Origin of the sequence: Nonomuraea rhizosphaerae (genome assembly GCF_019396405.1) — a bacterium.
Lineage (GTDB): Bacteria > Actinomycetota > Actinomycetes > Streptosporangiales > Streptosporangiaceae > Nonomuraea > Nonomuraea rhizosphaerae.
Genome location: NZ_JAHKRL010000387.1, coordinates 1 through 43,089 on the forward strand (window position 1 = coordinate 1; position 43,089 = coordinate 43,089).

Below are 43,089 nucleotides of genomic sequence, written 5' to 3' on the forward strand. Positions count from 1 at the left end.
GCCGCTGGCCGGGTCGTACTCCAGCGGCGGCACCAGCACCTTGCCCTCGGCGGTGCGGACGCCGACGATCCGCCCGGCCCGCAGCTCGGTCAGGAAGCGCCCGATCACGGGCCCGGTCGTGCGGGTGTAGCCGCCGGGGAACTCCAGTACGTGCTCAGCCACCAGCGGTTCAGATGGCACGGTCGTGTCCCTCCCAGAATGGTGCGCGGAGTTTGCGTTTGAGCAGCTTGCCGTTGGGCTCGCGGGGCATCTCGGCGATGAAGTCGATGGACTTCGGCCACTTCATCCGCGACAGGCGGCCCTCCAGGGAGGCCAGGATCTCGGCCGCCAGCTCCGGGCCGGGCTCGGCGTTCTGGGCGGGCTCCACGATGGCCTTGATCTGCTCGCCCCAGTCCTCGTCCGGGATGCCGAACACGGCCACGTCCGCGACCTTGGGGTGGATCATGATCTCGTTCTCGATCTCGGCCGGGTAGATGTTCGCGCCGCCCGAGATGATCATGTCGGCCTTGCGGTCGCACAGGAAGAGGAAGCCCTCCTCGTCCAGGTAACCGATGTCGCCTACGGTGAAGAACTCCTTGAGCCGGTTCGCGGCGGTCTTGGCGGGGTCGCCCTTGTACTCGAAGCCCGAGCCGAGCATCTTCATGTAGATCGTCCCGGGCGTGCGGACCGGTACGGGTTCGCCCTCGTCGTCCACGATCAGCAGCTCGCTGATCGGCCAGGCGGAGCCGACCGTGCCGGGGTGCGCCTTCCAGCCCTCGGGCGTGGCCAGGGTGCCGCCGCCCTCGGTGGCCGCGTAGTACTCGTACACGCAGTCGCCCCACCACTCGAACATCGCCCACTTCACCGGCACCGGGCAGGGGGCGGCGGCGTGGATCATCCACTTGAGCGAGGAGAGGTCGTACTTGTGGCGGGTCTCCTCGGGCAGCGCGAGCAGGCGCTTGAAGTGGGTGGGCACCATGTGGGAGTTGGTGATGCCGTGCTTCTCGCAGAGCCGGAGCAGTTCCTCGGCGTCCCACTTGTCCATGTAGACGAGGGTGTGGCCCATGTGCAGGGCGGTGCCGCCGAACTGCGTGACGGCGGTGTGGTAGTTCGGCGAGGTGACCAGGTGCGCGTTCGGGCGGCCCGGCGTGATGCCGAACAGGCTCAGCAGGAACGTCATCAGCTCGGCGCCGTCGTCGGGGTCCATGCCGCTCAGCGGGCGCTTGACGCCCTTGGGCTTGCCGGTCGTGCCCGACGTGTAGTGCATGGTTATCCCCGCCGTGCGGTTCTCGGGCGCGGTGTCAGGCTGACCGTCGGTCAGCTCGGCGGCGTCCCGGAAGCCGTCGATGGGCCCGTGCACGAAGAAGCGCCGCTCGGGCGCTATGGCCTCGGCGCCCCGCGTCCCCTCGGTCGCGTAGCGGGGGTGCACGAAGAGCGCCTTGGCCTCGCTGTCGGCCACGATGTAGGCGATCTCGGGGCCGGTCAGGTGCCAGTTGATCGGCGTGTAGTACCAGCCCGCCTGCAGCGCGGCCAGGTAGAGGACGAGCCCGTCCGCGCCGTTCGGCACCAGGCCGCAGAGGCCGTCGCCGGGCCGCAGACCGAGTTCGTCGCGTAAGCCGTGCACCAGCCGGTTGGAGCGGGCGAGCAGATCGCCCGCGCGGTGCTCCGTACCGTCGGGGTCGACCGCGGCGATCCACTCGGGATCCGCCTGCGCCAGCCTCCAGAAACCGAGCGTGCCCATCGAAGCTCCTCTTCAGGTGGTTCGAGGCGCCAAACGAGAACCTGTTCTCGTTTTGCCTGGGCAGCGTATCCCGGCGACCTTGTTGGAGCAAGCGCTTGGGTCGGCACCCCTGGGGTCATCTTCGCCGGTCCGCCGGCGGCAGGGTAGGATCGTCGCCTAACAAGCGCTTGATTTGTTACCTGGAGGCGTCCGTGGAGCTCCTGCCGATCAGCACCCCCCACTGCCGGATCGAACGCGACGGCCACGTCGTCGTCGTCACCATGAACCGGCCGGAGGCCCGCAACGCGCTCTCCTCCGACATGCTGATCGGGCTCGCCTCCGCCTGGGCGTACGTGTCGGCCGAGACGGACGTACGGGTCGCCGTCCTGACCGGCGCCGAGGGCACCTTCTGCGCCGGGGCCGACCTCAAGGCCATGGGCCAGCCCTCCACCGACCCCGACGTCCAGGCCCGCGCGGCGCAGATCCCGAACTTCCACTGGAAGGGCCTGCTCCGCGAGGACCTGCCCACCAAGCCGATCGTCTCGGCGATCGAGGGGTACGCGGTGGCGGGCGGCACCGAGCTGCTGGTCGGCACGGATCTGCGGGTCGTGGCGGAGTCGTCCACACTCGGGCTCTTCGAGGCCAAACGCGCGCTGTTCCCCATGGGCGGCAGCGCGGTCCGCCTGCCCCGGCAGATCCCGTACTGCCACGCCATGGACCTGCTGCTCACCGGCCGCTCCATCACCGCCGCCGAGGCCCTGTCGATGGGGCTGGTCAACCGCGTCGTCCCCGACGGCCAGGCACTGACCGTGGCCCGCGAGATCGCCGACGACATCGCCGCCTCTGGGCCGCTGGCGGTGCAGGCGATCCTGCGCACGTACCGGGACACGCTGGGCATGCCGGAGCCGGAGGCGCTGAAGGTCTCCGACGAGCTGGGCTGGCCCGTCATCGGCTCCCAGGACGCCCGCGAGGGCACCCGCGCCTTCAAGGAGAAGCGCCCGGCCACCTACCGCGGGGAATAAGCGTGTAGCACACCGGGCTACACGGAGCTACAGTGAAGTCATGATGAAGGTCATCACTCAGCGGGAGTTCCGCAACAACTCGGCTGCTGTCATGGACGAAGTCGAGGCCGGTGAGGTGTTCCACATCACCCGCAACGGCGTCGAGGTGGCGGAGCTGCGGCCGCTGCCGCGCAGGCGGCGCTTGAGCGCGGCGGAACTGGTAGCAAGGCATCGCAACTTGCCTCGCGTCGACTACGAGGAGATGCGCGGAGAGGCCGACGAGCACTTCGGCACCGAGGAGCGCATCGATGACGACCCCTGGGAGCGGCGCCGTGCCTGAGCGCCACTCTTCTGGGGTGATCGACACTTGCGTCTACATCGACCTGGACCAACTGTCTCCCGAAGCTCTGCCGGACTTCCCGGAAATCACCGCCGTCACGCTCGCGGAGCTGCATCAAGGCGTGGCGATGGCGAAGAACGAGGCGATCCGGTCCGCCCGCATGGAGAAACTGGGCGCCGCCGCCGTCGATTTCGAGCCGCTGCCCTTCGACGCGGACGCTGCTGCCCGCTACGGCACGCTTGTCGCGCTGACGATCCATGCGAAGCGGGACCCCCGGCCGCGACGGATGGATCTGATGATCGCCGCCGTCGCGTCGAGCCGGGGACTGCCGCTCTACACCCGCAACACCGATGATTTCGTGGGGCTGGAAAGCCTGGTGAGCGTCGTTCCCGTATGACGGTCAGTCGTCCGCCAGGCGGCTGAGGCGTTCCAGGGCCTCGGAGTACTCCTCCACCAGCGAGTACATGACGTCGCGCGTCGAGCGCACCGAGTTGGTGATGCCGATGATCTGCCCCGCCGGGAACGTGGCCAGCTCGGCGGCGTCCGAGCGGCCGATGCGGCGCAGGGCCTCCGAGACCAGCATGTACTGCAGCGGCATCGGCAGCGTCCCCGGCGACTCCGCCGACTCCCAGGCCTCCGTCCACTCGTTCCTGAGCAGGCGGGCCGGCTTGCCGGTCCAGCTCCGGGAGCGGACGGTGTCGCGGGAGGTGGCCTCCAGGATGCGCTTCTTGGCCATCTCGGGAGTGTCGGCCTCCTCGACAGTGAGCCAGAGGGAGCCGGTCCAGACGCCCTCGGCGCCCAGCGCCATGCCGGCGGCCATCTGGCGGCCGTTGCCGATGCCGCCCGCGGCCAGCACGGGCACGTCCACCGCGTCGACCACCTGCGGGATCAGCACCATGGTGGAGATCTCGCCGGTGTGGCCGCCGGCTTCGGTGCCCTGCGCGACCACGACGTCCACGCCCACCTCGACCTGCTTGAGCGCGTGGCGCGGCGTGGAGGCGAGCGCGGCGACCTTGACGCCGTGCGTGTGGGCCAGCTCGACCACGTCGGCGGGCGGCGGGCCGAGCGCGTTGGCCAGGAGCGCGATGGGGTGCCGCAGCGCCACCTCGACCTGGGGGCGGGCGGTGGCGTCGGTCCAGCCGAGCAGCACCTTGCCGGGGTCGGCGTCCGAGGACAGGGCCGGCACGCCGTGCTCGGCCAGGAGGTTCTCGACGAACTTCCGGTGGCCCTCGGGGATCATCCCCTGCAGGCGGCCCACCAGCTCGTCGGCCGCGAAGTCGGCGCCCTCGTAGGAGGCCGGCATGACGACGTCCACGCCGTAGGGGTGGCCGTCGATGTGGTCGTCGATCCACTTGAGCTCCATCTCGAGCTCTTCGGGGGAGAAGTACAGCGCCCCGAGAACGCCCATGCCCCCGGCCCGGCTGACGGCGGCGACGACGTCCCGGCAGTGGCTGAAGGCGAAGATGGGGAGATCAATTCCGAACATGTCCGTGACACGGGTCCGCATGTGGTGACAATACGACTCGCCACAAAGAAACTGCAACGCGTTCTAGTACTAGAACTTTTAGTCGGTCGGCCGGAAAAGACCAAAAGCGGCCATATACGACAAGCGCCCCCGCCGACCGGCGGAGGCGCCCTCGAAAAGCTCGGGACTACTCGGTCTCGCGGCGGCGGCCCAGGATGACGGCGAGCGCCAGCGCGACCACGCCCAGCACCACGAGCACGATCGGGATCGTCGTCTTGACCAGCGTGATCTGGTTCTTGGCGTCGGTCGCGGTGCGGACCGTGTTCGTCACCGTCTGCGGGGTGAACGAGGCGGTCGCGACCAGGGCCTTGGCGCGCTCGACGCCGTCCTGCGTCTTGAGCGTCTCGTTCCGCTTGACCTCCTGCTTGACCGGGGCGCCGCTGGTCGGCTCGATCCAGAAGGTGTCGGTGCCCTCGTACCAGCGGTCGAGCTGGATGTCGCCCGTCTGCGTGACGCCGAACATCGAGCCGGGAGCGGTCAGCGTGGCGATCTTGGTGGCGGGGATGGTCGACTGGAACTTGTAGACGGGCAGCCCGTTGACGTTGTCCTCGGCCAGGAACTTGGCGTCCACGGCCTTCTTGGCCGTCTGGTTGAAGACCTTGTACGTCTTCTTCTCCACGCCGAACGGGAACAGGTAGATCTGCCCCTCCAGCTTCACCGGCTCCTTGTTCACCGAGACGCCGCAGCAGTTGAGGCCGACGCCGGTGTGCCGGTCGAAGGCGCTGCGCCGCTCGGACAGGCTGATCTGCGGCTTGTTGTTGGTGTCGTCGTCCACGACGGTGAACTCGTCCCACACGACCCGGCTGTCCGTGGCCTCCTTCACGTCGCCGCGCGTGGTGACGAGCATGCTGAGGTTGGCCGTCAGGACCTTGCCGTCGGCGACGGAGAAGTACTGGGCGCCGGGGGCCTCCAGCCGGGTGACGCTGTACTGGGCGGCGGGCGCGGATATGATCTTGTCCGCGGCCCAGAACCGGACCATGCCCGCCAACACCACCAGGAATGCGCCGACGGCTACGAGAACGAGTACGGATGTGCGTCGCATTCTGGGTCCTCCTGGCGGTCGAGGAATTGACGAGAACCGGTTACATCGCGAACACCCCGAACATCAGGTCGCGGGTGTGACACACGCAACATGATCGCTACTGGAAAGTAGCATTCGCCGACAGATCGTCGCAGCTACATCCGCATAACAAATCGGAACAGGTTCTCACCGGCGAACCGGTCAACCGGGGATGTTACCGTGCCGACGGAACACGTTCTATTGTGGGACCCCGCCGGGATCGCGGGAGCCCCCTCGACACCCCTGGAGCCGCGAGAATGCGCGCCGATCTGGCCAGGTCCGTCCGCCTCTTCCGCGCGTTCAGGTCCGAGCAGGCGACCCCGGCCGACTATTACACGACACTGGCCGCCGACACGCTGCAGCAGCTCCGCCACTACGTGTCGCTGGACGGCAGGACCGTGCTCGACGTGGGCGGCGGCCCCGGCTACTTCGCCGACGCGTTCCGCCGCGAGGGCGCCCGCTGCCTGTGCGTCGACGTGGACGCGGGCGAGCTGGCCGGGCAGGGCGCGCCGGACGGCGGCGTGGTGGGCAGCGCCCTGGACCTGCCGCTGGCCGACGGGTCCTTCGACGTGTGCTTCTCGTCCAATGTGCTGGAACACGTTCCAGACCCGTGGCGGATGGCCGCCGAGATGACCCGGGTCACCCGGCCGGGCGGCCTGATCTTCCTCGCGTACACGAACTGGCTCTCGCCCTGGGGCGGGCACGAGACGTCGCCGTGGCACTACCTGGGCGGCCACCGCGCCGCCCGGAAATATCAGGAAAAACACGGTAAGCCAGCTAAGAACCAGTTCGGCCAGAGCCTCTATCCGGTCTCGGTGGCCGACGGGCTGCGCTGGGCCAGGACGCAGCGCGAGGCCGACCTGGTGGACGCGCTGCCCCGCTACCTGCCCTGGTGGTGGCGGCCGACGTTGAAGGTGCCGATCGTCAGGGAGTTCGTCACGTGGAATCTGGTGCTGGTCCTGCGGAAACGACCGTGAGGGCGCAAGGCAGGGACGCCGCGCTCGACGGCATCCGCGCCCTGGCCGCGCTCGGCGTCTGGGTGCTGCACGTCGGCGGCAACACCGGCGTCATGTACCGGCCCGGGATGTTCGCCTGGATGACCACCCGGCTGGGCATCGCCGTGCCGATCTTCTTCCTGCTGTCGGGCCTGCTGCTCTACCGCCCGTGGGCGCGCGCGGTCATCGAGGACACGCCCCGGCCCCGCCCGGGGCGCTACCTGTGGCGCCGGGTCGTCCGGGTCATGCCCGCGTACTGGCTGGTCACCGCGGTGGCCCTGTGGGCGTGGAGCTCGCTCGACTGGACCGGCTGGGCCAAGTGGCTGCTCCTGCTGCAGAACTACACCGAGCAGACCCGCGCCCCCGACGGCCTCTACCAGATGTGGACGATGCCGATCGAGATGGCGTTCTACCTGCTGCTGCCGGTGCTCGCCTGGCTGTTGCACGCCTGGGCGCGCGGCGGCAACCGTCCCGTCAGGCTGCTGGCGGGCATCGCCTTGCTGCCGGTGATCTCGTTCGCCAGCGTGGTCGTCTCGCACGCGGCCGACCAGCCGCAGCTCGCGCTCTGGCTGCCGCACCACCTGATCTTCTTCGGCGCCGGGATGGCCATGGCGGTGCTGTCGGTCTGGATCGGGCAGAGCAAGGTGATCGACGCGCTGGCTCCGCAGCTGCTGGTGCTGGCGCTGCTGCTGTACGTGGTGCTGAGCACGGAGCTGGCCGGGCCGCGCACGCTGTCGCTGCCCACGCTGTCGCAGTCGATCTGGCGGATGGTGCTGGAGGCGTCGGTGGCGATCCTGGTGGTGGCGCCGTTCGCGCTGGCCTCCAGGCACGACTCGCTCAGGCACCGGGTACTGGGCAACCCGGTGACCGCGTACCTGGGCCGCATCTCCTACAGCTTCTTCCTCTGGCACGCGCCGGTCATCACGCTCTACTACAAGATCACCGGCGACCAGCCGTTCACCGGCGACTTCGTCAAGGTGGGCGTGCTGACGCTGATCGCGTCGCTGCTGGTCAGCGCGGCCAGCTACCACCTGGTCGAGGAGAGCGCGCTGCGGCTCAACGGACGCCGGTCAGCACCGGCTCAGCCACCTCCTGCTCCTGCTCCGGAGCCGGCGGCTCCGGCTCCGTGACGAGCTGGCCGAACAGCACGCCCATCGCGGCGCAGGCGACGAGCTGCGGGACCTGGTCCAGCAGCAGGTCCACGTCCACGCCGTGGTCGCGCAGCGCCATCGCCGTGGCCAGCGACGCCGTGGCGACGCCGAACAGCGCTCCGGCCAGCCAGTGCACGGCCGTGGCCCGCCGTACGCGCAGCAGGAGCGCCACCACGGAGGTGGCCAGGACCGCGACCATGCCGGGCCAGTCCGCCACCCAGAAGCCGAACGCCAGGGCCAGCACGATCACGTACGGCACCCGCCAGCGCGACAGCCGCGACTCGGCGGCGGGCGCGGTCGCCCTGACGTGCTCGGGACGCGGCCCGCGCAGCGCCAGGGAGAGCAGCGCGAGCAGGGCGATCCCGGCCAGGCCGATGGCGAGCGAGAGCCAGTAGGGCCGGTCGGGCAGGTACTCCATGCGCACGGTCCCCGAGGTGCCGGCGGGCAGCTCCCAGGCCTGCTTCCAGCCGTCGACGCGCACCGGGCGCAGCGTCCGGCCGTCGAACTCGGCGCGCCAGCCGGCGTTGTAGTTCTCGTTGACGACGAGGAAGGCGTCCTTGGGCGCGCTCACCCTGGCCTCGCGCCTGGAGGCCGTCCACGAGCCCATGACGGCCGCGCCCTCCACGGCGGGCGGCCCGGCGGGCAGGCCGCCGACCACCAGGTTCTCCACCTCGAACGGGTCCCAGCCGGCCGCCCTGACCCGGTTGTCGCCCTGCTGGAGGGCAGCGCGGGAGCAGCCGCTGAACGCGACCGGCCGCTGTTCGAGCAGGTCGGCGTAGGTGCCGGTGACCTTGGTCTGGACGGTCGCCCCGTTCACCTGGAGGGTCGGCCCCTGGCCGCACGGCAGCCGGAACGGCACGCCCTCCGGCCTGGCGGCGGGCTGGACGCCGGGGATCACCAGCTCGGTGACCTGGAGCCGCCTGGAGGCGGGGTAGAAGCGGATCTTGAGCTTGGTGGTGGTGAGCGGCTTGAACGTCACGAAGCCGTCCGCGTCTGCCCTGCCGCTGCGCACGGCGCCCTTGTCGCCGGTCATGACCATGTCGAGCGGCTGCTTGTCGCCACCGGGGCGGGCGACCTGGATCCGCGAGAGCACCCGCTTCGCCTTCCAGCCGAGCGTCAGCGTGGGCTCGGGGTCGCTCGCGGCGGGCACCCACGTGGTGGCGCCGTCACCGTCGAACGCCGAGCGTGGCGCGACCACCGCGTCCTTGTTGACCTGCGAGGATCCCTTGACGTCGGTCAGGTCGCCGCCCAGCCGGGTGAAGCGGTCCACGAGGTCGGCGTCGCGCAGGACGGCGGTGCCGCGCACGGCGACCTCGTCCTCGGACCCGGCGGTGAACGTCCGGTCGAACCCGGCGCCCTCCTCGCCCGGCCTGGGCAGCAGCGGGTTGCAGATCCAGCGGCTCTGGTTGCGCATGCAGCCGGAGCGGGCGTCCAGCCCGCGGTCCATGACGAAGGCGTCGCCGCCCTCGCCGGGCAGCCTGATCGTGCGCCCGGGGATGACCCCCGGGATCGCCAGCTCGGTGACGCCCACCCGCTGCACGAAGCTCCACTGGGCGTTGTACGTGCTCAGCACCTTGATCCGCAGCCAGCTCGTGGCGCCGGGCGGCACCCGCAGCCACTGCGGGCTGTTGGTCTGCTGGACGTCCTGCTCGACCCGGCCGCCCTCGCTCTCCACGGCCACGCGCTTGACCGACTGCCCGAGCAGCACGTTGTTGGTGAACGTCGCCTGGAAGCGCGGGATCACCCGCCGGGTCGGCAGGTCCACGCGCAGCCACTCGCCCTGGGGCCGGTGCCAGCCGCCGCTCTCCCAGCCGGTCTCGTAGTCGCCGTCCATGGCGGCCCACGGCCCGCGGCCGGTCGCGCTGAGTCCGGGCACCGCTCCGGCGTCGGCGACCGAGGAGGAGGCGGTGATGCTGGAGATGCCGTCGTACTCGGCCGTGGCGGCGTCGCGCAGCCAGCCGTCCTCCAGCAGGTCGAGCGTCCGGACGCCGGAGAAGTCGTCCCGTCTGTCGGCCGTGAGGGTGGGCGTCCAGTTCGAGCGGATCTCGCCGAACTCACGCTGGCGCAGCCGCAGCCCGTCGCTGGCCACCACCGGGGCCTCGCGCTTGCCGGCGTCGCCGTTGACCAGCACCGGGCCGTCGCCGAGCAGGCCGAGGTCGCCCATCGTGAGCAGCGTGTCGGGCGCCCCGCGCACCTGTACGGCGTCCGCCGCGGCTTGCACGCTGAGCAGCTCGGCGCTCCCGCTCACCTCGTAGATCTCCAGCGCGGGGAAGGGCCAGTCCACCGACTCGATCACGTCGTCGGTGGCGGTGTCGCCCACCTCGCCGCCGAACGAGCGCACCTTCGAGATGCCCGGCGACTCGCGCAGCGCCTGGTAGACGCGCGACGGCCAGGCGCCCTGGAGGTTGGCGCGCAGGAGGTCGTTCCTGACGACGAGGTAGCGCACGCCCATCCTGCGCAGCACCTCGGTCAGCCCCGCCGAGCCGTGCCCGGCCGTGAGCCGCTGGTCGATGGCGTCCAGCAGCCTGGTCATGCCCACCGAGCCGGCGGCGGTGACCTGGCGGGCGGTCCAGCGGGCGTTGAACATCGGCTGCATGGGGTCGTCCATGGGCCTGCCCCACAGGTACTCGCCGAACTTGGCGCCGGGCACCACCAGCACGCCGTCGTCGCCCGCGTTCTCGTTGACCCAGGCCGCCGCCTGCCGCCAGTACAGCGGCACCTCCTTGAAGTCGCCGGGGGCGCCGAGTCCCTGGTTGAAGACGGGCAGCACGAGCCCGGCGAAGGCGGCCACGGCGATGGACCGCAGCGGCAGCCGGGCCCCGGCCAGGAGGTGGGCCAGCCCGAAGGCGAGCGGCAACCGTACGAGGGGGTCGAACTTGCGCAGGTTGCGCAGCGGCGCCAGCGGCCCGTCCAGCAGCCAGCGCACAGGCTCGGCGAGGACCGGTTCGAGGGCGCTGATGTGCCCCGCCACCAGCGCCGCCGTGCCCACGACGAACAGCGCGAGCAGGAAGCCCTTGGCGGGCAGGTCGCGGCGGGCCAGCCCGGCCAGGCCGAGCGCGGCCAGCAGCCCGGTCACCACGACCATGAACGCCGAGGTGGCGATCGCGTAGCTCGCCGGCTGCTCCAGGACGCCGCCGACGGTCAGGAAGCGCACCCAGTCGGAGGTGCCGCGCAGCACGTTCGTCAGCGACGTGACCTGCGTGGTCACCTCGGCCGTCTCGGTGTAGGGCAGGAACGAGAACGCGTACCGGCCCACGAGCAGCAGCGGCAGCCACCAGAACAGGGTGGCCACGCCGACCGCGCCGCTCCACCAGGCGAGCATCCGCCAGCGCGGCACCGGCCGCGGCCGGGTCAGGATGTAGAGCGCGGGGGCGATGAGCACGGCCAGCACGGCGACGGCGTTGACGCCGCCGCACAGCGCCACGGCCAGCCCGGACCTGACCGCCGCCCTGGCCCGCTGGCCGGTCTCCGACGCGGTGAGCAGCGGGATGAGGATCCACGGCAGCATCGCGGCGGGCAGCCACTCGATCGAGATCTCGCCGATGATCGACAGCGCGCGGGGGGCCAGCGCGTACGCGAGCGCGCCGACGATCCTGGTGCCCGGCGTGCCGAGGCCGAGCTGCCTGGCCAGCCGCTCCACGCCGAGGAAGGCGACGCACATCAGCAGTGTCAGCCACAGCCGCTGGGTCACCCAGGGCGCGAGGTTGACCAGGTCGCCGAGCGCGAAGAACGGCCCCATCGGAAACAGGTAACCGGCCACCTGGTTCTGGAGCTGCCCGAAGTGCTGCAGGTCCCACAGGTGGGCGGCGCGCTCCAGCCAGCCGATCGGGTTGAGCGCCAGGTCGAGCTTGGTGTCGGAGATAACGTTGCCGGGCTTGGTGGTGAACGACAGCACGGCGAAGCCCAGGCAGCAGAGCAGGAGCCAGAGCCGGTGCCGGGCCCGCGCGCTCACCGTTCCGCCCAGCCGGGCGGAACGGTCCGCCCACGTACGAGGGCGGCCATCCGCTCCGCGCTCCGGTCCCAGCAAAACGTCCCCGCCCATTCCCGACATTTCTTGCTATAGGTGTTGTCTTGTTCGTCGAGCGCGGCGGTGATGCCCTTGGCGAGGTCCATGCCCTCGGGGAGCAGCCAGCCGGTCTCGCCGTGCCGTACGGCGTCCCTGAGCCCGTCCACGTCGTAGGCGACGGTCGGCACACCCAGCGCGGCGGCCTCCAGCACGCACAGTCCCCAGCCCTCGCCCTGCGAGGCGTTGACCTGCAGCCAGGCGCCGGCGATCAGCCGCGCCTTCTCCTCCTCGGGCAGCCAGCCGTGCATGATCACGCCGTCGGGCAGCCGCGCGCGCAGCCGCTCCTCCTCCGGCCCCCTGCCGACCACGTCCACGACCAGGTCCGGCCACCGCTTCCTGAGCTGCTCCACCGCGTCCAACAGCAGGTGGACCCGCTTGTGCGCGACCAGCCTGCCGACGTAGACCAGCCGGGGCACCGGACTTTTCCGCACGTTCCCCACCGGGGCGACGCTCACGCCGTTGGGCACGATCCGGATGGGCCCGAGCCAGCCGAGCCGCTCGCGCATGGCGCGCACGGTCGAGGGCGACACGGCCACGCTGTCGCACCCCCGGTAGGCCCACCGCGAGGCGGGCCCCTCCAGGAAGCGCCCGAGCGCCGCCAGCCACCGCGACAGGTGCATCTCGAACTGGCGGTCGTGCACGTGGTGCACCACGCAGACGACCTTGGTACGGCGGCGCACCACCAGCGGGGCGAAGAACGGGATCCCGTTCTGGCAGTCGAGCACCACGTCGAACACGCTTCGGCGGAGCAGGAGCCAGACCAGCACCAGCGGATAGACGGTGAACGCCCCGCCCATCCTGACCAGCCGCACGCCCTCGACGCTCTCCCGGCCGCGCTGGCCGGGCGCCCGCGCGGTGACGAACCACACCTGGTCGCCGGACGCGGCGAAGCGCCGGGCCATCTCCCAGGCGTACGTCTCGGCCCCGCCTGCCAGCGGATGCCAGGGATCACGCCAGTTGACGACGGCGATGTTCACGGATATCCGACGGGATCGAGCGGCTGCTCCCATCGGGGAGAGACGCCCGCCCGCGGCGCCCCGCGCAGCCTGAGCCAGATCCTGCCCAGCTCCAGCAGGATGCCCACGCTGTGCCTGGCCGGCGAGAAGCGCGATCCGGGCATGTCCTGCCAGTTGACGGGGATCTCCAGCACGACCGCGCCCAGCGCGACGCAGCGCGCCAGCAGCTCGACGTCGAAGGCGAAGCCGAAGGTCCGCAGCCCCGCCACGGCCTCGCGGGCGAGCCTGCCGTCGAAGAACTTGAAGCCGCACTGCGTGTCGCGCACCCCGCGCACCAGGACGCCGGCCAGCGCGCGGAAGCCGACGGCGCCCAGCTCGCGCACCCGGCTGTGCCGGTTCTCCACCTGGGAGAAGTCGTGCGCCCGCGAGCCCACGACCACACGCTCACCGGACAGCAGCAGCCCGAACGCGACGTCGATCGCCTTCAGGTCGGTGGCCATGTCGGCGTCGCAGAAGCCCACGAACGGGGCGGTGGTGGCGAGCAACCCCGCACGGACGGCCGCGCCCTTGCCGGGCACCGGGCACTCGACGAGCCGGACCGGGACCGCCCCCAGCGGCCAGGTCCTGACGATCTCGGCGGTGCTGTCCGTGCTGTTGTTGTCGACGACGATGACGGCGGTCGGGAACGGCATGCGGGCAAGCTTCGCGCACAGCTGCAGGAGCCCCCCCGGGAGCCGACGTTCCTCGTTGTAGGCGGGAACGACGATCTCGAGCAGTGGTGGTCGGCTCGTCCTCTCGTCCCTTCGGCGGGAGGGCGGCATAACGGCTCTGACTACCGGTCGCCGTAGTTGTAGAGCGGCCTGTTGACGGGCGTCGCGGTGGCCCCGGTGAAGGAGACGGTTGTGACCGTCGCGACCAGCGCGGCGACGGCGATGCCGATGATCGCTGCTAAGAGGATCTTTAGCACGGGGGTTCCTCCTGGGCGGCAAATGAGCGGGCGTCCCAAACCTAGAACCAATTCTTGCTACTGGGAAGTAGCTTGCTGAAATCTTAATAAACCCGCTGATCAGGGGACCTAATTGGGCGAACCCCCAGCAATCGGGGCATCGATCCGGTACAGTCGCAGCTCTTCCGTGTCCACGAGCAGCCTAGCTGTGGACAACCACTCCTCGAACCGCCGTCGCTCCACCGGGGTCCCCGCGTCGACCACAACGTACCGGAAACCCGCTGCCGCCAGGTTCGGTGATGGTCCTTCTAGTACGCGTTCTAGCTCGCGTACCCGGCTGTCCTCGGCCCCGACGACCATGGTCCCGACGCGTACGGAGTCGTCGGCGATCACGTCCCTGCCCGGCGTGGCGAAGTAGCGCTGGGCCGGGTCGAGCACCGCCCGCCCGCCGTTCCAGGGGAAGACGCGGTAGGACTCGAACGGCAGAACCAGTACGTTTCCTGACTCCGGATCCCGCCGGATGATCTCCCTGGCCTGGCTCCAGCTCTCCGGGTAGTCCACCGCCCGCAGCGTCCCCGCCGCGCCCCACGCCAAGGTCGGCAGCACGGCCAGCGGCACGAGCGCCATCACGGCCGCCCACCGCCCCGCCCGCTCCGCCAGCGCCCCGAACCCCACCGCCGCCAGCAGGGCCAGCGGCGCGACGAACTGCTGGGCGTCGCGGAAGACCGCGAACCCGCCCCACACCCCGATCAGCCACTTGAACGCCTCGCGCCCCGGCTCGGTCACGCCCGCGCACGCGATCCCGAACCCCAGGACCGCCGCCACGGCCAGTCCGTGACATCGGTCCTTGAGCAGCGCGAACCCGGCGATCCCGGCCACCGCCAGCACCAGCCGGGCCACCGCCCCCGCCAGCGTGTCGTAGCCGGGCGGCACCGCGTACGCGTTCCAGATCCCGCCGAGCGACAGCAGGCTGCCCACCGCGCCGAACGGCCCGTCCGCCCTGGCCGCGAACGCGTCCACGCCCACCGGGTCCCCCTCCAGCCCGGCCGGCCGCAGCAGCGCCGCCACCAGCCAAGGCGAGCTGAACGCCAGCAGCGCCACGGCCACCCGCAGCCGCCTGCCCGCGACGGGCAGCGCCGTGACGGCGGTGACCGTCATCGCCGCGAACCCGCCCACGGCCGCCGGCAGCATCGCCGGGGCCAGGCCCTTGCGCAGGACGATCGCCCGCACCACCCACGGCAGCCCGGCGTACCCCAGCAGCAGCGCCCACTGCCCCATCAGCAGCCGCTCGGCCACGTACGGGTTCCACACGTAGTACGCCCCGGCCGTCAGCCGGGCCCCCGCCGACGCCTCCGGCAGCAGCCCCGCCGCGCCCGAGCACCCCAGCGCGAACACCGCCAGCAAAATCGCCTTCTGCACCAGCTGGGCCGGGATCACGGTGGACAGCGCGGTCACCACGGCGTCGCTCGGCACCACGCGCGGCGCCCCGCCCGCGAGCCCGAACGTGAACCGCGAGAAGGCCGGGTCCGGCACGAACACCATGTCCTGGTGCAGCACAAAACCCCAGCCCAGAGCGGGTCCCAGCGCCAGGCAGCCGAGCACGAGGCCGACCAGGGCCGACAGTGCTCCCACCTGGGGTCCCACCCGGGTCGCGTGCGGCATCCCGCTATGACATCACAACCGCACAACGGCCATTCCCCGTAATTCCCACCACTCGTTACTCTTCCGGACGGGAGGGGGGCTGGGTGCTTACTCAGGGGGCCGGGGTGGTTACTCACGGGACGACGGCCGGGGTCCGTCAGTGGCTGCGCGGCGGCGACGCCGTGATCGCCACCGCGCTCGTGATGATCGCCGTGCAACTCGTCTGGAAGTTCGGGCTCGTCCGGCGGACGTACTTCCGCCAGGACGACTTCATGTTCATCGCCAGCGGGCTGGACAACAACCTGTCGTGGGACTACCTCATGCGGGTCGACCACGGCCACCTGGTGCCGGGGCCGTTCGCCGTCCAGTGGGCCATGGGCCGGCTGGGCGTCTACAACGACGTCCTGGCGCACATCGTCACCATCGCGCTGCTGGGCGCGGCGAGCCTGGCGTTGCTCCGCCTGCTGAGCCTGCTGTTCGGCCCCCGGCCGGCGATCCTGGTCCCGCTGGCGTTCTACTGCCTCACCCCCATGACGATCTCGTCGCTGTCGTGGTGGACGGTGGTGATCGAGACGCTGCCGTACCAGATCGCGCTGCCGATGGCGCTGGCCTCGCACGTCCTCTACTCGCGCACGGGGCGCTTCGGGCACGCGCTGGCGGCGGCGGGCTGGACGCTGTTCGCGATGGCGTTCTTCGTCAAGGCGCCGTTCATCCTGGTGCTGGCCGTCGTGCTGAGCCTGGGCTGGCTCGGGTGGCGGGGCCGCCGGCGCGCCTGGCCGCTGTACGCGCTGCTGCTGGTGGCGTACGCGGCCGTCTTCTTCCGGCAGCTGCTGACCTCCGAGCAGCTCACCGACGACGAGGCCCAGCCCTCGCTGCCCGGCGCGGGGCTCGCGGCGCGGTTCGCCTGGACGCTGCTGTCGGGCTCACTGGTGCCCACCTCGCTGGGCGGCCCCCTGCGGTGGCAGCCGATCGGCGAGGACTACGCGACCGCCGCGCCGCCGCCCGCGCTCGTCTGGGCGGGGCTCGGCGTCGCGGTGCTCGTGGTGGCGGCGTCGCTGCTGTTCAGGCGGCGGGCCTGGGTGGCGTGGCTGACGCTGCTCGGCTACTTCGCGCTGGCCGACGTGGTGCCCGTCATGATCGGGCGGATCAAGGAGCTAGGTCCGGATCTGAGCGGGTTCGAGCTGCGGTACATCTCCTCCACGGCCATGGTCACCGCCATCGTCGTCGGGCTCGCGTTCATCCCCGTCGCCGGTGAGGAGCATCCCTGGCGGAGCGCCAGGCTGCCCCGGCTGCGGCCGCTGCGGCACGCCTGGATCCCGCTGACGGCCGCGTTCACGGCCGGCTCGGTCTGGTCGGTCACCGCCTACGCCCGGCTGCCGCTCGGCGAGAACGTCAGGAGCTACGTCGAGACCGGCCGGCTGGCGCTCCAGCGGGCGCCGGAGAAGGCGGTCATCCTCGACACGCACGTGCCCGCCAAGGTGGTCTACCCGATCTTCTTCCACGACTACGCGCTGAACTCCAGCGTCCTCGGCCCGGTCGCCCCGCACCCGGTGACCTGGATCCGGCGGCTCAGCGGGCCGCTGCGCAACCCGCTCACCTTCGACCCGCAGGGCCGGCTGCGCCCGGTCGGCATCGACGGGCTGACGATCCCGCAGCGGGACGGCTGCACGAAGGTGGGCGCGCGTGAGGTGCGCTTCCCGCTGCCGGTCCGCCTGCCGGAGGGCGGCTGGACCGCGCAGGTCGGCTACCTGAACCCGTCCGTCACCCGGCTGTCGGTCGGCCTCGGCGCCGGCCGCTCCGCTCCGGTCCAGGCGGACAAGGGGTTCGGCTGGACGTTCGCCACGGTCGAGGGCGGCGGCAGGGAGCTGGTGATCCGCACCGAAGGCGGGCCGGACGCGTGCGTGGGCGAGATCAGGATCGGCGTGCCGCGCCCGTCGGCCGACGGCGCCCCGAGCCCGCTCCAGCCGGTCTCATGACGGCCCGGGCGGCGCCCCGTGGGGGGCCGGGTTCCCCCTGAGAAGCCCGGCCCCCGCCACTCACTTGCCCGGCTCGGGGTCCCGAGGCAGGCCGAGCATGCGCTCCCCGATGATGTTGAGCTGCACCTCAGTCGTACCCCCGTAGATGGTCATCGCCCGAGTGGCCAGCACCGCGCGGTTCCAGTAGCCCGCGTCGCCGAGCCGCATGTCGGCGGCCACCACCGCGGCCGAGCCCAGCAGCGACACCGCCGTCTCCGACACGTGCTGGGCGTGCGAGGTGGACAGCAGCTTGCGTACGGAGGCGTCCGCGCCAGGCTCGGCGCCGGCGAGCTGCTTGAGCGTCACCCGCAGCGACAGCGCGTTGATCGAGTGCCCCTCGCAGATCACCTGCGCGACCTCGTGCGCCTCGACGGGGGTCAGCTCACGGCCGAGCCGCCCGGCGAGCCCGAGCAGGTCCGACACCGACGACCCGGTGCCGCCGGAGCCGGAGGAGAGCGAGACCCGCTCGTTCGACAGCGTGTTGCGGGCGACCTTCCAGCCCTGCCCGACCTCGCCCACGACCAGGTCGTCCGGCACGAACACGTCGTCCAGGAACACCTCGTTGAACAGGTTCTCGCCGGTCATCTCGGTCAGCGGCCGGACGGTGACCCCCGGCCCCTTCATGTCGACCAGGAAATACGTGATGCCCTCGTGCTTGGAGCCCTCGGAAGAGTTGCGGGCGATGCAGATGCCCCATTCGGCCACGTGCGCGACCGACGTCCAGATCTTCTGGCCGTTGAGCCTCCAGCCGCCCTCGACCTTCTCGGCCTTCATCTGCAGCGAGGCCAGGTCGGACCCGGCGCCGGGCTCGGAGAAGAGCTGGCACCAGATCATCTCGCCGCTGAGCGTCTTGGGCAGGAAGCGTTCCTGCTGCTCGGGCGTGCCGTACGCGACCACGGACGGCACCACCCACGCGCCGATGATCATCGACGGCAGCTTCACCCGGGCGGCCTTCAGCTCCTGCGCGATCAGCACCTGCTCCAGCGGCTTGGCGCCGCGGCCCCACGGCGCGGGCAGGTGCGGCATGACGAAGCCGCGCCCGGCCAGCGCCCGCTTCTGCTCCTTGCCCTCCAGCTCCTTCAGCGAGGCGATCTCCGCGCGGATCGACTCGCGCAGCTCCTCGGCGTCCTCGGGCAGGTCGATCTCCATCTCGCGCGTGACGCCGTCCATGGCGAGCGCGGTGACGGTCGCCGCCCACTCGGCCGACGGGCCGAGCAGCGCGCGCAGCGTGAGCGCGCGGCGGTAGTAGAGGTGGACGTCGTGCTCGTAGGTGTAGCCGATGCCGCCGAACGTCTGGATCGCGTCCTTGGCGCACTGCACGGCCGCGTCGGGGGCCATGACGCCGGCGATCGCGGCCGCGTACTCCAGCTCCTTGCCGTCGGCGCGGGAGGCGTCCCAGACGGTGGCGCGGGCCTGCTCCAGCGCCACGAGCATGCGTGACAGCTTGTGCTTGATGCCCTGGAACTGGCCGATCGGGCGGCCGAACTGGACCCGCACCTTGGCGTAGTCGGCGGCGGCCCGCACGCACCAGGAGGCCAGTCCCGCGGCCTCGGCGCCGAACAGGATCGCGGCGATGTTGCGCACGTCGGCGCTCTGGACGCCGCCCAGGACGCCCAGGGCCGGCACCGCCACCTCCGACAGCTCGACCTTGGCCGACGGGCGGGTCAGGTCGAGGGACTTCAGCTCGGTGACGGTGGCCGAGGAGGCGTCGACGATCACCCACTCCTCGCCGTCGGGCGTGGCGACCGGCAGCACCAGCACGTCGGCCAGCGAGCCGCCGAGCACGGGCTCGGCCGTGCCGGAGACGGTCAGGCCGCCCTCGTCGTCGTACGCGCCGGTCAGCGAGCCGCTCAGCGCGACGGCGGCGGTGAGGGTGCCGTCGGCGAGCGATTCCAGGCGCTCGGGCCGCTTGGAGGCGTTGATCACGGCACTGGCCAGCACGGTCGGCAGGAACGGCCCCGGCGCCACGCGCTCGGCCAGCGCCTCGACGGCCACGGCCGCCTCCAGCAGGTCGTACCCGGAGCCGCCGTGCTCCTCGGGCAGGTGCAGGCCCAGCAGGCCCTGCTCGGCCAGCCCGGCCCAGAAGGCGGGGCGCCCTTCCGCCGCGGTCCGCAGCAGCTCGCCGGGGATGTTCCGCTCGGCCCAGCCGCTCACCGACTCGCGGAGCGCCTCGTGCTCCTCGCTCAACCCGATCGCCATCGCACATCCTCCAGCCAGGCCCGGTGTATGCCAGAACCATATTCTAGAGGATGCTTCGGTCCTAGAGGGTCCGTACGTTGGTCACGAGCGTGTTCAGGTCGCGATAGTACGACTTGCCGCTCTGCGGGATCGACGCGTACAGCATCGCCGGCTTGGTCTTGCCCACCTCGTGCACCGAGATCACGGCCCGGGACTTCTGCGCCTTGCCCTTCACCGTGTACGTGACCTCGTAGCCCAGCATCCAGCCCTGACCGACGGGGACCTTCTGCGACCCGGTCCACCTCAGCGTGGCGCCGGCCGGGTACTGGGAGCGCAGCGTCCACCGGGCGCCCCTGACGGCGAGGGCGCGGTAGTCGGCGGACGTCTTCGGCTTGGTCTTGGGCGCGTCGCCGGGCAGCATCGACGAGGCGATCACCGTGTGCGGGACGGCCACCTTGCCCACCCGCTGGGCGATGGCGAACGGCGCGAACGACTTGGCCGTCCACGGCCTGCCCAGCCTGGGATAGCTGATGCCGGTGGCCAGGTCGGAGATCGTGCCGATGACGACGGTCGGCGTGCCGGACTGGACCGGGTAGGCCAGGCTCCTCGGCGCGGCCGGCAGCGCGACCGCGGTCGAGGACGGCTTGGGCGAGCCGGACGGGCCGGGGACCGTCGCGACCTCCGCGCCCTGGCGCTGGACCGGCACGTCCGTCTTCGGGACGTCGCCGGAGAAGATCACGAACACCAGCATCACGGCGAGCACGGTGGCGACGATCGCGCCGAGCAGGTAGACGACCTTGATCGGGACGTCGCCGACCCGCGCGACGAGGCCGCGCTTGGGCGGCGCGACCGGCGGCACGTGCGGGTGCGCCTCGGCCTGAGGCTGCGGCTCAGCCTGGGGCGGCGGCGGGGCGGGCCGGGGGTTCGCGGCGGGCTGGGGGTTCGCGGCGAGCTGCGGATTTGCGGGCTGCGGACGCGGCGCGGGCCGGGGTTGCGGGCGCGGCTCGGGCCGGACCTCGGGCTGCTGTCGCTGCTCAGGCTGGGGCTGGGGTTGCGGCTGGGGGCGCTGTTCGGGCTCCGGCCGGGGTCGCTGCGGCCGGGGCTGGGGCTGCGGTTTGGGGGTCGGGAGCCGCGGAACCGTGACCGTCCGGGTCTCCGACTCCTCCTCAGCAGGCAGAACGACCTTCCTGAACGGCGTGGTGGGTGAGTCCGAGGAAGGTACCTGGTCCTGGTCGCCGACATCCGCCATGGCCTTGAGGTTACGTCACGAACGAGCGGGATAATTCCGCTATTCCCCCTGCAGAATCTAATTCTGTATGGTCGCGGACATGAGGGGCTTCTACGAGATCGCCACCGCCGACCCCGGACGCCCCGCTCTGCTGGGCCCTGGCGGCGTGACGTACGGCGAGCTGCTCCACCGCGTCCACCAGGCATCCAACGGCCTGGTCGAACGCGGGGTACGGCCGGGCGACGCCGTGGTGACCGTGCTCAGGAACGGGCTCGACGCCCTGACGACGATGCTCGCGACGTACCAGATCGGGGCCTACCTGGTGCCGGTGAACTGGCACTTCACGGCGGACGAGATCGGCTACATCGTGGCGGACTGCGGCGCGAGGGCGGTGATCGCGCCCGGCTCGCTGACGGTCGCCGACCTCGTCGCCGGACAGCCGGGGGACCCGCCGGCGCACCGGCGGGCCGGGTCGATGATGCTCTACACCTCGGGCACCACCGGCCGTCCCAAGGGCGTGCGCAGGCGGCTGCTGGACCTGTCGCCGGAGGAGCTGTACCCGATCCTGGAGCGCAAGAGCTGGCGGCACTTCCGGCTGCCGTCCGGCGGGGTGCACCTGGTGTGCTCGCAGCTCTACCACTCGGCCCCGTACGGGCAGGCGATGATGGCGCTGCAGCTCGGGCACTCGGTCGTCGCGCCCGAGCGGTTCGACGCGGCCGGGACGCTGGCGCTGGTCGAGCGGTACCGGGTGACGAACGCGTTCATGGTGCCCACGATGTTCCACCGGCTGCTGGCCGTGCCGGAGCGGGAGTCGTACGACCTGTCGTCGATCACCCACCTCTACCACGGCGCGGCGCCGTGCCCGCCCGCGACCAAGCAGGCGATGATCGACTGGCTCGGCCCGGTGCTGTGGGAGTACTACGGCTCCACCGAGGCGGCGGTGGCCACCATGGTCTCCTCCCAGGAGTGGCTGGCCAGGCCGGGCACGGTCGGCAGGGCGCTGGACGGGATGGCGTTCACGATCGTCGGCGAGGACGGCGAGGAGGTCGCCCCCGGCGAGCCGGGACTGGTCTACATCGGCGGCGTGAACCGCTTCGAGTACCACGGCGACCCCGGCAAGACGGCGGCCTCCATGCGCGGCCGCGCCTACACCCCCGGCGACATCGGCTACCTGGACGACGAGGGCTACCTGTTCCTGCTCGACCGCAGGACCGACCTGATCATCTCCGGCGGCGTGAACATCTACCCCGCCGAGATCGAGGCCGCCCTCCTCGAGCACCCCTCCGTGGCCGACGTCGCCGTCATCGGCGTGCCCGACCCCGAGTGGGGCCAGCGGGTGGTGGCGCTCGTCCAGCCCGCGACCGGGGCCGAGACCGGCGGGCTGGCGGCCGAGCTGCTGCGGCACTGCGAGCCCCGGCTGGCCAAGCTCAAGCATCCGCGCGTCATCGAGCTGCGCGACGCGCTGCCGCGCACACCCACCGGCAAACTCAGCAGACGGTCGGTTCGGGAGGCGTATCTTTCCAGGTGAGCGGGGCAGATACCCTGCATGAGCAAGATCGCCGCAGGGATCGCCGCCGGTGTGCTGGTGGCCGGATGCGCCTCGCAGGGGCCCGCCACCATGGCCGGCCCGGCGTCGCCGGCGCCCGCCACGACCACCGGCCCGGCCTCCCCCGCGCCCTCCGCCGGCGCCAGCTCGCCGGTGGCGGTCCAGCCGCTGGAGCAGACGTACGAGCTGGTCATCAAGCGGGTCCTGCCGTCGATCGTGCAGATCACCACCAAGGTGGGGCTCGGCTCGGGCATCGTGTACGACTCGGCGGGCCACGTCCTCACGAACGCGCACGTCGTGGGCCAGGCGACCCAGATGAACGTGACGCTGGCCACCGGCAGCGCCCCGCGCACCGCCCGCCTCGTCAAGACCTTCAGCGGCGGCGACCTGGCCGTCGTCAAGGTGGACGATCCCAAGGGGCTGACGCCGGCCAGGTTCGGCGACTCCTCGCAGCTGCGGGTGGGGCAGTTCGTCCTGGCCATGGGCAACCCGCTGGGGCTGTCCGGCAGCGTCACCGACGGCATCATCTCCGCGCTGGGCCGTACGGTCAGCGAGCCGCAGGCCCCCGACTCCCCCGGCGCGACGATCAGCGGCGCCATCCAGACGTCGGCGGCCATCAACCCCGGCAACAGCGGCGGCGCGCTGGTCGACATGTCCGGGCAGGTCATCGGCATCCCCACGCTCGCCGCCACGGACCCCGACCTCGGCGGCGGGGCCGCACCGGGCATCGGGTTCGCGATCCCGAGCAACACCGCCACGGACATCGCCGCTCAGATCGTGCGCGACGGCAAGGTCACCAACAGCCACCGGGCCGCGCTCGGCATCCGGGGGAGCACGGTGATCGGCAGCGACGGCAAGCCGACCGGGGCCGGGGTGGCCAAGGTCGACAAGGGCAGCGCCGCCGAGAAGGCGGGGATCCGGGCCGGCGACGTGATCGTCTCGATCAACGGGAAGGAGACGGCGACCATGTCGGAGCTGGCCGAGGTGCTGACGACGCTGCGTCCGGGGCAGCAGGCCAAGGTGGAGATCGTCCGGTCGGACGGCGGCCGCAGGACGGTCACCGTGACCCTGGGCACCCTGCCGGGCGACTGACCCGCCTGTTCCTACTGCTTCACCTTGAAGATGATCTCCACCCGGCGGTTCTTGGCGCGGTTCGCGGCGACGGGCCGGCCGTCGACGAGGTTGGGGGCCTTGGGGCGGCTCTCGCCGTAGCCCTTCGACTGAAGGGTGGTGTTCGCGCCGGTCAGCAGCCCCCTGACCGCCTGTTGCACGGCCTGCGCGCGGCGCAGCGACAGCGTGTTGTTGTAGGCGTCGGCGCCCTGGTCGTCGGTGTGGCCCTCGACCCGGACCACGCCCCCCGCGCCCTCCTCGTTGATCTTCGCGGCCACGTCCCGGAGCCGCTGCCTGGCCTTGGCGGTCAGCACCCACTTGTCCACCGCGAACAGCACGTCGCTGGTCAGCGCCACCGTCACCTGCTGCCCCCGCTTGGTCTCGCTCTCGGTGCCGTCGAGCGACTCGACCTCGCCGATGATGTCCTCGACCGGCAGGACGAGGTCCTCCACGACGCCGGTGGCGTTCTGCGGCGGGGCGGGCGTCGGGGACAGGGCCAGTGCCAGCGCGACGCTAAGAGATCGGAACATCGGTGAACACGCCCATCATCGGCATCTCGACATTGATCTTCGTGACGTCAGGAGGCGGGGCGGCGAAGACGGCGTAGAGCGTGGCGGCGTCGCCCTTGTCGAGGAACTGGCCCTGGGTGTCGGAGCAGACGCACTCGGCGCTGTCGCCGGTGCCGTTGCGCGCCACGCGGTAGCGCTTGGCGTTCACCGGGTCGATCAGGGAGACGGCCGAGACGGTGAAGTCGAGCTGGCCCGTGCCCATGCCGTTGTGCAGGCTGATCTTGCCGTCCGTGACGGTGACGGTCCAGTTGAGGCTGATCGTCCTGCCCTGCCGCTTGAGCACGGTGATGTCGACGCGCGCCCTGCCGGACTCGCCGCCCTTGCCGGTCCTGACCTCCCGGCTCACGATCGCCTTGACCTCCTGGGAAGGCTCGGTCTGCTGCTCGCCGGGCCTCGTGCTGTCCTCGGCGTCGGCCGTCGGGGCGGCCTCGGTGGCGGTGTCGGCCGCCGGGCTCTCCTGGGTGGCCTGCGTGGTCTGCTCGGACGCGTTCTGCTTCTCCTCGCCGCCCCCGCCCTGCTGGCCGGGGAGCATGCCGCAGCCGGTCAGCGCGACGGCCGCGACAGCCAACGCGATCGTCTTTCGCATGATGTGATCACCTTTGTCGCTGGGATGGAACTTCGCGGCCCGACGCTAGCCGGACGACCTTCAGAATCCGCATAGTCGGCTATGCGGGCAGATCGGCCTGCGGGGCCAGAGTCAGCCTGCGCGGCCGGGACAGGCCGACTGCCAGGTCAGCCCGCCGGCAAGCCACGGCGTCTGCGCGCCTCCTGCGCGAGCCGCTCCGCCTCGGCGCGCCCTTGCTCGTCACCGAGGCTGTCAAACTCTCCCATAACTCGTGTAACGCTCTCAACCGCCGCATCAACCTCATCAAGGTCGAGATGCGCTCTAGCTTGGACAATCAGGGCGTACGCGGCACCGCGCCGATCACCGTGCGCCTCGAAGGTCTCCCCCGCCTGCTCCGCCATTCTGACGGCGACCTCCGGAGCGCCCTCCGCCGCCGCCACCCTGGCCAGCACCAGCAGCCCCGCCGCCTCCGGCAGCCGATCGCCGAGCCGCCCGCTGATCCTGACCCGCCGCTCGGCGCACTCCCTCGCCCGCGCCAGCTCCCCGGCGTCATGGTGCCGCTCGGCCAGGTCGAGGTGCAGCCGGGCCAGGTCGAGCAACGCCTCGGCCTCACCGCGCGGGTCCCCCAGCTCGCCGTACGCCGTCAGGCTCCGCTCCAGCAGCACCAGATCCCCGCGTACGGCCCCCAGCGCCCTGAGCGCGTCGGCCCTGCCCCGCCGGTCCCCCGCCTCCTCGAACACCGTCAAGCACCGCACCAACGCCCGCTCCGCCTCGACCGGCCGCCGCTCGACCAGCCCCAGCCTGAGCATGATCCGGGCCAGCTCCACCCCCTCCACCAGCGGCTGCGCGGCCCGCAACGCGGCGGCGGCGGCCTCGTGCCGCCCCTCCGCCCGGTGCAGGTCGGCCAGCCCGCGCAGCAGCAACGCCTCCCCCTCCCGGTGCCCCGCCGCCCGGGCCGCGTCCAGGCCGGTCGCCGTGGTGGCGTGCCAGTCGTCGTGATGGGCGCCCAGCTCGAACAGGGGCGTCAGGTAGAACGCCAGCCGCCACGCCGCCTCGTGCAGCCCGGCCCGGTGGAAGTCGGTGACGGTCGCCACCAGGAACCGCCGCTCGGCGCTCAGCCACCGCGCGTCGTCCCGCAGCCGCCCGGTCGTTCCCGCGTCGTGGAGGTGCTCCTCCGTCCGGGCCAGGGTCCGGCCGGAGCCGGGCTCGGCGGGGAGGAGGGCGGTGCGGGCGTGCCTGGTCCTGTCGAGGATCTCGCCCGCGATCCCGGCCAGCACCGCGCCCGGCCCTCCGTCCTCGGCGGCAAGGCGTTCGGCGGCGTAGAGCCTGGTCAGGTCGTGCCAGCCGTACCGTTCGCCGCCCGCCTCGTCCAGGCCGAGCGACTGGAGCAGCCCCGCCTCCGCCAGCGGCTCCAGCTCGGCCCCGAACGGCCAGGACGCGAAGTCGGGCGCCGACAGCGCCCCGAGCCTGCGCAGCAGCAGCCGCTCGGGGCCGGCCAGCCCGTCGTAGCCGAGCGCCAGGCTCCCGCGTACGGCCAGGTCGCCCGCGCTCAGCTCGTCCAGCCGTCGCCGCTCGTCGCCCAGCCGTCCCGCCAGGTGGGCGAGCGTCCACCCCGGCTTCCTGGCCAGCCGGGACCCGGCGATCCGCAGCGCCAGCGGCAACGCGCCGCACAGCCGCACGATGCGCAGCGCCGCCTCGGGCTCGGCGGCGACCCGCTCGCGCCCGGCGACCTCGGCCAGCATGGCGACGGCCTCGTCCGCCTCGAACACCCCCAGCTCGTACGCCCTGGCCGCCTCCAGCCCCGCCAGCGGCGAACGGCTCGTCACCAACGTCACGCTGCCCGGCCCGGTGGGGAGCAGCGGCCGCACCTGTCCTTCGTCGGTGGCGTCGTCGAGCACGAGCACCAGGCGCCGGCCGGCGGTCATCCGGCGGTAGAGGCGGACCCGCTCGCCCAGCTCGGCGGGCACCCCGCCGTCCGGGCAGCCGAGGGAGCGCAGCAGGTCCTCCAGCACCGCTCCCGGCGGCCGGTCCCGCAGCGACGCGTACAGACGACCGCCGGGCAGGTCGAGCACGGTGGCGGCGCGGATCGCCACGGCCGACTTCCCGCACCCGGGCGGCCCGTGGACGACGAGGTGGACGGGCGCGTCGTGCCGCTGAGCGGGGGTCTGCCCGTGCGTCGCCGCCCTCTCGTCCCGGCTCGCGGCTTCTCTCCGGTGAGGGGCGTTCGCGGTGATCCAGGCGAGGACGGCCACCCGGCCCGTGAAGTCGGAAATATCGGGCGGCGTCTCGTTTATGGGCATGCTGGACGGCGGCGCCTCGCTCGACAGCACCCGTTGATGCGCCTCGACCAGCTCGGCCCCCGGCTCCAGGCCCAGCTCGTCCACCAGCACCCGGCGGGCCTCCCGGTACGCCTCCAGCGCCTCGGCCCTGCGCCCGGCCTGGCCCAGCGCGTCGAGCAGCAGCCCCCACGCCCGCTCCCGCAGCGGGTAGGCCGCCACGAGCGCCCGCAGCTCGCCGACCACCTCACCGCCCCTGCCCAGCCGCAGGTCCAGCCGCACCCGCTCCTCCAGCGCGGTCAGCCGCAGCTCCTCCAGGGGGACGCCCCACGTCCTGCGCAGGTACGGGGACTCGACGCCGGCCAGCGCCTCCCCGCGCCACAGCGCCAACGCCTGCCTCAGCTCGTCGGCGGCGACCTCGTCCCGGCCCGCGTCCCTGGCCCGCCGGGCCTGTCCCACCAGCCGCTCGAACCGGTGGCAGTCCACCTCGTCCGGCTCGACCGCGATCAGGTACCCGCCGGGGACGGTCCTGATGCCGTCGACCAGCTTCCGCAACGCGCTGACGTACACCCGCAGCACCGGCTCCGCCGACGCCGGCGGCCGGTCGTCCCACACCACGGCCATCAGCCGCTCGATCGGCACCACCCGCCCGGCGGAGACCAGCAGCGCGGCCAGCACCGCCCGGTGCTTCGCCGGGCCGGGGCCGGGGCCGCCATCGGCCTGCAACGGCCCGAGCATCCGGAACCGCAACGGCTTCATCGACGCCGCCCGGCGGGTCGCGTGGTGCTCGACGGCTCCATGCGCGCCACTCAGCTCTTCGTGCGGGCGATCGTGAACGACTCGAAGCGTACGCGCAGCGACTCCTTGGTGTCGGGGGCCGCGTGCACCCCGGCCTCACCGGTCCCGAGCGGGTCACCACCGTCGGTCACCTCGGCGACGAGACGGTCGTCGACCCACATCCGGAGCGCCACCCGACCGGCGTCGCCGCCGCCGCACTCGGCGACGATCCGCTCGTACCCCGTCGATCCCTTGATCGCCGCCGGGCCGTACAAGGGCGTGCCCTTCTGCCCGGCACGGCGCTTGACGATCGTGGCGCGGCCCGCGCCGTTCACCCCGAACTCGTAGCGGTCACCTGAGCCGGTCGAGCCGTGGCACCAGACGCCGTAGTCGCCGGAGCCCTGTTCGAGCCGGGCCCGCGCGGTGACCAGCACGCCGCCGTCCGGCTCGCTCCTGGGCGCCGACTTCCACAGCCGCCAGCCCGGCTCAGCGGTCAGCACGTAACCGGTCCCCACGACCCGCGCGTTCCCGCCGCCGGAGGTTCCCGTCGCCCACGAGTCGGCGAACTTCGCGTCGTACGGCCACCGCTCGGCCAGGACCTGAGGCACCACGACCACCCCCACGGCGAGCGCGACGACCAGCCCGGCCGCCCCGGCCACCCACGGCCACCGCCGCCGCACTTTGGGAGCAATCGGCACATCAGCGCCCATCTGCGGTGCTCGTCGCACGTCGGCGCCCTGCTGCGGAGCGGGCCGCACGGACGGGGCAGGCCGTACCGGGGTGGCGTCCGTGGCCGGCAGGCCCGGCCCCGTCCACGTGCGCTCCACCACCTCCGTTGCCGAGGCGGGGCTGAGCCGACGTCCGCCCATCAGCGACTCCAGGAGCTGCTGAGCCGTCGGCCGCAGCCGCGCGTCCTTGGCCAGGGCCCGCTCGACCACCTCCCGCAGCCCTTCGTCGAGCCCGTCGAGCCGCGGCCCCTCGTTGACGATCCGGTACAGCACCTCGGCGGGAGCCCCGCCCCCGAACACCAGCCGCCCGGTCCCGGCGAACGCGATCACCCCGCCCCACGCCCACACGTCCGCCGCGGGGCCGAGCGGCTCGCCGCGCACCTGTTCGGGCGCCATGAACGCGGGCGTGCCCAGGATCGACTGGCTGACCACGCTGTCGCTGTCGACGAGCCGCGCGATGCCGAAGTCGATCACGCGCGGGCCGAGGGGGGACAGCAGCACGTTCGACGGCTTGAGGTCGCGGTGCACGACTCCGGCGCCGTGGATGGCGGCCAGGGCCGTGGCGATGCCGACGGCCAGCGCCTCCAGGTCGGATCCTGACAAAGGCCCGCGTTCGCGTACGGCCTGCGCCAGATCCGGTCCCTTCACGTACTCGGTGACGAGATAGGCGACATCCCCGTCCATCCCCGCGTCCAGCACGGGAGCGGTACAGAAGCGGGCGACCCGCCGCGCGGCGGCGACCTCCCGCTCGAACCGCCGCCGGAACGCCGGGTCCCTGGCCAGCGACGGATGGATCACCTTGACCGCGGCCAGGCCACCGGCAGGCGTGGTGGCCAGGTGCACCTCGCCCATGCCGCCCCGGCCGAGGACGCGCCGCAGCACGTACCCGCCGACGACCCGCTCACCGCTCACCGCAGACACACTAGCCCCAGTCATCCCGGCTGACCTGGGGTCGCCAGCAGGTCGTCCTGGCCGAGCGAGCCGCCCTGTTCGTACGCCTTCGCGAACGCCGCCTCCCCCAGCGCGGCCCTGGCCATGGCCGACACCCTGGCCACGTCCCGGTTGCCCGCCAGCGCCGTCCCGCGCCAGGCCCGGCCCGCCCCCAGGAGCGCGGCGGCGCGCTCGTACGCGCCCGTCAAGGCCGCCGCCCCCGCCAGCCCCTCGACCGCCAGCGCCACGAGCGGCCGGCTGCGCAGCTCGAACGCCCGCCGCAACGCCTCCCGCTGCAGCTCGGCCGCCCGAGCCGGGTCGCCGTCCTGAGCGGCGATCCACCCCAGCCCGATCAGCACCCGCACACCACCGAGATCGGCCCCGAACGACCCACCATCAGCGGAGACGACCGCACGAGTCCCGAACGCCCCGCCATCGGCGGCAACGACCGCGGCCTTTTCCGACAGGAGCCCCTCGTACGCCCGCCGCGCCCCCTCCCCGTCCCCCGACAGCCGAGCCACCTCGGCCAGCCCGTGCCGCGCCCGAGCGGCCGCCTCCAGCGCCCCCACCCGGCGAGCCAGGTCGAGCGCCTCCTCGTACCCGGGCCGGGCCGCCGCCGGCTCGCCCAGCAGCAGGATGCCGTCGGCGCGGCGGCACAGCAGGTCGGCCCGGTCCTCCACGGCCCCCAGCTCGTCCGCCAGCCGGATCGCCTCCGACATCAGCGCCTCGAACCGCGTCCGGTCGCCGCGCCACGCCACCAGCTCGGCCAGCTCGGCGAGTGACGTGAGCAGCCCCCACCGCTCCCCGAGCGCGCGGAAGCTCTCCAGCGCCAGCTCGAACGACCGCTCGGCCGCCACCACGTCCCCCGCCACCATCTGGGCGAGCACGCCGCGCCCGACGTGGTCGAGCCCCTGCCGCCACGGGCCTTCGCCGGGACGGACGTGTTCCGTCATGGCGTCGCGGAGGTCGGCCTCCACCGGCCCGGCGAAGGTCGCCCAGAGGAAGACGAGCTGCGGGCGGTCGGCGACGAGGTCCGCCGAGACCATGAGCGCGGTGGCCGTCCGTACGTGCTCCCGCAGGTCGAGGCCGCCGCCGTGGACGGCGCTCAGGACGCACAGCACGTACTCGCCGGCCAGTTCCGGGGGCGGCGAGGCGCCGACGGCGGCCAGCAGCGCGCGGGCGGGCGCCACCCCCTCCGTACGGCGTCCGCGCAGCCACCAGTACGTGGTCAGGTCCGCGACCAGCCGCAGCCCCAGCGCGGGATCGGCGTGGCGGAGCGCGGTGAGCAGATTGTCGTGCTCGGCGTCGAGCCGGGCCAGCCATTCCAGTTGCTCGGCGCGCAGCAGATGCGGCGCGGCCGTCGCCATGAGCGCCTGGAAGTGCGCGGCGTGCGCCGAGCGCAGCCGCGCGGTCTCGCCGGCCTCCTCCAGCCGTTCGGCGCAGAAGGCGTGGACGGTGCGCAGCATCCGGTAGCGGTCGCCAGCCACCTCGACCAGCGACTTGTCGGCCAGCCCGGCCAGCGCCCCGACCGTGTCGGCGACCCCGCACACGGCCTCGATCGACTCCAGCCGGGCCCCTCCGGGGAACACGCTCAGCCTCCTGGCCAGCCGCTGTTCCTCCGCCTCCAGCAGGTCCCAGCTCCACGAGACCAGCGCGCGCAACGTCCTGTGCCGCGGCCCCGCCGTGCGGCTCCCCCTGGACAGCAGCCCGAACGCGTCGTCCAGCCGCGCCGCGACCTCGCCCACCGGCAGCGACCTGAGCCGGGCGGCGGCCAGCTCGATGGCCAGCGGCAGCCCGTCGAGCGCCCGGCAGATCCGCAGCACGTCCGAGGCGTTGGCGTCGTCGACCACGAACCCGGGGCGCACGGCGGCCGCCCGGTCCGCGAACAGCCGCACGGCGGCGGCGGACAGCGGCGCGGCGTCCGGGGACGGCAGCTCCAGCGGCGCGACGGGAAGGAGCGCCTCGCCGGTTATCCCGAGCGCCTCCCTGCTCGTGGCCAGGACGCGCAGCTCGGGGCAGGCGCCCAGCAGCCGGTGGACCAGGGCCGCCGCGTCGTCCACGACGTGCTCGCAGTTGTCGAGGACGATCAGCGCCGGCCGGTCGGACAGCGCCGCGACGAGCCGTTCGCGCGGGCCGCGCTGCTCGGTGGACAGGAGGCCGTCGCGCAGGCCCAGCGCGGCCAGCACGGCCTGCGCCACGTCGCCGCCCTCGGGCAGCTCGCCCAGCTCCACGAACGCGGACCCGCCCGGCCGCCGCGCGGTCGCCTCTATGGCGAGCCGGGTCTTGCCCGCCCCTCCCGGCCCGATCAGCGTGACCAGCCGGGACGAGGCGAGCCGCTCGGCGATCGCGCTCATCTCCGCTCGCCTGCCCACGAAGCTGGTCAACTGGGACGGCGCCCCGCGCGGGACGATCAGCGCCTCCCGAACGACCGGCAACTCGTGGGAGACCGGCAGCTCGCGGGAGACCGGCAGCTCGTGGGAGACCGGCAGCTCGCCCCGGAGCACGGCCAGGTGCACGGACGCCAGCTCCGGCGACGGATCCACCCCCAGCTCCTCCGCCAGAACGGCCCGGGCCTCCTCATAGGCGCTCAGAGCCTCGCTCTGCCGCCCACTCCCGTACAGAGCCCGCATGAGCTGCCCGCGCGGCCGCTCCCGCACCGGGTGGGCCGCGACCAGCTCCCGCAGCTCGCCGACCAGCTCGCGGTGCCGGCCCAGGGCCAGCTCGGCCTCGATCCGCTCCTCGGTGACGTCGAGCCGCAGCTCCTCCAGCCGCGTGACCTGCCCCTCCGCGAACGGAGCGGCGCGTACGTCCGCCAGCGCCGGCCCCCTCCACAGCCCGAGCGCCCGCCCGAGCAGCCCGGCCCGCTCCACCGGGGTCGCGGCGGCCTTGCCCTCATGCGCCAGCCGCTGGAAGACCAGCGCGTCCACCTCGCCGGGGTCCACGGCCAGCCGGTACCCGGCGGGGTGGAACTCCACGGGCGCGTCCGTCCCGAGCCCCCGGCGCAGGCGGGAGACCTGAGACTGCAGGGCGTTCACGGCACCGGAGGAGTCGCCGTACAGGCCGTCGATCAGGCGTTCGGCGGTGACGATCCGGCCGGCGTCGAGGAGCAGCAGGGCCAGCAGCGCCCGCAGCCGTGGCCCGCCGGTCGCCATGGGGCTGCCGTCGGCCCGGCGCGCCTCAAGGGGACCGAGTATCCGAAACCGCACGACACCGATTGTGCCCGCCCCGCCGCGACCGGCGGCCACCGTCAACCAGGACCCGCCGATCAGAGCCGGCCATCAATCAGGACCGGCCATCAGTCAGGACCGGCCATCAATCAGGACCGGCCACCATGAGGAACACCGTCAACGCCACGAGCAGCAACAGCACCACACCGACCAGCACCGCCCCGAAAACCAGCGCCCGCCGGTGCTCCTGGTCCTGTTCCACGGCCGTCAACCTAACACCCTTGACGGGAGATGTCAGTTTTGGTCACGCCCACCGATCGAGGTGCAGCACCTCGTCCAGCGGCACGCGCGGGGCGGGCCTGAACGTCTCGCCGGTGTAGTACGCGGTGGGGAGCAGCACGCCCTGCCGGACGTCGTCGGGAATGCCGAGCAGCTCCGCGATCTCCCGCTCGTACGCCAGGTGCAGCGTCGTCCACGCGGTCCCGAGCCCCCGCGCCCTGGCCGCCAGCATGTAGCTCCAGGCGGCAGGCAGCAGCGACCCCCACAACGACGCCTGACTGCCCTCGGGCAGCCCGCCGGTGGAGAGCCGGAGGCAGCCGATCACCAGCACCGGCACGTCCCCCATGTGCTCGGCCAGGTGCAGCGAGCTGTCGGAGACGCGCCGCTGCGTCTCGGCGCGGACCGGGTCGTCCTTGAACAGGCTGGTCGCCGAGGTGCCCGACCGGTAGTACGCGTGGAGCGAGCGCTTGTAGTAGTCCCCGATCCTGCCGCGCAGCTCGGGGTCGGTGACCACGATCCAGTGCCAGCCCTGCCGGTTGCTGCCGGTGGGCGCCTGGAGGGCGATCTCCAGGCATTCGCGGACGAGCTCCATCGGCACGGGACGCTTGAGGTCGAGCCGCTTGCGCACGGTCCGCGTGGTCGTCAGCAGCTCGTCAGGAGCAAGTGGTTGCTGGGTCATGCTGCGATGATCTCACTCCTGGGCGCTGCGGCCCTCGGTGCGGGCGATGCCGATCGTGCCGGTCGATCCGCGCAGGCCGAACCCGTACCGGTACTGCTGCCGCGCCTGCGGAGTGCCGAGCACGTCCCCGATGGCGGCCGTTCCCAGGCGGCGCCACGTGCCGCCGCTCTCGGCGTACGAGGTGATCCTGTCGCCGGACAGTTGCAGCGCGAAGCGGTCGCCCGGCTTGAGGGTCAGCGGCGACGAGCCGGGCGTGCTGACGAACGCGCCGTCCACCCGCACCTCAAGGCCCGATTCCTTGCGGGTGTGGTTGTACCAGGCGGTCACGTAGCTCTCGCCGTTCTTGACCCAGCCGACGAAGAGACTGTCCTCGAACTGCCCGCTCCCCGCGAACGCGCCCGCGGTCAGCACGCTGACGGCCGCGCCGGACGGCGGCAGGGCGCCCGGCCCGGCGACCAGGCCGAAGTACGGCGTGGTGCCGGTCGCCGCGTACGTCCCCTGGCCGGCCTTGATCGCGGGCACGGCCTCGCCGCTGTGCGGCTGGTAGGCGGCGTACCGGCCGGAGGTGTCCTCGGCGAACCGGTCGTCCACGTCGACCCGCGGGAAGGAGGCCAGGTCGAACCCCTTGGCGACCGGCTGCTCCGCCGCCGTCAACCGGGGCACGTACAGCACCCCGGCCGTCACGGCCAGAGCCGCGGCGACGGCCACGGCGGCGAGCGCCGGCCACCGTCCGCGCCCGCGCCTGGCGGGCCGCCGTTCGATGATCGTGGGGCCGCCCGACGGCGTCTGGCCGGTGAGGTCGCGCAGCAGGTGCGCGGCGCGGGGCCGCGCGTTCGGGTCCTTGGACAGGCACGCGGCCACCAGGCTCCGCAGCGGCTCCGGCACCCCGGACACGTCGGGCTCGGCGGACAGGATGGCGTGCAGGACGGCCGGCACGGCGGCCCCGCGGAACGGCGTGTGTCCCGTGGCCGCGAACACCATCGTCCCTGCCCAGGCGAACATGTCGGACGCGGCGCTCACCGCCTGGTCGGTGAGCTGTTCGGGCGACATGTACGCGGGCGTCCCCGCGACGTGGGCGTGGCTGGTCATGTGGTCGAGCGCCCTGGCGATCCCGAAGTCGATCACCACCGGCCCCTCGGGGCCCAGGATCACGTTGCCCGGCTTGAAGTCGCGGTGCACGATCCCGGCCTGGTGGATGGAGGCGAGCGCGGTCAGCGTGCTGACCGCCAGCCGCTCCAGCCCGCTGCCGCTGCGCGGCCCGTCCCTCTTGACCAGGGCGTCGAGCGAGGGGCCCGGCACGTACTCGCTGACGATGTACGGCCGGTCGCCCAGCATGCCGGTGCCGAGGACCCGGGCCGTGCAGAAGGCGGCGACGCTCGCCGCGACCTCCGCCTCGCGCAGGAACCTCCGCCGCACCTCGGGGTCGGCCGCGAGCCGGGCGTGCAACACCTTGATCGCCACCGGCGCCCGTCCGGGCGACTCGCCGAGGTAGACCACCCCCTGGCCGCCCTCTCCGAGCAGCGCGGAGATCCGATGGTCACCGATGGTCTTCGGCTCGTCGAACCCCAACGCGCGAGGAACCGTCACCGCTTCACCCCGTACAGATCGGATGATCACCCTCCGCCGCGCTCAGGGTAGTCCCTAGCCGAAGATCCATGCCGGATATCACCGACATTTCCGCTTACCGGCGTTCCCGCCTGCCAGGGTTTCCGCTTACCGGGCGACCTCAGCCAAGGCGGCGCAGATGACGAGGGCTCACGTCGCCCACCGGGAGCAACATGAAGAAGTCGGCGGCCCCGGCGTCCGGGTCGTGCGCGGGCGCCCCGCACACCCACGCCCCCATCCGCAGAAAACCACGCAACAAGGCCGGCGGCACGAACCGGCCGCCGCCCACCGCCTTCCTCCCGCCCCGCCACGGCCGGCGCGGCGTGACCCGATACTCCTGCGGCCCCAGCCCCACCCGCTTCACCACGCCGTTCGCGGCCACGCCGCCGTCGCCGAGCGGCACCGGGCAGCGGCCCGCCAGCCACTCGTGCCCGCCGCTCAGCAGGTAGCGCGCGATCCCGGCCCACAGCAGCGCGACCACGGCTCCGTCCCGGCGGTCGCGGTGAACGCACATGCGCCCGCCCTCCACCAGCCCCTTCCTGATCCCGGCGAGGGCGCCGAGCTCGAACGCGCCGTCGGAGAGCAGCCGGTCCGTCCGCCCGGCGGGCAGCAGCCGGCAGGTGGCGACCACCTCCCGGCCCTCGCGGACGACGAGGTGGTCGCAGTAGGCGTCGAACCTGTCCACGTCGAGACCGGAGACCGGGCTGTCGAGCCGCGCCCCCATCTCCCCGGAGAAGACCTCGTGCCGCAGCCGCTGCGCGGCCTGCACGTCCCGGGGACCGACGGCCAGGCCGACGGTGTGACGGCCGGTGTCCAGAGAGATCGTCATGGGCGCGCGTCCTTCCCTGAAAGGGTCTCGCGACCATGTCGTCATGCGGAAATGACGACGGACCCTCACGTCAGGGGCGGCGAGGCATCCACGTGGTGAACCTGGGACGTCAGGGCCCCAAGCAGACGTCAGGGCTCGAACCAGACGTCAGGGCTCGAACCAGTGGTCGTGCCGCTTGAGCGCGTCCGTCACCGCCTGGATCGCGGTCCGCATGTGGGGCGCGTCGCGCCGGTTCCTGGCGCAGAACACCGCGGTGTCCCACCAGACCGGGTTCCCGGCGATCGGCGTCCAGGCGTACTCGGAGTGGCGTTCGGCCCGGTGCCTGACCCCGAACATGACCGCGCCGGTCTCGGTGAGCTGCGCCTGGACCATGAGGCTGTCCATGAGCCGGATGCCCTGTTTGATGTCCGACGGGTGGTACCCGCCGTCGTGGCAGGCGCGCAGGAGGGCGTCGTAGAGGTTCGGCGCGATCTCGCGGCGGAACAGCAGCAGGGGCTCCCCGTTCAGCTCGGTCAGCTCGATCGGCTCCGTACGCGCGGCGATCCAGTGGTCGGTCGCGGTGATGGCGCCCAGCGTCTGCCGCAGCGGCGGGCCGGACCACAGGCCCTCCACGCTGAGCGGCAGGCGCATCACCGCCAGGTCGATCGTCCGCTCGGTGAGCAGGACCTGCAGCTCGGCGGTGGACGCCTCGTGCCAGTCCAGCCTGAGCCCGTGGCGCTGGAGCGCGGCGGCCAGGTCGCTGACCACCCCCGGCGAGGTGTCGGTCGGGAAGCCGGCGCGGACGATCCCGAGCTGCGTCTTCATCACCTCGCCGACCGCGTCGAACGCCTCGACCGCCGAGCGCGCCAGCGGGACGAGCGCCTCGCCCGCGGGGGTGAGCGTGACCTTGTGGTGTTCCCGGGTGAACAGGCACAGGCCCAGCTCGCGTTCGAGTCCGGCGATGCGCTGGGAGAGCGGCGGCTGGCTCATGTGCAGGCGGGCGGCGGCCCGGCCGAAATGGAGCTCGTCGGCCACCGCGAGGAAATACCGCAAATGCCTTATCTCCACGCAAGTCAAGATATCAGCCCGATATCGCTGCGGGTCGGAATTGGTGTTGGACGGTTCTTCTCAGCCGCGCCTAATGTCCCTGACATTGAAGGTCGGTGGATCGGTGCGAGAGGAACCGGCCATGATAAAGCAGCATAAATCACCAAAAATCCTATCAATTTCGTTGGGGCTCGCCCTGGCCGCCACGACGGCCGCGTGCGGCGGCTCCGCCCAGGCGAACGGCGACCTGATCGCCGCGATGAAGCAGAAGGGCTGCGCCAAGGTGGCGCTGGCCGAGGCCCCTCCGTACAGCACGATCACCGCCGGCGGCCAGGCCGGCGGGTACGTCCCGGCGGTCACCGAGGCGGTCCTCGGCAAGCTCGGGGTGCCCAGGCTGTGCGCCGAGTCCGCCACGTACGACGCCATGATCCCCGGCCTCCAGGCGGGTACCTTCGACGCCCTGCCCGGCGCCCTGAACATCACCGCCGAACGCTGCGCGGTGATCGCGTTCTCCCAGCCGGTGACCGCGCAGCACGAGGCCCTGGCGGTCACCAAGGGCGACACCCACGGCATCACCGATTACGCCGCCATCGCCAAGAACCCGGAGGTCAAGCTCGCGGTCTTCAGCGGCTCCGCCCAGGAGGCGTTCGCCAGGAGGCGGGGCGTCCAGCAGAGCCAGCTCGTCACCGTCCCGGACTCGCAGACCGGGATCGCCGCGGTGAAGAGCGGCCGGGCCCACGCGTTCGGGGCCGGTCAGTTCACGCTGCGCAAGGTGGCCGACGCCTCGATGGACGTGCGGGTGGACGCGTCGTCGCCGGTCTCCATGATCGGCATCGGCTTCCGCAAGAAGGACGTCGCGGCGCGGGACGCCTTCGACGCCGAGCTCGAACGCATGCGCGCGTCCGGCGCGCTGGCCACCCTCTACACCAGCCACGGGTTCCCCAACCCCGAGGAGATCAAGTCGATCAGCCGCGCCCTGGTGTCGAAGGCGTGCGTGTGAACGAGATCATCCCGTACCTGCCGAAGATCTTCGAGGGCTACGCCACGACGGCGCGGATCGCCGTGCTGAGCATCCTGCTGGCCGCCGTCGTGGCGGGCGTGCTGGGGACGCTGCGCGTCGGCCGGTCGCGCGCCGTGCGCGTCTCGACCGCGACCGGCCTGGAGCTGCTGCGCGGCACCTCGGTGCTCGTGCAGCTCTTCTGGGTGTACTACGCGCTGCCGCTGCTGCCCGGAGGGGTGATGGTCGATCCGGCGTTCGCGGCGGTGTTCGTGCTCGGGCTGAACGGCGGGGCCTACGGCGCGGAGACCGTACGGGCGGGCCTGCGCTCCATCCCCCACGCCCAGGGCGACGCGTGCCACGCGCTCGGCCTGTCCCGCGCGGTGACGCTGTTCAAGGTCCGCCTGCCCCAGGCGTGGAGCCAGATCGTGCCCGCGTTCGGGAGCATCGCGGTGGACATGGTGAAGTGGACGTCGATCGTCAGCTTCGTCACCGTTCAGGACGTCCTGTACTGGGGCAACACCGCACGGGCGCACACGAACGAGACCATCCCCGTCTACCTGCTGATCGGGGCTCTCTACCTGCTGCTGTGCCTGGCCGTCGCCGGGATCTTCCGTACGGCCGAGTACTTCCTGCCGCTGACCCGCAGCGTCCGCGCCGTCCGCAGGGCCGCGACGGCGGGCGCGTTGGGGGGTGCCCGGTGACGTGGGACTGGCAGTACGCCTGGTCGATCATGCCGGCCCTGCTGAGCGGGGTGCGGGAGACGTTCGTGGTGACGCTGGCCGCCGGCGCGCTGGCGCTGGGGCTCGGCATGCTGATCGCGGTGGCCGGATGGTTCGCGCCGGGACGGGTCAAGCTGCTGGTCCGCGGCTTCGTGGAGCTGGCTCGCGGGCTGCCGATCCTGGTGCTGCTGTTCTTCGCCTTCTACGCGCTGCCGCAGTACGGCGTGGTCCTGTCGCCGTACACGACGGGGGTGCTCGTGCTCGGGGTGGTGTACGGCGCGTACTGCTCCGAGGTGTACCGGGGCGGCATCGTCAGCCTGCCGCGCGGCATGTGGGACGCCTGCGCCGCGCTGAACCTGCCCAGGCGCACGACCTGGGCCCGGGTCATCCTGCCGATGGTCGTGCGCAACAGCGTCGGGGCGCTGGGCGCGTACATCATCGTCATCTACAAGCAGACGGCGCTCCTCGTCACGATCGGCGTGCCGGTCCTGCTGACGACCGCGCAGACGGCCGGGTACGCCTCGTACCGCTACCTGGAGCCGTACACGCTGGCCGGGGTGCTCTACCTGCTGCTGAACCTGCCGTCGATGTGGATGGTCCGCGCACTGGAGAGGAGGGTCGCCCGTGGCGGGTTCTAAGCCGCCCGCTCTCGACTTCCGAGGAGTCGGGAAGGCGTTCGGCGACACGGTGGTGCTCGACGACTTCACCCTGACCGTCGCCCCCGGCGAGACGGTCACGCTCATCGGGCCCAGCGGCTCGGGCAAGACGACCGTGCTGCGGCTGGCGATGCTGCTGGAACGGCCGGACCGGGGCGACATCCGGGTGCTCGGCGAGAGCATCACGAACGTCTCGGCGAAGGAGTCGCGGCGCATCGCCCGCAACCTCGGCATGGTGTTCCAGCAGTTCAACCTCTTCCCGCACATGACGATCCTGCAGAACCTCGACCTGGCCCAGCGCACCGTCATGCGGCTGGGCAGGAGCGCGGCGAGCGCCCGCTCGATCGAGCACCTGGAGATGGTCGGGCTGCGGGACAAGGCCGACTGCTATCCGCTGCAACTGTCCGGCGGCCAGCAGCAACGCGTGGCGCTGGCCCGCGCGCTGACGCTGCGCCCGAAGGTCCTGCTGCTGGACGAGATCACCAGCGCACTGGACCCGGAGCTGGTCGGCGAGGTCCTGGAGGTCGTACGGAAGGTCACCGCGGAGACCGACATCACGACCCTGCTGGTGACCCACGAGATGCGCTTCGCCCGGGACATCTCCGACCGCGTCGTGATGATGGACGAGGGCCGGGTGATCGAGGAGGCGCCGCCCAGGACGCTGTTCACCAAGCCGTCGTCGCCGCGTACGCAGGCCTTCATCCGCCGAGTCCTCGACCACTGAGCCCCTTCCGAAAAGGAGACCTGTTGTGGGCCAGATACTCGCGCGCCAGGAATCAGGGACGCGCGTCATCACGATCTCCGCTCCCGGGCGGCTCAACGCCTGGACGCGGGCTATGCGCGCCGACCTGTCGGCCGCGCTCGCGGACGCGGCGGCCGACCCCAGCGTGTCCGGCGTCGTGTTCACCGGCGACGACGGCGCGTTCTGCGCGGGGCAGGACTTCAACGAGGTCGTCACCTGGGGCTCGGACACGGAGTGGATCAGCGAGATCCACGAGCTGTACCGCCAGGTGCTGACCCTGCCCAAGCCGGTCGTCGCCGCGGTCAACGGCGTCGCGGCCGGGTCCGGGCTGCAGTTCGCCCTGCTGTGCGACTACCGGGTGGCCTCGCGCGAGGCGCGCATGGGACAGACGGAGGTCCGCTGGGGGCTGGCCAGCGTGACCGGCACGTGGCTGCTGGAGGAGGTGGTCGGCCCGCTGCGGGCCAGGACGCTGGCGCTGAGCGCCGAGCTGCTGCCCGCCGGCCGCCTGCTCGCCGAGGGCATCGTCGACGCCGTCGAGGCGCCCGACCAGGTGCTGCGCGCGGCGCTCGCCCAGGCGGAGCTGCTGGCCTCCTACCCGTCCGCCACCTTCGCCGCGACCAAGGGATGGTGTTACGAACGGCTGCGGCCCCGACTCGACCAGGCCTTCCGCGACGCCCACACGCTGCACCACGACGCCTTCGAGGCGGGCGTCTCGCGGGAGGGCGCCGAGCGCTTCCTGGCCCGCCACCGCGCCGGGACGGCCCGCTGATGGGGCCTTTGACGGATCTACTGACGGGCCCCCAGCTGCTCCAGCCCGGCAGGCGGTTCTACGGGGTCGACATCGGCGTCCTGGTCACGGACGTGACGCTGCCGCGGCCGGTCGGGGACGTCGGCAACGCGCGCACGTTCGACTTCCCGGTGCTGTACCACGCGGTGGAGGGGGCCCCGCCCGACCGCGTGGTGGAGGAGGATCCGCGCGCCCTCCTGGAGCCGTTCCTGTGCGGGGCCGCGAAGCTGGTCGCGTACGGGGTCGCGGGCATCGTGACGACCTGCGGCTTCCTCGCCTCGATCCAGCCGGAGCTGGCCGCGGGCGTCACCGTGCCGATCATGACGTCCAGCCTGATGCAGATCCCGGCGGCGCTCAGGTCCATCGGCCCGGGGCGGCGGCTGGCGGTCGTCACGGCGAACGGGCGCACGCTGGGCGAGTCCCACTTCCTGGGCGCCGGGGTCACGCCGGCCGAGCGGGAGCGGCTCACGCTGATCGGCCTGGAGGACTGCGAGCTGCTCTACCCGCACCTCATGAACCGCTCGCCCGGCCCGCTCGACGTGGCCGCCGTCGGCGAGGAGGTGACGCGGCGGTGCGTACGCGTGGCGCGGGAGGACCCGACCGTCGCGGGCTTCGTCCTGGAATGCGCGAACCTGCCGCCGTACGCCGCATCCGTCCGCGCCGCGACCGGTCTGCCCGTCTGGGACGCCGTGAGCATGACCGTGCAGCTCTGGCAGGCGGTACGCCGCCCCTGCTGACCATCCGAGGAAAGGTTATTGCCTGGTGTTGACGATGATCGAGGCTCTCCAGGAGAGGGCCGCGAGTGAGCCCGGCCGGGTGTTCTGCCGCTTCGAGGGCGAGTCGCTGACGTACGGCGACTTCGTCCGCCGCGTCGGACGCTGCGCGGCCGGCCTGTCCGCGCACGGCGTCCGCCCCGGCGACCGGGTCGCGGTGATGCTGCGCAACCATCTGGACCACGTCGTCACGGTGTACGCGCTGGCCTGGGGCGGGGCGGTGCACGTGCCCGTCAGCACGCACCTCAAGCGGGCCGGGCTCGCCACGCAGCTCGCGGACGTGCGGGCGGCGGCGATCGTCGCGGAGGCGGAGTTCGCCACGGAGATCACGGCCGCGCTGCAGGAGTGCGGACAGGCGCCCCGGCTGTTCTGGCACGGCCTGGCCGACTCCCCCGACGCGCACCTCGGCGGTGGCGTGCCGCTGGCGGCGGCGCTGGACAGTCCCGCTCCCCCGGGGCCGCCCGTACCGCACGACCTCGACCGCGAGGTGATGATCTCCTACACCTCCGGCACCACGGGCCCGCCCAAGGGGGCCGTGCTCAACGAGCGCTTCCTGCAGCTCGGCGCGGCCAGCGCCGCCGAGCTGGCCGAGGTGGGCCGCGACGACGTCCTGTTCCTGTGGGAGCCCTTCTACCACATCGCCGGCTGGACCACGCTCTACATGGCGGTCAACTGCGGCGCCCGGGTGGCGATGGTCGAGCGCTTCAGCGCCTCCCGGTGCTGGGACCAGATCCGCGCGGCCGGCGCGACGAAGCTGCACTACCTGGGCGGCGTCCTGAACATCCTGCTCGCCCAGCCGCCCCGCGCCGACGACCGCGACAACCCGGTGACGATCGTCTGGGGCGCCGCCGCGCCGCGCGACAGGTGGCGCGAGTTCGAGCACCGCTTCGGCGTCCAGCTCCGCGAGGGGTACGGCCTGAGCGAGGCGGCCAACTTCGCGCTGCTCAACACCGACGGCCCGCCCGGCTCCATCGGCCGGCCGATCCCGCAGTTCGACGCCTGGATCGCCGACCCGAGCGGACGCGGTCCCGCCGCGCCCGACCAGGTGGGCGAGATCATCCTGCGTCCCAAGCAGCCCGGCCTGACGATGGTGCGCTTCTTCGGCGACGAGGAGAGGACGAGCCAGACGCTCCTGCACGGCATCGTACGGACCGGCGACCTCGGCTACGTGGACGGCGACGGCTACTTCTACTTCGCCGGCCGGGCCACCGACAGCCTGCGCCGCCGCGGCGAGAACGTCTCCGCCTGGGAGATCGAGCGGGTCGCCAACGAGTGCCCCGGCGTGGTCGACAGCGCCGCCATCGCCGTCCCGTCGCCGGTCGGCGAGGACGACATCAAGCTCGTCGTCCACACCTCGGACCCGGCCGCCCCGGCCGCCGCCGACGTGTACGAATGGTGCAAGGAACGCCTGGCGTACTACCAGGTGCCGCGCTACGTGGAGATCGTCCCCGGCCTGCCCTACGGCCCCACACAACGGGTGCAGAAGAAGCGGCTGTCACGCTCGGTCGACGGCGTCTTCGACGCC

General features: G+C 72.4%; 34 protein-coding genes and 1 pseudogene. 15 read left to right on the forward strand and 20 right to left on the reverse strand.

Annotated elements, in window-relative coordinates:
• Both KME77_RS19810 and KME77_RS19815 read right to left on the reverse strand, forming a co-directional pair.
• Nucleotides 1–180: pseudogene (locus KME77_RS19810) on the reverse strand (DNA-binding protein); the annotation flags it as partial.
• On the reverse strand, nt 170–1,720 hold the full coding sequence (locus tag KME77_RS19815) for an acyl-CoA synthetase (RefSeq protein ID WP_219469893.1): 1,551 nt from the start codon (nt 1,718–1,720) through the stop codon (nt 170–172). The gene KME77_RS19815 and the pseudogene KME77_RS19810, both read right to left, overlap by 11 nt.
• Before the next feature lie 191 nt (nt 1,721–1,911).
• Between KME77_RS19815 and KME77_RS19820 the strand changes: the two genes are divergently transcribed.
• Genes KME77_RS19820 through KME77_RS19830 form a run of 3 tightly spaced genes read left to right on the forward strand, consistent with a single transcriptional unit; the run spans nt 1,912 to nt 3,437 of the window.
• A complete protein-coding gene (locus KME77_RS19820) occupies nt 1,912–2,721 on the forward strand; it encodes a crotonase/enoyl-CoA hydratase family protein (protein WP_219469896.1) in 810 nt (269 codons plus the stop codon).
• A 40-nt stretch (nt 2,722–2,761) separates the two neighbouring features.
• Nucleotides 2,762–3,040, forward strand: coding sequence for a type II toxin-antitoxin system Phd/YefM family antitoxin (locus tag KME77_RS19825; protein WP_246610249.1), 279 nt, complete (start codon nt 2,762–2,764; stop codon nt 3,038–3,040).
• Between the two features lie 16 nt (nt 3,041–3,056).
• Nucleotides 3,057–3,437: a type II toxin-antitoxin system VapC family toxin gene (locus KME77_RS19830; RefSeq protein ID WP_308250786.1), complete on the forward strand. Its 381-nt coding sequence runs from the start codon at nt 3,057–3,059 to the stop codon at nt 3,435–3,437.
• A gap of 3 nt (nt 3,438–3,440) precedes the next feature.
• Here KME77_RS19830 and KME77_RS19835 read toward each other — a convergent pair whose 3' ends face one another.
• Nucleotides 3,441–4,547 (reverse strand): NAD(P)H-dependent flavin oxidoreductase, encoded by a 1,107-nt coding sequence (locus KME77_RS19835; RefSeq protein WP_219469902.1) that lies wholly within the window; start codon nt 4,545–4,547, stop codon nt 3,441–3,443.
• A 145-nt stretch (nt 4,548–4,692) separates the two neighbouring features.
• Nucleotides 4,693–5,607 carry a cell envelope lipid trafficking protein PgfA gene (pgfA, locus tag KME77_RS19840; RefSeq protein WP_219469905.1) on the reverse strand — a complete coding sequence of 305 codons (915 nt, stop codon included), beginning with the start codon at nt 5,605–5,607 and terminating at the stop codon, nt 4,693–4,695.
• 275 nt (nt 5,608–5,882) lie between these two features.
• Between pgfA and KME77_RS19845 the strand changes: the two genes are divergently transcribed.
• Entirely contained in the window at nt 5,883–6,602 is a 720-nt protein-coding gene (locus tag KME77_RS19845) for a class I SAM-dependent methyltransferase (RefSeq protein ID WP_219469910.1), read from the forward strand.
• On the forward strand, nt 6,599–7,750 hold the full coding sequence (locus KME77_RS19850; RefSeq protein WP_219469914.1) for an acyltransferase family protein: 1,152 nt from the start codon (nt 6,599–6,601) through the stop codon (nt 7,748–7,750). Before KME77_RS19845 ends, KME77_RS19850 begins: the two co-directional genes overlap by 4 nt.
• On the opposite strand, the gene KME77_RS19855 is transcribed toward KME77_RS19850, so the two are convergent.
• From KME77_RS19855 to KME77_RS19870, 5 genes are all read right to left on the reverse strand, one after another.
• On the reverse strand, nt 7,677–11,723 hold the full coding sequence (locus KME77_RS19855; RefSeq protein WP_219469917.1) for an alpha-(1->3)-arabinofuranosyltransferase domain-containing protein: 4,047 nt from the start codon (nt 11,721–11,723) through the stop codon (nt 7,677–7,679). The two genes, KME77_RS19850 and KME77_RS19855, sit on opposite strands and share 74 nt — an antisense overlap.
• Complete coding sequence (locus tag KME77_RS19860; RefSeq protein ID WP_219469920.1) at nt 11,720–12,814, reverse strand: glycosyltransferase family 4 protein; 1,095 nt, start codon at nt 12,812–12,814, stop codon at nt 11,720–11,722. The genes KME77_RS19855 and KME77_RS19860 overlap by 4 nt, the downstream gene beginning before the upstream one ends.
• Nucleotides 12,811–13,614: a glycosyltransferase gene (locus KME77_RS19865; RefSeq protein WP_219469923.1), complete on the reverse strand. Its 804-nt coding sequence runs from the start codon at nt 13,612–13,614 to the stop codon at nt 12,811–12,813. Before KME77_RS19865 ends, KME77_RS19860 begins: the two co-directional genes overlap by 4 nt.
• Before the next feature lie 11 nt (nt 13,615–13,625).
• On the reverse strand, nt 13,626–13,760 hold the full coding sequence (locus tag KME77_RS29965; RefSeq protein ID WP_281424200.1) for a hypothetical protein: 135 nt from the start codon (nt 13,758–13,760) through the stop codon (nt 13,626–13,628).
• 108 nt (nt 13,761–13,868) lie between these two features.
• Nucleotides 13,869–15,371: an MmpA family trehalose lipid delivery protein gene (locus tag KME77_RS19870; protein WP_219469925.1), complete on the reverse strand. Its 1,503-nt coding sequence runs from the start codon at nt 15,369–15,371 to the stop codon at nt 13,869–13,871.
• Between the two features lie 134 nt (nt 15,372–15,505).
• On the opposite strand from KME77_RS19870, the gene KME77_RS19875 reads away from it, so the two are divergent.
• Nucleotides 15,506–17,356, forward strand: a complete 1,851-nt coding sequence (locus KME77_RS19875; RefSeq protein WP_219469932.1) for a DUF2339 domain-containing protein — start codon at nt 15,506–15,508, stop codon at nt 17,354–17,356.
• A gap of 60 nt (nt 17,357–17,416) precedes the next feature.
• Here KME77_RS19875 and KME77_RS19880 read toward each other — a convergent pair whose 3' ends face one another.
• Together KME77_RS19880 and KME77_RS19885 are read right to left on the reverse strand one after the other, a co-directional pair.
• Nucleotides 17,417–19,594: an acyl-CoA dehydrogenase family protein gene (locus KME77_RS19880; RefSeq protein WP_219469935.1), complete on the reverse strand. Its 2,178-nt coding sequence runs from the start codon at nt 19,592–19,594 to the stop codon at nt 17,417–17,419.
• 61 nt (nt 19,595–19,655) lie between these two features.
• The gene (locus tag KME77_RS19885) at nt 19,656–20,822 is read right to left on the reverse strand and encodes a hypothetical protein (protein WP_219469937.1); all 1,167 of its coding nucleotides are present in this window, start codon (nt 20,820–20,822) and stop codon (nt 19,656–19,658) included.
• Nucleotides 20,823–20,901: 79 nt separating this feature from the next.
• Here KME77_RS19885 and KME77_RS19890 point away from each other — a divergent pair, with 79 nt between their 5' ends.
• Together KME77_RS19890 and KME77_RS19895 are read left to right on the forward strand one after the other, a co-directional pair.
• The gene (locus KME77_RS19890; RefSeq protein WP_219469939.1) at nt 20,902–22,329 is read left to right on the forward strand and encodes an AMP-binding protein; all 1,428 of its coding nucleotides are present in this window, start codon (nt 20,902–20,904) and stop codon (nt 22,327–22,329) included.
• An 18-nt stretch (nt 22,330–22,347) separates the two neighbouring features.
• A complete protein-coding gene (locus tag KME77_RS19895; RefSeq protein ID WP_219469941.1) occupies nt 22,348–23,439 on the forward strand; it encodes a S1C family serine protease in 1,092 nt (363 codons plus the stop codon).
• Between the two features lie 11 nt (nt 23,440–23,450).
• Here the strand turns inward: KME77_RS19895 and KME77_RS19900 are convergent, their stop codons facing one another.
• The 9 genes from KME77_RS19900 to KME77_RS19940 form a co-directional block, all read right to left on the reverse strand.
• Nucleotides 23,451–23,987 carry an OmpA family protein gene (locus KME77_RS19900; RefSeq protein WP_219469943.1) on the reverse strand — a complete coding sequence of 179 codons (537 nt, stop codon included), beginning with the start codon at nt 23,985–23,987 and terminating at the stop codon, nt 23,451–23,453.
• On the reverse strand, nt 23,971–24,612 hold the full coding sequence (locus KME77_RS19905) for a hypothetical protein (protein ID WP_219469945.1): 642 nt from the start codon (nt 24,610–24,612) through the stop codon (nt 23,971–23,973). Before KME77_RS19905 ends, KME77_RS19900 begins: the two co-directional genes overlap by 17 nt.
• A 146-nt stretch (nt 24,613–24,758) precedes the next feature.
• Nucleotides 24,759–27,626, reverse strand: coding sequence for an AfsR/SARP family transcriptional regulator (locus KME77_RS19910; protein ID WP_219469947.1), 2,868 nt, complete (start codon nt 27,624–27,626; stop codon nt 24,759–24,761).
• A gap of 50 nt (nt 27,627–27,676) precedes the next feature.
• The gene (locus KME77_RS19915) at nt 27,677–29,284 is read right to left on the reverse strand and encodes a serine/threonine-protein kinase (RefSeq protein WP_219469950.1); all 1,608 of its coding nucleotides are present in this window, start codon (nt 29,282–29,284) and stop codon (nt 27,677–27,679) included.
• 20 nt (nt 29,285–29,304) lie between these two features.
• Nucleotides 29,305–32,508: an AfsR/SARP family transcriptional regulator gene (locus KME77_RS19920; RefSeq protein WP_219469952.1), complete on the reverse strand. Its 3,204-nt coding sequence runs from the start codon at nt 32,506–32,508 to the stop codon at nt 29,305–29,307.
• A 265-nt stretch (nt 32,509–32,773) separates the two neighbouring features.
• Nucleotides 32,774–33,427 (reverse strand): nitroreductase family protein, encoded by a 654-nt coding sequence (locus KME77_RS19925; RefSeq protein WP_219469954.1) that lies wholly within the window; start codon nt 33,425–33,427, stop codon nt 32,774–32,776.
• Between the two features lie 12 nt (nt 33,428–33,439).
• Entirely contained in the window at nt 33,440–35,014 is a 1,575-nt protein-coding gene (locus tag KME77_RS19930; RefSeq protein WP_219469956.1) for a serine/threonine-protein kinase, read from the reverse strand.
• A gap of 139 nt (nt 35,015–35,153) precedes the next feature.
• A complete protein-coding gene (locus tag KME77_RS19935; protein WP_219469958.1) occupies nt 35,154–35,861 on the reverse strand; it encodes a GNAT family N-acetyltransferase in 708 nt (235 codons plus the stop codon).
• A 147-nt stretch (nt 35,862–36,008) separates the two neighbouring features.
• Complete coding sequence (locus tag KME77_RS19940) at nt 36,009–36,908, reverse strand: LysR family transcriptional regulator (protein WP_219469959.1); 900 nt, start codon at nt 36,906–36,908, stop codon at nt 36,009–36,011.
• A gap of 163 nt (nt 36,909–37,071) precedes the next feature.
• On the opposite strand from KME77_RS19940, the gene ehuB reads away from it, so the two are divergent.
• The 7 genes from ehuB to KME77_RS19975 form a co-directional block, all read left to right on the forward strand.
• Nucleotides 37,072–37,887 (forward strand): ectoine/hydroxyectoine ABC transporter substrate-binding protein EhuB, encoded by an 816-nt coding sequence (ehuB, locus tag KME77_RS19945; protein ID WP_219469962.1) that lies wholly within the window; start codon nt 37,072–37,074, stop codon nt 37,885–37,887.
• On the forward strand, nt 37,884–38,588 hold the full coding sequence (locus KME77_RS19950) for an amino acid ABC transporter permease (RefSeq protein ID WP_219469964.1): 705 nt from the start codon (nt 37,884–37,886) through the stop codon (nt 38,586–38,588). The genes ehuB and KME77_RS19950 overlap by 4 nt, the downstream gene beginning before the upstream one ends.
• A complete protein-coding gene (locus KME77_RS19955) occupies nt 38,585–39,244 on the forward strand; it encodes an amino acid ABC transporter permease (protein WP_219469967.1) in 660 nt (219 codons plus the stop codon). The genes KME77_RS19950 and KME77_RS19955 overlap by 4 nt, the downstream gene beginning before the upstream one ends.
• On the forward strand, nt 39,231–39,986 hold the full coding sequence (locus KME77_RS19960; RefSeq protein ID WP_219469969.1) for an amino acid ABC transporter ATP-binding protein: 756 nt from the start codon (nt 39,231–39,233) through the stop codon (nt 39,984–39,986). Before KME77_RS19955 ends, KME77_RS19960 begins: the two co-directional genes overlap by 14 nt.
• Nucleotides 39,987–40,011: 25 nt before the next feature.
• The gene (locus KME77_RS19965; protein ID WP_219469970.1) at nt 40,012–40,773 is read left to right on the forward strand and encodes an enoyl-CoA hydratase/isomerase family protein; all 762 of its coding nucleotides are present in this window, start codon (nt 40,012–40,014) and stop codon (nt 40,771–40,773) included.
• A gap of 8 nt (nt 40,774–40,781) precedes the next feature.
• Nucleotides 40,782–41,528, forward strand: coding sequence for an aspartate/glutamate racemase family protein (locus KME77_RS19970; protein WP_219469972.1), 747 nt, complete (start codon nt 40,782–40,784; stop codon nt 41,526–41,528).
• A 34-nt stretch (nt 41,529–41,562) separates the two neighbouring features.
• On the forward strand, nt 41,563–43,089 hold a 1,527-nt coding region (locus tag KME77_RS19975; protein ID WP_219469993.1), incomplete at its 3' end, for an AMP-binding protein.

Excerpts from the sequence above, each read along its gene's own strand:
- KME77_RS19910 (WP_219469947.1), bottom strand. The coding sequence starts at position 27,626 with ATGAAGCCGTTGCGGTTCCGGATGCTCGGGCCGTTGCAGGCCGATGGC.
- KME77_RS19925 (WP_219469954.1), bottom strand. The coding sequence starts at position 33,427 with ATGACCCAGCAACCACTTGCTCCTGACGAGCTGCTGACGACCACGCGG.
- KME77_RS19885 (WP_219469937.1), bottom strand. The coding sequence starts at position 20,822 with ATGGCGGATGTCGGCGACCAGGACCAGGTACCTTCCTCGGACTCACCC.
- KME77_RS19825 (WP_246610249.1), top strand. The coding sequence starts at position 2,762 with ATGATGAAGGTCATCACTCAGCGGGAGTTCCGCAACAACTCGGCTGCT.
- KME77_RS19890 (WP_219469939.1), top strand. The coding sequence starts at position 20,902 with ATGAGGGGCTTCTACGAGATCGCCACCGCCGACCCCGGACGCCCCGCT.
- KME77_RS19900 (WP_219469943.1), bottom strand. The coding sequence starts at position 23,987 with ATGTTCCGATCTCTTAGCGTCGCGCTGGCACTGGCCCTGTCCCCGACG.
- KME77_RS19835 (WP_219469902.1), bottom strand. The coding sequence starts at position 4,547 with ATGCGGACCCGTGTCACGGACATGTTCGGAATTGATCTCCCCATCTTC.
- KME77_RS19865 (WP_219469923.1), bottom strand. The coding sequence starts at position 13,614 with ATGCCGCCCTCCCGCCGAAGGGACGAGAGGACGAGCCGACCACCACTG.
- KME77_RS19935 (WP_219469958.1), bottom strand. The coding sequence starts at position 35,861 with ATGACGATCTCTCTGGACACCGGCCGTCACACCGTCGGCCTGGCCGTC.
- KME77_RS19905 (WP_219469945.1), bottom strand. The coding sequence starts at position 24,612 with ATGCGAAAGACGATCGCGTTGGCTGTCGCGGCCGTCGCGCTGACCGGC.
- KME77_RS19880 (WP_219469935.1), bottom strand. The coding sequence starts at position 19,594 with ATGGCGATCGGGTTGAGCGAGGAGCACGAGGCGCTCCGCGAGTCGGTG.
- KME77_RS19895 (WP_219469941.1), top strand. The coding sequence starts at position 22,348 with ATGAGCAAGATCGCCGCAGGGATCGCCGCCGGTGTGCTGGTGGCCGGA.
- pgfA (WP_219469905.1), bottom strand. The coding sequence starts at position 5,607 with ATGCGACGCACATCCGTACTCGTTCTCGTAGCCGTCGGCGCATTCCTG.
- KME77_RS19845 (WP_219469910.1), top strand. The coding sequence starts at position 5,883 with ATGCGCGCCGATCTGGCCAGGTCCGTCCGCCTCTTCCGCGCGTTCAGG.
- KME77_RS19815 (WP_219469893.1), bottom strand. The coding sequence starts at position 1,720 with ATGGGCACGCTCGGTTTCTGGAGGCTGGCGCAGGCGGATCCCGAGTGG.